Below are 57,671 nucleotides of genomic sequence, written 5' to 3'. Positions count from 1 at the left end.
CTCTCCTCCGGCGGCAACGCCTCCGGCCCGGTCTCCTTCATGCGCGGCGCCGACGCCTCGGCCGGCACCATCAAGTCGGGCGGCGCCACCCGCCGTGCCGCCAAGATGGTCATCCTGGACGTCGACCACCCCGACATCGAGGACTTCATCGAGACCAAGGTCAAGGAGGAGGAGAAGATCCGCGCCCTCCGTGACGCGGGCTTCGACATGGACCTGGGCGGCGACGACATCACCTCCGTCCAGTACCAGAACGCCAACAACTCGGTCCGCGTGAACGACGAGTTCATGAAGGCGGTCGAGCAGGGCGGGCAGTTCGGTCTGCGCGGCCGGATGACCGGCGAGGTCATCGAGGAGGTCCAGGCCAAGAGCCTGTTCCGCAAGATGGCCGAGGCCGCGTGGGCCTGCGCCGACCCGGGCATCCAGTACGACGACACGATCAACCACTGGCACACCTGCCCGGAGTCCGGCCGGATCAACGGCTCGAACCCCTGCAGCGAGTACATGCACCTGGACAACACGTCCTGCAACCTCGCCTCGCTGAACCTGATGAAGTTCCTGAAGGACGACGGCAAGGGCAGCCAGTCCTTCGACGTCGAACGCTTCGCCCAGGTCGTCGAGCTCGTCATCACGGCGATGGACATCTCCATCTGCTTCGCGGACTTCCCGACCCAGAAGATCGGCGAGAACACCCGCGCCTTCCGCCAGCTCGGCATCGGCTACGCCAACCTCGGCGCCCTGCTGATGGCGACCGGCCACGCCTACGACTCCGAGGGCGGCCGCGCGCTGGCCGGTGCCATCACCTCCCTGATGACCGGCACGGCGTACAAGCGCTCGTCCGAGCTCGCCGCGGTCGTCGGCCCGTACGACGGCTACGCCCGCAACGCGGACGCCCACAACCGCGTCATGAAGCAGCACGCCGACGCCAACACCGTGGCCGTCCGTATGGACGACCTGGACACCCCGGTCTGGGCCGCCGCCACGGAGGCCTGGCAGGACGTGATCCGCCTCGGTGAGAAGAACGGTTTCCGTAACTCCCAGGCATCGGTCCTCGCCCCGACCGGCACGATCGGTCTCGCGATGTCCTGCGACACCACCGGTGTGGAGCCCGACCTCGCCCTGGTCAAGTTCAAGAAGCTGGTCGGCGGCGGCTCGATGCAGATCGTCAACGGCACGGTCCCGCAGGCCCTGCGCCGCCTGGGCTACCAGGAGGAGCAGATCGAGGCGATCGTCGCCCACATCGGCGAGAACGGCAATGTGATCGACGCCCCCGGCCTCAAGCAGGAGCACTACGAGGTCTTCGACTGCGCCATGGGCGAGCGTGCCATCTCCCCGATGGGCCACGTCCGCATGATGGCCGCCATCCAGCCGTGGATCTCCGGCGCCATCTCCAAGACGGTCAACATGCCGGAGTCGGCGACCGTCGAGGAGGTCGAGGAGATCTACTTCGAGGCCTGGAAGCTGGGCGTCAAGGCGCTCGCGATCTACCGCGACAACTGCAAGGTCGGCCAGCCGCTCTCCGCCAAGACCAAGGAGAAGGAGAAGGAGAAGGAGGAGGTCGCCGAGAAGGCCGAGGCGACCATCCGCGAGACGGTCGAGAAGGTCATCGAGTACCGCCCGGTCCGCAAGCGCCTCCCGAAGGGTCGTCCCGGCATCACCACGTCCTTCACCGTCGGCGGCGCCGAGGGTTACATGACGGCCAACTCCTACCCGGACGACGGCCTGGGCGAGGTCTTCCTGAAGATGTCCAAGCAGGGCTCGACCCTCGCGGGCATGATGGACGCCTTCTCCATCGCGGTCTCCGTGGGTCTCCAGTACGGCGTGCCGCTGGAGACGTACGTCTCGAAGTTCACCAACATGCGCTTCGAGCCGGCCGGTATGACGGACGACCCGGATGTGCGGATGGCGCAGTCGATCGTCGACTACATCTTCCGTCGCCTGGCGCTGGACTTCCTGCCCTTCGAGACCCGTTCCGCGCTCGGCATCCACTCCGCCGAGGAGCGCCAGCGTCACCTGGAGACCGGTTCGTACGAGCCGTCCCTCGACGACGAGGTCGATGTCGAGGGCCTGGCCCAGTCGGCGCCGCGCGCCCAGGAGCTGAAGGCCGTCGCCACCCCGAAGGCCGAGGTGGCCAAGCCCGCCCCGAGGCAGGCGCACACCAGCGCCGAGCTGGTGGAGATGCAGCTGGGCATCCAGGCCGACGCCCCGCTCTGCTTCTCCTGCGGGACGAAGATGCAGCGGGCCGGTTCCTGCTACATCTGCGAGGGCTGCGGCTCGACCAGCGGCTGCAGCTGACGCGTCAGCGCAGTGAAGCGGTGAAGTGAAGTAAGGGGCGTCGGCCACGGCCGACGCCCCTTACCGTTTGCTCCCGGCCGTCTGGCGTCAGGGCCGGCCGAGTCCGCCCATCGCCCGGGTGAAGACCACGGGGTCGTCCTCGAAGCCGTGCAGGCCGGGCCGGAAGCTCCAGTCGCCGGATCCGTCGCGCACGAACTCCGCGACGGCGGCCGCCGTCGCCCCGAGGACCGAGCCGAAGTCGTCCTGGGCGAGCACGTTGTAGCCCTCCCGGACACGCACCGCTGGGTTCAGGACGTTCACGAACGTCCGGTGCGCGGCGCGCTGCTGGATGACGACTCCGACGACCACGCGCGTGTACCGGGCGTCGAGCCGGTCGAGTTCGAGCGTCATGACCTCGTCCCAGCCGAAGCCCTTGCCGTCCTGGCTGTCCCGGTTGAGGAAGATCGTGCCGTCGGGCGAACGGCTGTCGAAGTGCACCAGATAGGCCGGAGTTCCGTACGGGTCGGCCGCTGTGAACGTCCCGGCGATGACGTCGAGATCGGTGGGTGGCTGCCCCGCCGGGCTGGGATCCCACTTCACCCCGACCTCGACCTTGCTGATCGCCTTGCTGAAACCGCTCACCACGCGTCCCCTTCCCCCTAGAGGTCCACTGCCCCAACTGATGGGCTGCCAAGGCTCTTTGTCCATCGTGCCACGCGCGCGGGGGCGCATGCGCGGGTGATCTCAGCCGGAGCGTGACCGACGCCACGCCCTATGGCCTTACGATGGCGCGGTGCTGGTCAAGTGGATTCGCTGCACCGTGGTGGACCGCCGGGGCTTCGAGCGGGGACAGCGAAAATGGGCGGGGCTTCTGGGGGAGCCGGGATTTCGGGGACAGGGCGGGGGCTGGAGTCGGCAGCGCCCCGGAGTGGCGCACATCTTCGCCTTCTGGGAGAGCCGTGCCTTCTACGACTCCTTCATGGCGCGTTCGCACGACCGTCTGGCCGCGTCCCAGTCGGGCACGTACAAGGACCAGCAGGTCAAGCTGTTCGAGTACCGGTTCGACGTGAAGACCGGCTTCGAACCGCGGTTCACGGACAGCGACCTGGTCAGGGTGGCCCACTGCCGCGTGCACGAGGAGCGCGTCGAGCACTTCACCCTGATGCAGGAGAAGGTCTGGAACCCGGCGATGGCCGGCTCGCCCGGCATGATCCGCGGCATGTTCGCCGAGGCCCCGGCGAACGAGTTCATGATCCTGTCGATGTGGCGGTCGGCCGCCGAGCACGGCAAGTACCGGACCGAACGGATCGAGCGGCTGGCGTTGCGTGCCCAGACGGAGGCCGACATCGCGGCCCTCACGGGCGACATCGTGGAGCTCGAACCGAGCTGGATCGTTTGAATATCCAACCCTCAATTTATGTGACCTGCGCTGTATGAGGGCCATCCGAGTGCTCGATTTTTCGTCATTCGATCTAGGGTTTTGGCATGGCACGACCACGGCGCATCGTCCTTGTCCGGCACGGCGAGTCAACCGGCAATGTCGACGACTCCGTGTACGAGCGGGAACCCGACCACGCACTGGCCCTGACCGACCGGGGCCGACGGCAGGCGGAGGAGACCGGAAAGCGCATTCGGCAGATCTTCGGCCAGGAGCGCGTCAGCGTGTATGTCTCCCCGTACCGCCGGACGCACGAGACACTCCGCGCCTTCCACCTCGACCCGGATCTCATACGGGTACGTGAGGAGCCCCGGCTGCGCGAGCAGGACTGGGGAAACTGGCAGGACCGCGACGACGTACGACTGCAGAAGACGTACCGGGACGCCTACGGGCACTTCTTCTTCCGCTTCCCGCAGGGCGAGTCCGGGGCCGACGTGTACGACCGGGTCGGCGGCTTCCTGGAGAGCCTGTACCGCAGCTTCGAGGCGCCGGACCATCCGACCAACGTGCTCCTGGTGACCCATGGACTGGCGATGCGGCTGTTCTGCATGCGCTGGTTCCACTGGACGGTCGCGGACTTCGAGTCGCTCTCCAACCCCGGGAACGCCGAGATGCGGATGCTCGTCCTCGGAGACGACGGCAAGTACACGCTCGACCGGCCCTTCGACCGCTGGCGGGACCCGGAGCCGCACTGGATGAGCGGCTAGGCTGGCCGCGATGACCGCTACCGACTCCTCGATCCCCGGGCGCCTGGAGCGCGCCCTGTCCAGCCTGCGCGGACTCGCCCTCGGCGACGCGCTGGGCTCGCAGTTCTTCGTCCCGGTGAACTATCCGCTGCTGAAGCGGCGCGAGCTTCCACCGGCCGTCTGGCAGTGGACCGACGACACGGAGATGGCCTGCTCCGTCGTCGCCGTCCTGGCTGCCCACCACCGCATCGACCAGGACGCGCTGGCCCACTCGTTCGCGGCGCACCACGACTTCGACCGGGGGTACGGCCCCGCCGTCAACCGCCTGCTCCGCCTCGTCCGGGAGGGTGGCGACTGGCGTGAGCTGGCCGCCGGGCTCTTCAACGGGCAGGGGTCGTGGGGCAACGGCGCGGCGATGCGGATCGCGCCCCTCGGCGCCTGGTACGCGGACGATCCGGAGCAGGCCACCCATCAGGCCGAGATCTCGGCCTACCCCACGCACCAGCACCGTGAGGCGGTGGTCGGCGCCATGGCCGTCGCCGCGGCAGCGGCGCTGGCGGCCGCGCCCGCCGGCCCGCCGAGCCCGGCGGCGCTCCTCGACGGTGTCGTCTCCCTGGTCCCCAAGAGTGCTGTCGGCCAGGGCCTGCGGCGCGCCCGCGACATGCTCGACTACGCCGACGCCGGCACCGTCGCGGCCGTACTGGGCTGCGGACGGCGTACGACCGCCCATGACACCGTCCCCTTCGCCCTGTGGTCGGCGGCACGCGCCCTCGGTGACTACGAGACGGCGTTCTGGGCGACCGCACAGGTGGGCGGCGACGTGGACACCACCTGCGCCATCGTGGGCGGTGTACTCGCGGGCGGCAAGGCGGGACGGCCACCGGCCGCATGGGCGGAGCGGACGGAAGCGCTGCCGGAATGGGTACCGACGGGGACGGGGACCGCTGTCGGCGGGTGACTGCCGGCGCGGGACCGCCCGAGTCGCGGCTTTCGCGGTCCGTCCCGTCCTGGTGGTGCAGCACCCCCGAGCACTTTCGAAACTCTCCGTGCCCGATGGGAACTCTGTGTGACCGCGAGGCGTTTTCCCGGCATCCGCTCCGCACTCCGTCCGAGTGCGGACGGCGGTGCGGGAAGCGGAGTCGCTGGGGGAGGTGGCGATGGTGCGGTTCGGACGGGCTCCTCTGGCTGCTCGGGCTCTTGGCCGGTTGACGCAATGCGGGGTGAGGGCGACGACCGGCGGTCCGATCGGCACGTCGACGGAGAACACCCAGCGCCAGTCGAGCCGGTCGGTGAGCATGCCGTCGGCCGGCAGACCGATGGCGCCGCCGTCCGCGGAGAGGGTGAACAGCAGGATGCCGGTCATGAGCACCCGGCGGTGGCCGAGGATGTCATCCGCCCGTGCGCCGAGGAGCAGCAGGCCGGCGAAGGCGAGCGTGCACGCGCTGACCGCCCATGTTGAGGTCCGTGGTGCTGAACTCGAAGGCGTCTTGGATGTGCGGGAGCGCGATGTTCACCCGGCCCATGGCTCAGCGCGCCACACGACGCCCGTAGGCCGACGAACCCGTGGTGGACGGGGTGTTCGGTCACGGGCGCCGTGATCGGGGGACCGCGGGGCTCACACGGCCGGGGCGCCACCCGCCCCGCTCAGGGCCTCCAGGTCGCTCTTGCGGACGCGTATGACGACGGCGGCGACGGCGAGCGCGAGGACCGCCATGGCGGCGGCGGGGATGAAGGCCGTGGAGATGCCGTGAGCGAGGACTTCGTGGCTCCACGGGGCCGGCAACTGGTGGGTCTTGGCGAACGCGGCCTTCTGCTCGGGTGAGGCCTGGGTCATGAACGACGCGACCTGCTTGGTCGCCTCGTCGCGGCTGGCCGAGCCGAAGACGGTGGTCAGGATGGACAGACCGAGCGAACCGCCCACCTGCTGGGTCGCATTGAGCAGGGCGGAGGCCGCGCCCGCCTCGTGCGGGGCGACGCCGGAGACGGCGGTCACGGTGACGGTGACGAAGTTGAGCCCCATACCGAAGCCGAAGATCAGCATCGGGCCGAGCACTCCGCCGACGTACGAGCTGCCTGAGTCGATCAGCGACTGCCAGGCCAGGCCGATGGCGACGAGAGTGGCGCCCGTGATCAGGAACGGCTTGGGGCCGAACCTCGGCAGCAGCCGCTGTGATATCCCCGCGCCCAACGCGATGACGACGGTGACGGGCAGGAAGGCCAGGCCGGCACGGATGGGGGAGTAGTCCAGCACGTTCTGCACGAACAGCACGATGTAGAAGAACATGCCGAACATCGCCGCGGCGAGGCTGATCATGATCACGTAGGTGCCGGAGCGGTTGCGGTTGGCGAACATCCGCAGCGGGGTGATCGGTTCCTTGGCACGGCTCTCTACGAGCATGAAGCCGGCGAGGAGCACCACGGCCGCGCCGAAGGCACCGAGGGTGAGCGAATCCCGCCAGCCGTCGGATGCGGCCCTGATGAACCCGTAGACCAGGGCGACCATGCCGAGTGTCGAGGTGGCCGCCCCGGTGAGGTCGAAGCGCCCGGGGTGTCGCTCGGACTCGTTGATGTAGCGGGGCGCGAGCGCCGCGATGAGGATGCCGATGGGAACGTTGACGAAGAGCACCCATCGCCAGTTGAGCCACTCGGTGAGGAGTCCGCCGGCCAGGAGGCCGAGGGCACCGCCACCCGCGGAGACGGCCGCGAAGATGCCGAACGCCCTGTTGCGTTCCGGACCTTCGGGGAACGTCGTGGTGATGAGCGCGAGCGAGGTGGGCGATGCGATCGCGCCGCCCATGCCCTGCAGGACACGCGCGGCCAGCAGTTGCCAGGGTTCCTGGGCGAGTCCGCCGAGGAGCGAGGCGAAGGTGAAGAGCAGGATGCCGGCGATGAAGGCCCGGCGGCGGCCGAGGATGTCACCGGCGCGGCCGCCGAGCAGGAGAAGGCCGCCGAAGGTGAGGGTGTAGGCGCTGACCACCCAGGTCAGGTTGGTGGTGGAGAAGTTCAGGGCGGTCTGGATGTGCGGCAGGGCGATGTTGACGATGGTGGCATCAAGCACCACCATCAGCTGGCACGCGGCGATGACCGTGAGCGCGATGCCCGGGTGCGACGAGCGTGAGGCCGGACCTTGCGGGGCAGGCGCGGGTGACTGCGTCTGTAGCTGATCGTGCGTCACAGGAGGTCCCCCAGAGACGAGGTAGTGAACGTCTGCGTTCACTAAATGGGACGATAGCGAGTCGGCCCTTGTGAACACAAGCGTTCTCTAACGGGGTTGTTCCTGGAGGGTGGTTGTGGGTTGAGGGGGGTGGTGGGTTGTGACGGCGGTGCTGCGTGGTGAGGCGGTGGGGAGCGTGACGCCGGGAGCGCGGGTGCGATCCGAGGTGCTGAACGGCAGCGCGCGGGCTTCGCGGAGAACGGCAGGATCAACCCAGTTCATGCCCCGGCCGAGTGGGCCATGTACATCCAGGCCCTGCGCACCGCCCACCTCCGCGCCGACGTCCTCATCCGCCTCCCCCTGCCACTCCACCTCGCCAACTTCGTCGCCCGCTGCATCCAGTGGTGCATGGAGCTTGGGCGGGTGAGAGTTACCTGCGCGAACGGCGGCCCCTCCCTTGCGGCTTCCGCCGCAGTGCGGATGCGGCGCGCAGGGTTCATGCGGGGCGGCGGCCTGATTGTGGTCGTGGGCAGCCGGGTCGGCCGCCCGGCGGGCCTGGAGCGCCGGGTTGTACGAAGACGCGCTCAGTGCAGGCGTCGCCGGTGGGTTGCCGCCGGCCGGTGCCGCATGTGCCCACTCCTGGTGCGACTCCGCTTCAAGGGTGGCGATCTTCACTCCCGCTTGGCGACTGCCTTACTTCCCATGTAACCCGTTCTCCACAGTGTCGTGGGGTTGGCATGCGCACAGAGAGGCAGGGGATTCGGACGGTTCCGGTGCCCGAGCCATCGAAAGAGGCGTCGTTGCCTGAGATGCTGGTCGAAGGTGTGGTCGACCCCCGTTTGTTCCCTGCGGACGATGGCGATGATGAGGACGGTGAGCGCGATGCCGGGGTGCCCCTCCCTGCGGGCCGCACCCCGTTTCTGGTCCCGTATCAGCTGAGAGGTTGTGACTGTGGATCCCCCGCGAAGGTGTTAGTGAACGATCGCGTTCACTTGGCTGTGTGTCGCGCACCCCGTCCCCCTTCGCTGTCGTGCGCCGCAGTCCATGTCCCGGAATCCCCGCTTCCCCCTGCTCGCTGGAGAAACTCAGATGGTTACCTCGCGCTGGACAGCCGCCCCCGCTCAGGCGGCCTCCCCTCGTCGGCGTGGTGCGGTGCTCGAACGCGCGATCCTGGACGCCGCCTTGGAGCAGCTCAGCACCGTGGGCTGGAACGGCCTCACCATGGAGGGTGTCGCCGCCGGCGCCCAGACCGGGAAGGCCGCGGTCTACCGCCGCTGGCCCTCCAAGGAGGACCTGGTCGCCGACGCGCTGCAGGCCGGTCTGCCACGTTTGGAGGAGGCTCCCGACCTCGGAAGTGTGCGCGAGGATCTGCTGGCTCTGTGCCGGCGGGCCCGGGACGCCATGTTCTCGCGCCCCGGCTTCGCGCTGCGATCGGTTATTCACGAATGCGATCCGGCGGAAGTCGAGCGGTTCCATGGCGTGATCTTCGACGGGGTGGTGGGGCCGACCACCAAGCTGATCGGTGACATCATCGCCCGCGGTATTGAGCGAGGAGAGGTGCGCTCCGACGCGGCCAACGGCTATGTGCTCGACGCCATCCCGGCGATGATGATGTACCGCAACAAGATTTCTGGAAGCGAATGGAACGACCGGGAGATCGAGGAGATGATCGACCAGTTCATGCTTCCGCTGCTGCTGTCGCGGGGAGTCTGATCCGCCGCCTCGGCGGCCCCGGACGCCGCCGGGGAGGCCGGGGTGTCGCTCGGGGATCAGTGCGGCGTACGCTAAGGGCGCCATGCCGTACGAACCACCTACTCACACCGTCGAGCGCTCCCTTCGCGCCACGACCGGAGCGAAGGTCATCGCCGGTGTCGACGAGGTGGGGCGCGGCGCCTGGGCCGGTCCCGTCACCGTCTGCGCCGCGGTCACCGGTCTTCGCCGACCGCCCGAGGGACTCACCGACTCCAAGCTGCTGACCGTCCGGCGGCGTACGGAACTTGCCGGGGTGCTTCGGGCGTGGGTCACGGCCTACGCACTGGGCCATGCCTCACCGGAGGAGATCGACGACCTCGGGATGACGGCCGCACTGCGGCTCGCGGCGGTGCGCGCCCTGGAGGCCCTGCCGGTCCGTCCCGACGCGGTCATTCTCGACGGGAAGCACGACTACCTCGGGGCTCCGTGGCAGGTGCGCACGGTCATCAAGGGTGACCGATCGTGTGTGGCCGTCGCGGCGGCCTCGGTGATCGCCAAAGTTCAGCGCGACAAAATGATGGCCGAACTGGGTATCGACCATGCAGACTTCGGATTTGCGGACAACGCCGGGTATCCGTCGCCCGTGCACAAGGCCGCACTGGAGGAGCGGGGACCCACCCCGTACCACCGGTTGTCGTGGGCGTATCTTGATGCGCTGCCCCAGTGGCGGCATCTCAAGAAGGCCCGCAGCTGGGCGGAGGGAAGCGTTCCGGAGATCGAGGGTCAGCTCGGCTTCGATTTCTGACCTTCCGGTCGCACTGTTGTGCCACCCGGTTCACTTCACCTGCACCAACGTTTGATAGATATCAGCTCATGCCTCTCATTCCCGAGGAGCCTCAGATTCACGAGAGTGCCCAGGGTCCCCGCGCCACTCCGGCCAGTGGCCGTACCGCGCCGACCCCTCGTCCCGTACCCGGCCCCCGCCCCGCGGCTCCGTCGCGTCCCGGTCGTCCCGGCCCTGTGCGGCCCGCGCCGCCGGTACAGCGCACGCCGCGTGACGCGGCCAAGCCAGGCCCCTCCGGCCCGGCCGTGTCCGCCGCGGCAGCGGCGGCCCCGCAGATCCAGCTGATCCCGGCCACGCTCGAGAGCGCTCTCGACGCGGCCGAGGAGACGGTGGACCTGCTCCTCGAATCCGGCCGTGCCCCCGGCGACGTGCTGGTGATCACCACCGGCGCGCAGCACCCGTGGGCCGACCACGAGCTGTCCTTCGGCGAGGCGGCCTACTGGGCGCAGCACGACGCGGGCGACGACGTCTTCTACACGGACGCCGCCGTCGCTTCCCGCGCCGCGACCCGCCCCGTAGTGGTCCTCGCCGTCAACGGCGGGCCCGACACCGCCGCCGCCACCGTCCTGCCGCTGGCCCTCTCCCGGGCCGGCGCCCTGCTGATCGTCTGCGGCGACCCGCAGCGGATCAACTCGGTTCTGGGCGCAGGCGTCTGAGTCACCTCCGGCGCCTCTGGGACTCCGGAGGTACCGAAGGGGCCGCAGCGGCGGACTTGCACGGCGCTGCCTTCGGCATGCCCGGACGCCCGGCGGTGGCCGCCGCCCGTCACGGAGCGGCCGTTCGGCAGACGGAGGATCCGGAACACGGGCACCGGTCCGGATCCGCCGAGCGAACGGACGCCGTGTTGTCCGCGGAGCGCGGTGAACGACCCCGCTGAACACGCCGTACGGCATGTTCAGCGGGCCATGCCCGGCGGCGCCTGCTCGACCGATGCCCCCTTGCGGGGACCGGGGTTCAACGGGCGGCCGCGCGGCGCAGTACCTCGGAGACGGCGCCTCCGGTACGAGGTGACAGCGGCGGGGCCTCCGACAGAGCGAAGGGTTCGGGAGGCGAGTCGGCGCTCGGGCGCCGTCCGCCGCGGCCCTCGCCGAGCACCTGCCAGCCGTCGTGCGTCAACGTGATGTACGCCCCGCAACGCAGCCCGTGCAGGGTGCAGGCGTCCCGCAGTCCCCACATCCAGGCACCGTCCTCCTCCGTCCAACGCCCGTCCCCCTCGCGGCAGTAGAGCAGTACGGCGGTCCGCACCGGGGTACGGCGGCGCAGGTCGTGCGGGATGACCCGGCGCAGCTGTGCCAGCAGCGCGTTGCGGAACATCCATCCGTCGGCCGGGGCCGAGCGCCGGGTGAACGAGGCGCTGGCGCACAGCCGTTCCTCCGGGTCGAGGACGGCCACGATCGCCGTGGCAGGCCTGGGCCGGTGCCTGGCGTGCAGCCCGCTGACGACCTCTCGGGGGTTGCGCAGCAGCGGTATTCCGGCCGCGGCCCACTCCGCGGGTTCGAGCAGACGGCTGGCGGAAGCGGCGGACGCGGACGTCGACAACGATGCCGCCGAGGACGGAGCGAATCCGAAGGTCACGTTCCTCCCTTCGGCTACGCGCCCACACTGCGGGCGAGATCGGATTAGGGGGGCGCGCACCGCAGTAAGGCCCTACCGGATCACGGACGAACCGTGCGGGGAGCGGACCTCAATTCTTCCTGTCGAACTTGAATGCGGCAACGAGCAAATGGGGCCACCGACTGTTATCTGGTGGTGCGTGGCTTATATCCCCACCTAGTGAGGCACCCGGCGGCCCCCGGGACGTTCGAGTACGGCACGCGCGTGCGCCGCACCCGGCCCCGTATTCGAACAGCGCCGGCCGGTCAGCCCTGAACTGCCAGGACCAGCGGCAACACCCCGCGCGCCCCGGACCTGCGGAGCATGCGCGCCGCGACCGCCAGGGTCCAGCCGGTCTCGGTGAAGTCGTCCACCAGCAGCACCGGCCCCTGAGCCTCGGCGAGGGCGGCGGCGAGAGCGGGCGGCACGGTCAACGCGCCGTCGAGGGCCTTGAGACGCTGGGCACTGTTGCTGCGCGACACCCGCGGCGCGTCGCCCGCGTACTCGACGGAGCCCAGCAGGGGCAGCCTGCCGATCTCCGCGATGCGCGCGCCCAGGGAATGGACCAGCCGGGGCCTGGAGCGCGAGGCGACCGTGATGACACCCACCGGGCGCGGCTGCGCTCCGGCGGCGCCCGGTGCCCAGCCGCCGGGGCCCTTCGCCCAGTCGGCCAGCATCTCCACCACGGCACGCGCCACATCGTCCGGCACGGGCGAGTCCGGGGTCTGCGGCGCGAGCAGCGGCCGCAGCCGATTGCCCCAGCCGATGTCCGACAACCGCCCCAAGGCCCGCCCCGCCGACGCCTGTTCCGCGGCCGGAATGCGGCCCTTGAGATCGATACCGATCGCCGGCAGGCCGGTCGGCCACATCCGGCGCGGCTCCACCTCGACGCCCGCGCGCCCCAGGTCGACCCGCGCGGCGTCCACCGCGGCCGTCGAGGTGTCCGCCGTGAAGCGCGGCCGCGCACAGTTGTCGCAGCGGCCACAGGGCTTCGCGCCCTCGTCGTCCAGCTGACGCTGCAGGAACTCCATCCTGCAGTCGGCCGTGGCCGCGTACTCACGCATCGCCTGCTGCTCGGCCTCACGCTGCCGCGCCACCCAGGCGTACCGCTCCGCGTCGTACGTCCACGGCTGCCCGGTCGCGATCCAGCCGCCCTTGACCCGCTTCACCGCGCCGTCCACGTCGAGGACCTTCAGCATGGTCTCCAGCCGCGAGCGACGCAGCTCCACCAGCGGCTCCAGCGCGGGCAGCGACACGGGACCGTCGGCCCGGGAGAGGACGTCCAGAGTCCTGCGCACCAGATCCTCCGACGGGAAGGCGAGCGAGGCGAAGTAGTTCCAGATCGCTTCGTCCTCCCGGCCCGGCAGCAGCAGCACCTCGGCGTGCTCGACACCGCGTCCCGCGCGGCCCACCTGCTGGTAGTAGGCGATGGGGGAGGAGGGCGAGCCCAGATGCACCACGAATCCGAGGTCGGGCTTGTCGAAGCCCATACCGAGGGCCGAGGTGGCGATCAGCGCCTTGACCCGGTTGCCGAGCAGGTCGTCCTCGGCCTGCTGCCGGTCGGCGTTCTCCGTCTTCCCCGTGTACGACACCACGGTGTGCCCGCGCTGCCGCAGGAAGGCGGTGACCTCCTCGGCGGCGGCCACGGTCAATGTGTAGACGATGCCGGACCCCGGCAGTTCGTCCAGGTGATCGGCGAGCCAGGCCATCCGGTGCGCGGCGTCCGGCAGTCGCAGCACACTCAGGCTGAGGCTCTCCCGGTCCAGCGGCCCGCGCAGTACCAGGGCGTCCGACGAGCCGCCGGTGCCGAGCTGCTCGGCCACGTCGGCGGTCACCCGCGCGTTGGCCGTGGCGGTCGTCGCCAGCACCGGCACGCCCGGCGGCAGGTCGGCGAGCATGGTGCGCAGCCGCCGGTAGTCCGGCCGGAAGTCGTGGCCCCAGTCGGAGATGCAGTGGGCCTCGTCCACGACCAGCAGTCCCGTCGCCGCCGCGAGCTTGGGCAGGACCTGGTCGCGGAAGTCGGGGTTGTTGAGGCGCTCCGGCGACACGAGGAGGACGTCCACCTCGCCGGCCGCGATCTCCGCCTGGATCCCGTCCCACTCCTCGGTGTTGGAGGAGTTGATGGTGCGGGCGCGGATACCGGCCCGGGCGGCGGCCTCCACCTGGTTCCGCATGAGCGCGAGCAGCGGGGAGACGATGACCGTCGGGCCGCTGCCCGCGGCGCGCAGCAGCGAGGTCGCCACGAAGTACACCGCGGACTTGCCCCAGCCCGTCCGCTGGACGACCAGTGCCCGGCGCCGGTCGGCGACCAGCGCCTCGATCGCCCGCCACTGGTCCTCGCGCAGCCGGGCCGCTCCCGTGTCGTCCCCGACGAGACGGGCGAGGACGGCGTCCGCCCGCGCCCGCAGATCCGCGTTGCTCGTGTGCTCCATGCGTCCCATACAACAGGACGGGACCGACAGCCGGGCGAGCTGTGGACGAGGCGGACGGCTTTGGCGTGTCCCTGATTCGACTTATCCACAGGCGGCTTGTCCGCAGGAGGTTTATCCACAGGCGCAAGCGGAACGGCGGGATCCGCGAGATTGTCGGCGCATGACGAATCACAGCGAAACCACCGGACCCTCCGAAAACGGCGACCTCACGGGCGATGCGGCCTCGCTCGGGCGGTCCGCCCACGACACCCAGATCACCCTGCGCACCCCGGCGGAACTGGCCGACGCGCTGCCCTATCTGCTCGGATACCGCCCCGAGGACAGCATCGTGCTCGTGGCCCTGCACGACCGGGGCGGCCGCGGCCGCTTCGGCGGACGGGCCCGGCTCGGCATCCCCGCGAACAAGGACGACTGGGAGTCGGCCGCACGCCAGCTGGCCCAGGGCCTGATGGCCGGGAGCGAGCGCCGGGGAACCCGGCCCGAGCAGATGGTCGCCTACGTCTGCCAGGAACCGGCGCCCGGCGAATCGGGCCGGGACGTCATGCACCGGCTCGCACCGCTGGCCCAACTGCTGCGCACCGAGTGCGGCCGCCTCGACGTGCCCGTGATCGAGGCGCTGTGCATCTCGGACGGCCGCTACTGGTCGTACTGCTGCCCGACAGAAGAATGCTGTCCTCCCGGCGGCGCCCCCATGGGCCTGCCCGGCACCTCCGTGCTCGCGGCCGCCGCCACCTACGCCGGCATCCAGGTGCGCGGCACCCTGCGCGAACTGCGGGTCAGGCTGCTGCCCTGGGAGACCGGCGCAGCGCTGGAACAGGAGGTCGCGCTGGACAGCGCCGGAATGGCACTGGTGCCCCGCATCCTCGACGACGCCTCCCGGGCGGACGTGGCGGAGGAGACCCTCGCCCTCGCCGAGCTGATCATGAGCCGGTACACCTCCGCCACCCCGGTGCCCGGCACCCACCGGGCGGACCTCCGCGACGACGACCTGCTCACCCATGACGAGGCCGCGGCGCTGATCCTCGGCCTGCAGGACCGTACGACCCGCGACCGCGCGGCCGCCTGGATGGAGGGCGACGAGGCCGGACCGGCCCTGCGCCTGTGGCGGGCCCTCGCCCGTCGTTGCGTCGGCCCGTACGGCGAACATGCCGCTGCTCCCTTGACGCTGGCCGGCTGGGTCGCCTGGTCGACCGGTGACGACCTGGAGGCACGCGAGGCCTTGGCGATGGCCCTGGGCGCTGACTCCGAATACCTCTTCGCCCGCCTGTTGCACCAGGCCTGCAACGAGGGACTGGACCCGGAGTCGATCCGCCGCTGCCTGCGTACGGAACGCGCGGTCGGCGTCGCGGTGGACAGCACGGCGGCAGCCGATGACACCGGTTCCGTCGATCCGGATGCGGATCGCGCGCCGGCCGCCGCGTCCGGGACCAGCGGTCGACGCCGCCCGCGCACCGCGGACAGCGCCGACAAGCGGCGGCACAGGCCGGAGCGCAGCCGCCCGCGACGGACGACGACCGGTCACACCCGACCCGGTTCACCCAGGCCCGGCGGCGCGCGCACGCGTACGGCGGAGAAGAGCGACCTCCGGGGCGGCCGAGCCGCACAGGAGGGCACGCGTACCGGGGACGGTCGTGGCGAGGGGGATGAATGAACGAGGGGCGGCCGTGGTCGGCACACGGACGGGCGTCGGCCGGTGTAGTGCGCCGTTGGGCGCGGAGCCTCATCGGGCGGCGGGAGAGCAACCGTGACCTACCGCCCTCCGGCCGGCGTCGGATCGGCCTGGCGGCCATCGGAGTCCGCAGGCGCGGGGAGACGGGCTTGAACGACGCCTCTCCGGATCGCCGTCCGGTCGGGTTCGCCTGGTCGGGGCGTGACCAGGAGGAGCCCTCCTCCGTTCACCTGAGTGGCGGAACGCCTGGACGGGCCGTACCGCCGCCCGTCCCCTGTCCCTCCGGAGACCTCCGTCCGGCGCCCGGCACATCCCAGGCGCACCGAGCGCAGAAGAAGCCTCCCCATGCATCAGCCGAATTTGCCTGCCACCGCCGACGACAACCACCGACGCCGGGACGGCCCACGCCGGCTCCCGGCGGCGGAAGGCGCCCCGGGACAGCCACCCGACCGCGCACCCCGGCCCACACCCTCCCGCCCGGCTCCCGGCGCACGGCGCGCCGACGGGCTGCCGCCCACGCACACCGCCCTGATCTGCGTCGCACTGCCCGGCCTCGCCATTTCCACCGAGCAGGGCCAGCTCTCCGGGCAGGGGCTGGAGGGGTTCTACCGCGCGGGCCGGCGGGTGCTCGCGCGCTGCCAGGTCCGTGTCGCCGGACGCGAACCGCTTCCTGTGCAGGCCCGGATGACGGGGGCGGACTCCGCTCGCTTCGTGGGCACCTTACGGGCCTCCCCGGCGGCCGGCCCGGATCCCGACGTCGTCGTGGAGCGGACCCGGCACGCCGACGGCACCGAGCGCATCACCCTCCGCAGCTTCGCACTCCACCCCCTGCGTCTGCCGCTGGAGGTGGCCCTCGGTACGGACCTCGCGGACCTGAGCGCCATCGCCTCCGGCACCCCCGGCCCGGAACTCCCGGCCACCGTCCACGACTCCGGCCTCCGCTGGGCCACCCCGACCGGCAACGCGTCGGTCACGGCGGACCCGCCACCCGCCGACGCGCTGGCCTCCGCGGGACTGCTGCGCTGGCAGTTCGAACTGCCACCGGGCGGAACGGTGAGCGTGGAACTGCGGGTGCGCCCGGACGGCGCGGGCCCCCTGCGCGCCGTGGGACGCGCCGCCACCAGCCCGCTGGCGCCGGCCAGGGCCGCAGGCGACGACCCGCGGGTCCCGGCACTGCTCAGGACGAGCATCGACGACCTCCAGGCGCTGCTGCTCCGCGACCCGGCGCACCCCTCCGACACCTACCTCGCGGCCGGGGCGCCCTGGCGCTGCGGGCCTGCCCCGGCCGATGCCCTCGCCGCCGCACGGATGACCCTGTCCCTCGGCACCCGCCTGGCCGCCGGCACCCTGCGCACCCTGGCCCGCACCCAACTCCGCGGCCCGGGACCCCAGAGCGGCATGATCCCCGGCCCGCGCCGCGACGCCGGAGCACACCTGCCACCGGGCTGCACGGGTACCGAGGCCACCCTGCTCTTCCCCGCCCTGCTGGCCGAGGCCCGCCGCTGGGGGCTTCCGGAACACGAGACAAGGGAACTGCTGCCTGCCGCCGAGCGCTGTCTGGCCTGGCTGCGTGCCGCGGCGGACGATCACACCTACCTCTGCGACCCGCAGCCCGGCGGGCCCGCGCGCAGCGAGACCCAGGCCCACGCCCATCGGGCGGCCCTGCTCGGTGCCGACCTCCTCGACGCGTACGACCGGCCCGGCGGCACCGGGCTCCGGCAGTGGGCAGCCGAATTGAGGAAGGCGTTCCGGACCGACTTCTGGGTCGAGGACCCGGGCGGCGGGCGTCCGGCGGCGGCGCTGACCCCGGACGGCCGCCCCTTGACCCACCTCGGCGCCACCGCCGTCCACCTGCTCGACACCGGCCTGCTCGGTGCGGGCCGACTGGCCGTCGGTCTGCTCGACAAAGTGCAGACCGAGCAACTCGCCCGGCTGCTCGGCGGCCCCGCCATGGACTCCGGCTGGGGGCTGCGCGGGCTCGGGGCGAAGGAGGCGGGACACAATCCGTTCGGCCACCGGGCCGGGGCCGTCCGGGTACAGGAGACGGCGCTCGCCATCGCCGGGCTGGCTGCGGCGGGCTATGACAAGGAAGCGGGCGGGTTGCTGCGCGGCCTGCTTGCGGCGGCCGAGTACTTCGACCACCGGATGCCCGAGATGTTCGCCGGCGAGCAGCGCTCCGACGGCACCGCTCCCCTTCCGCACCCCGCGGCCTGCCGTCCGGCGGCCACAGCGGCCGCCTCCGGGGTGCTGTTCCTCACCGCGCTCGTCGGCATCCGCCCCGATGCCCCGGCCGGGACCGTCACCCTCCGTCCCGTCCACAGCGCACCCCTGGGTGAACTCGGCCTGACCGGACTGCGGGTCGCCGGGGCGCCCTTCTCGGTGCGGGTGAGCCGGCTCGGCCTGGCCATGGTCGAGGAGGCCGCGGACGGCCTGCAGTTGGGGGTGTGACCCGCAGCCGTCGAGAGCGTGGCCGAGGCGCGACGTGACGGCCGCGACGCAAGGGCGGGCGGCCCGTTCGGCGCCCGCCGGAGTGAGCCGTGGGGTGCATACCGGAGCGAAGTGGATCAGCTGGGTAAGCGAGCGACGAAGGGAGTGTTTATCGTCAGGCAGACGACTATGATCACCGCATGCCCTACGACCCGTCAGCCTTTCCGCCCTTCGCCGTCACCGTGGACCTGGTCGTGCTGACCGTGCGCCGCCATGCCCTGTGCGCGCTGGCGGTCCGCAGAGGCGAGCCGCCGTTCCAGGGGCGCTGGGCGCTGCCGGGGGGCTTCGTGCGGGCCGACGAGGACCTTTCCCAGGCCGCGGCGCGGGAGCTCGCGGAAGAGACCGGGCTCCGTGCCCACGACCCCGACGCCCCCGCCCAGGACGGCGGCGCCCACCTGGAACAGCTGGCGACCTACGGGGACCCCAAGCGCGACCCCCGGATGCGTGTCGTCAGCGTCGCCCACCTCGCCCTCGCCCCCGACCTTCCCGCACCGCGTGCCGGCGGCGACGCCAGCAATGCGCGCTGGGCCCCGGTCGAGGAACTGCTCGCGCAGGGCGGCTACGGCCGGGACGGCGAGCCCGTCGCGCCGCTCGCCTTCGACCACGCCCAGATTCTGTCCGACGGCGTGGAACGAGCCCGCTCCAAGATCGAGTACTCGTCCCTGGCCACCGCGTTCTGTACGCCCGAGTTCACCGTCGGCGAGTTGCGCCGGGTCTACGAGGCGGTGTGGGGTGTGGCGCTCGACCCGCGCAACTTCCATCGCAAGGTGACCGGGACTCCCGGCTTTCTCGTTCCCACCGGGGGCACGACCACCCGTCAGGGTGGCCGCCCGGCCCAGCTCTTCCGCGCCGGCGGCGCCACTCTGCTCAACCCGCCGATGCTGCGGCCCGAGGTGTGACCGTCCGGCAGCGCGAACCCTGACATTCACGAAGTGTTCTATACGGGGAAAAACGGTCATTCCGCGCTATCTTCCCTAAGGTGATCCAGGCCTTCGGACTGACCAGCAACCCCCGCAAGGCGCACCCGCCCGCCGTCGACGACGTGACCTTCGAAGCGCGCGCGGGGCGCGTCACCGCACTCCTCGGCCCAGCGGGCGCGGGCAAGACCACCGCGCTCAGACTGATGCTCGAACTCCAACAGGGGCGTGGACTCACCTACTTCAGAGGCCTCCCCCTGCATCGCATCGCCCACCCGTCGCATGAGGTCGGCGTGGTCCTCGGCGATGTCCCCGGCCACCCGTCCCGCTCGGTCCGCGGCCATCTGCGCATGCTGTGCGCGGCGACCGGAGTCCCGGCCCGCCGTGCCGACGAGGTGCTCGAAGCGGTCGGTCTCGTCAGCCTGCGTGAAGAGCGCCTGGGCACGCTGTCGCGCGGCATGGACCGCCGGCTCGGCCTGGCCTGCGCGCTGCTTCCCGACCCGCACACCCTCGTCCTGGACGAACCCGCGGACGGTCTCTCCACGCGTGAAGCCCGGTGGGTGCACGCCATGCTCCGGGCGCACGCGGCTCAGGGCGGCACGGTGCTGTTCACCACCGCCGAATCCAAGGAGGCCGCTCGCGTCGCGGACCGGGTCGTCACCCTGGAGAGCGGCAGGCTCGTCGCGGACCAGGAGGTCGCCGAGTTCGCCCGTACCCGGCTGCGCCCCCGCGTGGCCGTCCGCAGCCCCCACGCCGCACGGCTCGCCGCCCTCCTCGTCCAGGAGGCCCGTGCCGGTCAGCGCTCGGTGGAAGTCGTGCAGGAAGGCGGTAGCCGTCTCTCGGTGTACGGCAGTACGACCGCCGAGGTCGGTGAGTCCGCGTTCCGCAACGGCATCCTTGTCCACCAACTCGCGGACGAGACCGGCGATATGGGGCCCAAAGCCGACCCGGAGCAGCTGACGGCCGAGCCGCCGGAGGCCGTGCGGCGGCAGCGGATCGAGGGCGAGGGCGAGGGCGAGGACGAGCCGATCGCGGCCGACGGGAACCGAACGGTGTCCGACCGGCGAGGTCCTGACGACGTGCCGGCCACCGACCGGTGGGCCGCGCCCGGTGCGGATCGACGCCAGGACCCCGCGGACAGTACCCCGGTCACCCCGCAGCCGCGGGCGGCGGTCACCCCGCGGCCGGGGAGCCGGTCACTTGTCACCACCGAAAGGGAGCCAGGACCGGGGCGCTCGTCGACCGACCCGGAGCCGTCCGTCACGACCGAAGCGCAGCCGCCCGCGTCCGCCGGGGCGCTCGCCGACGGGCGGACGGCCACGCCCGAGTCATCGCACGGGGAGCCTCCCACCCACGTCTGTCCGGCCGGACCCCCGGCGGTCGCGCTCTCGGCCCGGCCGAGGACCGCCTTCGCCGGTACCCGGCCAACGGCCCCCACCGCATCCACCCCGCGGCAGGCCCAGGCCGCATCCCCGGAACCGTCGGCCCGCATGGCACCCACGGAGCCGGTCTCCGTCACCGTCCCCGCCCAGCCACCGGCCACTACGGTGTCCGCGCAGTCGCCCGCCAATGCTGTTTCCTCCCAGCCGCAGACGGCAGCCGCATCGCTCCAGCCACCGGCCCCCACCGCATCCGGTGAGTCGTCGGCTGCCGCATCCGCGCAGCCGCAGATCGCCGCCGCATCCGGTCGGCGGGCAGCCACCGCCGCATCCGCTCAGCCGGCGGCCGTCGCGGGTGCCACCCGGCCGCAAACGGTCACCGCGCCGGCCCAGCCGCCCGCCCTCGCCACATCCGCCCAGCCGCCGGTACCGGGCCGTCCCGTATCCGACGCCCTCGCCACTCCGGCTGCCTCCCTCCAGTCACCGACCCACGCCGTACCCGTCGAAACCTCCCCAGCCGAATCCCCCACAGCTCAGCCCCCCACAGCTCAGCCCCCCGCCGAACAGTCGGAGCTGCAGCCGACGTCGCGGCCCCGCAAGCCCCCCGCAGCCCCCGACGACCCCGCTCCTTCCGGAGCCGGTCACGCCCGCCGCCCCGAAGACGCCCCTCTCGACGCCCGGTCCTCCCTCCCGCCGCCCATCTCCGTCCGCTCCGCCCCCAGCCCCCTCCGCCCCCTGCGGTACGAGCTCCGTCGGGCCGCCGGGATCGGCGCCGGCTTCGTCATCTGCGGTGTCGTACTGCTGGTGTCCGCCGTCACCGCCGTTCTGCTCGCACGGCTCGGACACACCCCGCAGGCCCGGTTGTTCGCGGCGTGGCCGCGAGAGCTGCCGCTGCCCCCCGCAGCGCTCGGCGCCGGATTGCTCGGGGCACTGGCCTTCGGCGACGAGTTCCGCCACCCCGCGCTGGCGGCGGACCGCGGTACCGTCCCCCGCCGGCTGGGGCTGCTCACCGCGAAACTCCTGGTGTCCGGAGCCACCGCGGTGCTGCTCTCTTTCCTCACCATGGGCTGCGACGCCGAAGTGCTCTATCTCGTCTACGGCCGGGAGTTCGCGCAGGTTCCCGCCGACTGGCTTTCACTGACCGCCGGCTGGGTCGGACTGGTCGCCGGCTGCGCCTGGGCCGGTGTGCTGGCGGCGGGCGTCTTCCGCTCCACCACGGCAGGTCTCGCCGCGGTGCTCGCCGTACCCGTGCTCGTGGTACCCGTCGTACACAAGGCACTGCAGGGACCAGGTGTACGGATGACCGCCGGACTCCCGGTGCGGATGCGGGAGATGTTCCTGCTGCGATGGCCCTTCGGGGGAGAGCGCTATCTGGTCGGAGCGGTGCGGGTGCTCGCCCAACCCGTGGGCGGGGCGCTGGCGTTGTCGCTCACCGCGCTGCTCTGCGCGTATCTGTTCACCACCCTGCGCGCCAGGGGCAGATGACCACGGACCGGGCGCTTCCGATCCCGCTGTGCGCACAACTCCCCGCAGAAAGGCCATTTCTTTCCGATAAGGCGTCAATTGCGACGGGGTGAGCGATCACCCTTTCGTGTGCTTTTCACCAAAGACCTCAAGGGAGTTGGAGGCAGCGCCGACAAAGGATCCGTGAGTACCCTTGCGCACACCATGATGACCGCCGCCCGCTCCGCAGACTCTGGTCTGGTCGGCCCGGGCGAACTCGACCGCTACCCGTATGTGGAGGCCCCCGTCACCGATCGCGTCGGCGTGCCCTCCTGGGAGGGCACGGACCCGGAGCTGGGCCGTGTCGGCCGGCGTGCCGCGGGCAGTCGCGGCCGCGGACTGCACGGTCAACTCGTCCAGCAGCTGGGTCAGATGATCGTTTCCGGCGATCTGGGCGCGGACCGCCCGCTGGTGCCCGAGGAGATCGGCCAGCGTTTCGAGGTCTCCCGCACCGTCGTCCGTGAGTCCCTCCGGGTCCTGGAGGCCAAGGGCCTGGTCAGTGCCCGCCCGAACGTCGGCACGCGCGTGCGTCCCGTCAGTGACTGGAACCTCCTCGACCCGGACATCATCGAGTGGCGGGCCTTCGGGCCGCAGCGCGACGACCAGCGCCGTGAGCTCAGCGAGCTGCGCTGGACGATCGAGCCGCTCGCCGCCCGCCTCGCCGCCGGGCACGGGCGCGAGGACGTCCAGCAGCGCCTCTGCGACATGGTCGAGATCATGAGCCACGCCATGGCGCAGGGCGACGCGCTGACGTTCTCGCGCGCCGACGCCGAGTTCCACTCGCTGCTCATCCAGATCGCGGGCAACCGCATGCTGGAGCACCTCTCCGGCATCGTGTCGGCGGCCCTGCAGGTCTCCGGCGGCCCGGTCACCGGCTGTGACCGGCCGAACGAGACCTCCCTGGCCCAGCACGCGCGGATCGTCGACGCGCTCGGCACCGGCGACGGCACGGCGGCCGAGTCGGCGATGCGTCAACTGCTCACCGTCCATCCCGAGGTCGAGCGCGTGGTGCCCGCCCCGCGCGAGCACTGACCCGCGCCGAGAGCGGTGCGCTCGGTGAGTGCCGCGTTCTCGGGACGCCGCCGGCCCAGGAACCCGCATCCGTCGGACCCCGCCGGAGCCCTCAGGGCTCCGGCGGGGCCCGGCGGCGTGGCGGGGCGTGCGGCGACCGGCGGTACGGCAGGCTCCACGGCGGTCGGGCGAGGTGCCCACGGCGGTGGTACCCGGCGCCTTGAGGCTTTCCTGCGGACGGCCCGGAGCTGCCGTGCGCAGTGCCCGGAGCGGTCGTACGGAGTGCCGGAAGCGGTCGTACGGCGGAGCGTCCGGCGGTCCGAAGGGCCGGAGAGATCATCGAGGACGACATCTGCCCGCGTCTGACCGTTTTTGAGCGCTTACGGGGTGTGACTCGGGCCACGTAGATTGGGCGTAACGCTCTTGCGAACAACGCGATGACCTAAGAGGTGACAGTCGCGGAGGGAATACGGACGCCATTCATGGCGCTGTGAATCTTCCCGGCCCCCGCCCGCGCCGTCGGCCCATCCCCAAGCCGGCGGTCGGCTCCAGTCCGTCATGGACGGGGCCGGAAGCCGTTTTCCAACGTTCCGAGAGGTTGTTCGTGTCGGCCAGCACATCCCGTACGCTCCCGCCGGAGATCGCCGAGTCCGTCTCTGTCATGGCTCTCATTGAGCGGGGAAAGGCTGATGGGCAGATCGCCGGCGACGATGTGCGTCGGGCCTTCGAAGCTGACCAGATTCCGGCCACTCAGTGGAAGAACGTACTGCGCAGCCTCAACCAGATCCTTGAGGAAGAGGGTGTGACGCTGATGGTCAGTGCCGCGGAGCCCAAGCGCACCCGAAAGAGCGTCGCAGCGAAGAGTCCGGCCAAGCGCACCGCCACCAAGACGGTCGCGGCGAAGACGGTGACCACCAGGAAGGCCACCGCCACGGCCGCCCCTGCGGTGTCCTCCGCCGCAGCCGACGACCCGGCCGAGGAGGGGGCGCCCATGAAGAAGGCCGCCGTCGCCAAGAAGGCCCCCACCGCCAAGAAGGCGGCCGCGAAGAAGACCGCGACCGCCGTGAAGAAGACGGTGGCCAAGAAGACCACCGCCAAGAAGGACGACGTCGAGCTCCTCGAGGACGAGGTTCTCGAGGAGGCCAAGGCGGGCGCCGAGGAGCCCGAGGGCACCGAGAACGCGGGCTTCGTCCTGTCCGACGAGGACGAGGACGACGCGCCGGCACAGCAGGTCGCGGCCGCCGGTGCCACCGCCGACCCGGTCAAGGACTACCTCAAGCAGATCGGCAAGGTCCCCCTGCTCAACGCCGAGCAGGAGGTGGAGCTCGCCAAGCGCATCGAGGCCGGTCTGTTCGCCGAGGACAAGCTGGCCAACGCCGACAAGCTCGCCCCGAAGCTCAAGCGCGAGCTGGAGATCATCGCCGAGGACGGCCGCCGCGCCAAGAACCACCTCCTGGAGGCCAACCTCCGTCTGGTGGTCTCCCTGGCCAAGCGTTACACCGGCCGCGGCATGCTCTTCCTGGACCTCATCCAGGAGGGCAACCTCGGTCTGATCCGCGCGGTCGAGAAGTTCGACTACACCAAGGGCTACAAGTTCTCCACGTACGCCACCTGGTGGATCCGTCAGGCGATCACCCGCGCCATGGCCGACCAGGCCCGCACCATCCGTATCCCGGTGCACATGGTCGAGGTCATCAACAAGCTCGCGCGCGTGCAGCGCCAGATGCTCCAGGACCTGGGCCGCGAGCCCACCCCGGAGGAGCTGGCCAAGGAACTCGACATGACCCCGGAGAAGGTCATCGAGGTCCAGAAGTACGGCCGTGAGCCCATCTCCCTGCACACCCCGCTGGGCGAGGACGGCGACAGCGAGTTCGGTGACCTCATCGAGGACTCCGAGGCCGTCGTCCCCGCCGACGCCGTCAGCTTCACGCTCCTCCAGGAGCAGCTGCACTCGGTGCTGGACACCCTGTCCGAGCGCGAGGCCGGTGTCGTCTCCATGCGGTTCGGTCTCACCGACGGTCAGCCGAAGACCCTCGACGAGATCGGCAAGGTGTACGGCGTCACGCGCGAGCGCATCCGCCAGATCGAGTCCAAGACCATGTCGAAGCTGCGCCACCCGTCGCGTTCGCAGGTGCTGCGCGACTACCTCGACTAGGTCGCCGCAGTACGTGATCGTAGGCCCGGTCTCCCCGTGGGGGAGCCGGGCCTTCGTGCTGCGGGCAGCGGTGCTCTGGATGACTCTGGGTTTCCCAGTACCACCCAGAGTGAGGAGCGTGCATGCGCCGTCCTTCTGCCCCGGTCCTGATCCGGCCGCTGATCCTGGCGGCCGTCACCGCGGTCATACCGCTGGCCGGCCCGCCGCCCGCAGCCGCTGACAGCGTTGTCGTCGGGGGTTTTCCCGTCGACGTCTCCCAGGCTCCCTGGACCGTCGCGCTGTCCAGCCGTGACCGGTTCGGGGGTACACGGGCCGGCCAGTTCTGCGGTGGGGTGGCGATCGGCCGGACCACGGTGCTGACCGCGGCCCACTGCCTGGCCGACGAGGTGATCGGCGGCCCGTCCGACCGGGTACGCGACCTCAAGGTCATCGCGGGCCGCACGGATCTGCTCTCGACGCAGGGTCACGAGATCCCCGTGACCGTCGCCCGGATCAATCCGAAGTACGACGCCGCTACGAACACCGGCGACTTCGCGGTCCTCACCCTGGCCCAGCCGCTGCCGGCCGACGCGGTCGTCAAGATGGCCGCCAAGGGTGACGCCGCCTACAAGCCCGGTACCACTGCCCAGGTCACGGGATGGGGTGACGTCACAGGCGGCGGTGACTACTCGCGACGACTGTATGCGGCGCGCGTCCACGTGCTGGCCGACGAGACCTGCGAGCGGGCCTATCCGGGCGGCGCCGAAGGCACCTACCGGGCGGGCTCCATGGTGTGCGCCGGGGAGGCCACGGGCGGTCCCGACGCGTGCCAGGGCGACAGCGGGGGGCCGCTGGTCGCCGAGGGGCGTCTGATCGGGCTCGTGTCGTGGGGCAACGGCTGTGGACGCCCGGGCAGCCCTGGCGTCTATACGCGCGTCTCCGAGGCCGTACGGGCGCTGGGCCCCGGCGGTGCCCTCAACGGGTCCCGCCGGCCTCACAAGCGCCTCTGAGGGCCGCTGCGGGCATACGACGACGGGGGGGGGCGCCCCCCCCGGGGGGGGCCCCCCCCCCCCCCCCCCCCCCCCCGGGGGGGGGGGGGGGGGGTGCCGTGGGGGGGGGGGCCCCCGGGGGGCCCCCACAGGGGCCCCCCCGGCCCAACCACGCGCCTCGGGGGGCGGGGGGGGCAACCCCCGGCGGGGCGCCCCCCCCCCGGGGGGCGCCCCCGCCCGTTCACCGGCCTGCGCCGGGGCTGGCTCGTCGTGGATGCGAGAGGTCAGCGCTCATCTTCGGAGGCGGTGGCAGGGGCGGTCGTCAGCCGCTCCGTCTCGTCCTGTATCTCAGCGGCGATCTTCTTGAGTTCCGGCTCGAACTTGCGACCGTGGTGGGCGCAGAAGAGCAGTTCTCCGCCGCTGAGCAGCACGACGCGCAGGTATGCCTGGGCGCCGCAGCGGTCGCAGCGATCGGCGGCCGTCAGGTGGCTCGCGGGGGTCAGAACAGTAGTCACGTCGCCTCTTCTCTAGCTCGACGAGCTGTCGTACCAGGGTCAACATCCAACCAGCCCGAAAACGTTCCCGCTCGGAGCTTCTCCTCGAAAAAAATCTTTCGAGGTGGCCGTCTGCTGCCGGTTGGCGGCGAATGTGCCGTATTGCGTGTCTTGCGGTGCTTACGGGTTCGCGCGATTCATCGGTTTCATCCTCCCGGCCGGGTTGCCGGTTGTTTGTGAGGACGTGCCCGGAGCCTAAATGGTTCATGCCTCGAAGGGAACGTGATATGTACTTCACTCCATCGAGGGATCGAACACCCATGCGACCCTGGACTAGGGTGAGTTCTCTACGAGGGTGGCGTTACAACGGCTCTACCAGGCCTCGGTACCCTCTGAACGGCGACCGAAGCCGGCCCCTTACCCCAAAGGGGCCCCACTGAAATTCAGCGAGGAGCGAACCGCGTGACCGCCGATACGTCCGTGCCGTCCACTGCGCTGCTGGCAGGAGCAGACCGGGACGGCTCCAACTACACCGCGCGGCACCTGCTCGTTCTCGAGGGCCTCGAAGCCGTGCGCAAGCGTCCCGGCATGTACATCGGCTCCACGGACAGCCGTGGTCTGATGCACTGCCTGTGGGAGATCATCGACAACGCCGTGGACGAGGCCCTCGGCGGCTACTGCGACCACATCGACGTCATCCTTCACGACGACGGCTCCGTCGAGGTGCGGGACAACGGCCGCGGCATCCCCGTGGACGTCGAGCCCAAGACCGGCCTGTCCGGCGTCGAGGTCGTCATGACCAAGCTGCACGCCGGCGGCAAGTTCGGAGGCGGCTCCTACGCCGCCTCCGGCGGTCTGCACGGCGTCGGCGCCTCCGTGGTCAACGCGCTCTCCGCGCGCCTCGATGTCGAGGTGGACCGTGGCGGCCAGGTGCACGCGATCAGCTTCCGCCGCGGTGTGCCGGGGGCCTTCGCGGGCGTCGGCCCGGACGGAAAGTTCGAGTCCGGCAGCGGGCTGCGCAAGATCAAGAGGGTGCCCAAGACCCGCACCGGCACGCGTGTGCGCTACTGGGCCGACCGCCAGATCTTCCTCAAGGACGCCAAGCTCTCCTTGGAGAACCTGCACCAGCGCGCCCGCCAGACCGCGTTCCTGGTGCCCGGCCTGACCATCGTCGTCCGTGACGAGTACGGCCTGGGCGAGGGTGGCAGCAAGGGCGAGGAGTCCTTCCGCTTCGACGGCGGCATCAGCGAGTTCTGCGAGTACCTGGCCACCGACAGGCCGGTCTGCGACGTCCTCCGCTTCTCCGGGCAGGGCACCTTCAAGGAGACCGTCCCGGTCCTGGACGAGCACGGCCAGATGACCCCCACCGAGGTCACCCGCGAACTCGGCGTCGACGTCGCGATGCGCTGGGGCACCGGTTACGACGCGAACCTGAAGTCGTTCGTCAACATCATCGCCACGCCCAAGGGCGGCACCCACGTGGCCGGCTTCGAGCAGGCCGTCCGCGAAACCCTCAACGAGGTACTGCGCGCCAAGAAGCTGCTGCGCGTCGCCGAGGACGACATCGTCAAGGACGACGCCCTGGAGGGCCTCACCGCCGTCGTCACCGTCCGCCTCGCCGAGCCGCAGTTCGAGGGCCAGACCAAGGAGGTCCTCGGCACCTCGGCGGCCCGCCGGATCGTGAACAACGTGATCTCCAAGGAACTGAAGGCGTTCCTGACCTCCACCAAGCGCGACGCGGCCGCCCAGGCCCGCGTGGTCATGGAGAAGGTGGTCGCCGCCGCGCGGACCCGTATCGCCGCCCGCCAGCACAAGGACGCGCAGCGCCGCAAGACGGCCCTGGAGTCCTCGTCGCTGCCGGCCAAGCTCGCCGACTGCCGCAGCGACGACGTCGAGCGCAGCGAGCTCTTCATCGTCGAGGGCGACTCCGCGCTCGGTACGGCGAAGCTGGCCCGGAACTCCGAGTTCCAGGCGCTGCTGCCGATCCGCGGCAAGATCCTCAACGTGCAGCGGTCCTCGGTGACGGACATGCTCAAGAACGCCGAGTGCGGCGCGATCATCCAGGTCATAGGGGCGGGCTCCGGCCGCACCTTCGACATCGACGCGGCCCGCTACGGCAAGATCATCATGATGACCGACGCCGACGTCGACGGCTCGCACATCCGCTGCCTGCTGCTGACGCTGTTCCAGCGCTACATGCGGCCCATGGTCGAGGCGGGCCGGGTCTTCGCGGCGGTGCCGCCGCTGCACCGTATCGAGATCGTCCAGCCCAAGAAGGGCCAGGACAAGTACGTGTACACGTACTCGGACCGGGAGCTGCGCGACAAGCTCATGGAGTTCCAGAGCAAGGGCGTCCGGTACAAGGACTCGATCCAGCGCTACAAGGGTCTGGGCGAGATGGACGCCGACCAGCTGGCCGAGACGACGATGGACCCGCGTCACCGCACCCTGCGCCGTATCAACCTCTCCGACCTCGAAGCGGCCGAGCAGGTCTTCGACCTCCTGATGGGCAATGATGTCGCCCCTCGCAAGGAGTTCATCTCCGGCTCGGCGGCGACGCTGGACAGGTCGCGGATCGACGCGTGACCGCTGCGCGGGGCCGCCGCCGACTCACCTGACCTGAGGGTGGTCCGTCGGCCGGCGGCCCTCGCCGGGCGCTCAGGCGGCTGTGCGGGCGACGAGGTGTGATCGGGAGCCCCGGCGGATGCCGGGGCTCCTCGGCCGTTCCGGGGGTGCGGCGCGCCTCGTGCCGGGGCGGGCACGGTCTCCGCCAGGTCCGGAGTCCCTCTCGACCCGCCCTGGAGGTGTGCTTCCAGGGCACCTCCGGGCTGCTGCTCCGGTGACTCCCGGGTTGCTCTCCACCCGGGGGTGGAGAGATCCCGCTCGCCGGATTCCACCCGGGGTCCACCCGCACTCCGATCTGCTGACCTGCGCGTTTCCGTAGTGTCGAAGGCGTCGGCAGCTCCCGCTCCCGACACCGCCCCTTCCGCTCACGGAGGCTCTGATGCCCGGGCTCGTCAACGCGTTGCTGATCGTGGCAGTCGTCGTCGTGGTGATCGTGCGCCAGTTTCGTGCCCGCCCCGTCGACACCGGCCGGCGCTGGTGGCTGCTGCCGGTGATCCTCGCGGTCGTCGCGCTTCGCGAACCCGGCATACTCGACGCCCACCACCGCATCGGATCCGCCCTGCTGCTCGCCACCGAGATGGTGGTGGGACTGGTGATGGGCGCCGCCTGGGCCTGGACCACCCGCGTGCGGACGGAACCCGACGGCGTCGTGTGGACCAAGAGCACCAAGGCGAGCGCGTTCGTCTGGTTCGCCGGTATAGCCGTGCGCATCGGCCTCTTCGCCCTCGGAGCCGTGCTCGGCATCCATCAGGACAGCGCGGCCCTGATGCTCGGGCTGGCGGTCCTCCTGGTGGTCCGCTCCGGCATCCTCGTCTGGCGTGCCCAGACCCTCCCCTCCGCTCCGTCCACGGGCGGTCCCACCCGGGCGTACGGTGACGGCATGGCCCGGGCCACCAGGAAGGAGGGCGTGTGACGGAGAACGTCTGGACGCGCTGGCCCTCCCGCGAAGCGCTGAGCCGCGCCGGGATCGCTCCGGCACGGCGCGCGCTCGCCTGGTTCGTGAGGCTGCTCGTCCTCGCCCTGCTCCTGTGGGGTGCCTTCCATGAACGGCACGTCCACGGCTGGCCCGCCATGGCGGCCGTGGCCGGTGTGATCGTGACCGCCGTCGTCTCCTGGGGCTTCTTCCGGACCACCTACGCCCACCGGCTGGTGCCCTCCCTGGCGCTCGTCAGCCTCCTTCTGGCGATCGCGATCGTCGCGCAGGCCGAGGGATTCCGGGGCCCGGCACTTGTGCTCTGGTGCGGTTGCGGGATCTCCGCCCTGGAGCGGCTGCCGCTCGGTGCCGCCGTACCCGTCGCGTCCGTCGGCCTCGCCTCGTACGCCGCGTACAACAGCGACGTGTGGCTGACCACGGCGGCCACGGCCGTCGGCATGGCCCTCGCCGGCTATGTGCTGCGGCTCGACGCCGAGGCCCGGGGCAGCGCCCAGCGGCTGCTGGCGCAGGAGCGCGCGGCGAGAGAGGCCGAGGCGGAGTCGGCGGCGCTGGCGGAGCGGGCCAGGATCGCCCGGGAGATCCACGATGTACTGGCCCACAGCCTCTCGGCCCAGATGGTGCACCTGGAGGCGGCGCGGCTGCTGATCGAGCGCGGAGCCGACCGGGAGCAGATCCTCGAACGGGTCGTGGCCGCCCGGGGAATGGCCCGGGACGGACTCGCCGAGACCCGCCAGGCACTGTCCGCCCTCCGCGGTGAGCTGACCCCGCTGGAGGACTTCCTCACGGAGATCGTCGGGTCGGTCGACGGCGCCGATGTCACCGTGACGGGTGAACGCAGGGCCCTGCCCGCCGAGGCGTCACAGACCGTACGACGCGTCGCCCAGGAGGCCCTGACGAATGTCCGCAAGCATGCCTACGGCGCCAAGGTCCAGGTACGGCTGGACTACAGCGAGCACGAAGTGACGCTGAACGTGCGGGACTCGGGCGGTCGTCCCGGCGAACTCACCGGCGCGGGCGGCGGGTACGGTCTGCTGGGTATGCGGGAGCGGGCCGAGTTGCTGGGCGGGTCGCTGGAGGCAGGGCGTGACGACGAGGGGTTCGAGGTGAGGTTGAGGGTGCCCGTATGACGGAGGGGGTGAAGAAGCCCGCGCGGGTGGTGGTCGCCGACGACCAGACAGTGGTCAGGGAGGGCATCGTGATGCTCCTCGGACTGCTCCCCGGCGTGGAGGTCGTCGGAGCGGCGGGCGACGGGGAGGAGGCGGTACGGCTGGTCGCCGAACTCGCTCCGGACGTGGTGCTGATGGACCTGCGGATGCCGCGTTGCGACGGGGTGGAGGCGACCCGGCGGATCAGGTCGGAGTATCCCGGGACACAGGTCGTGGTGCTCACCACGTTCGCGGACGACGAGTCGCTGTTCCCGGCGCTGAGAGCCGGCGCCCGCGGCTACCTCACCAAGGACGCGGGCGGCGACGAGATCGTGCGGGCTGTGGAGAGCGTGCTCTCGGGAGACGCGGGACTGTCGCCGAGCATCCAACGGCGGCTGCTGGAAAGGCTGTCGCAGTCCGAGCCGGCGCCCGCGGCCACCGAGGCTCCCGACGGCTTGACCGCGCGGGAGACCGAGGTCCTGGTGCTGATCGCCGAGGGGCTCACCAACCAGGAGATCGCCCGGAAGCTGCACGTCTCCACCGCGACCGTGAAGACGCATATCAACAACCTGTTCGCCAAGACGGGGCTCAAGGACCGGGCCCAGGCGGTGCGTTACGCCTACGGAAAGGGATTGGTGCGGCCACCAGCGGATTGAGTCACCTGATGGGGTGAGACCCGGGGGAAGAAGAGTCAGGGATCTTCCCGATCTGTCCATCCTTGGGCATGCAGTCAAGCAACGGGCGTCACCGTGACGGCGGAGGCGGCTCCGAGAGTCCGGCCGAACGGCACGAGGACCAGGGCGAGTACGGCACGGCCTCGCGAGAAGTCAGGTACGAGGATCCCTGGTACGACGCGCTGGCCTCCGGCTGGGGCGAGGTGGACGGCACCGGGGCACCGGCTCCCGTGCCGGCCGCGCGAACCGAGCCGGATGCGGCGGCAGTTCGCGCCCGTGACGTGTATCTGGAGGTGCAGCGCAGCGCGGCCTTCCAGGAGGTGCGCAGCCGTTACCGAAGGTTCGTGGTGCCGGGAGTCGCCGTCTTTCTCACCTGGTACGTGGGGTACGTGGTGACCGCGACGACCGTGCCCGGGCTGATGGCGAGGCCCGTCGCGGGGGCGGTGAACGTGGGGATGGTCGCGGGGCTCGGGCAGTTCCTCACCACGTTCGTGCTCACCTGGGCCTACGCCCGGCATGCGCGGCTGCGCAGGGATCGTGCCGCGCTGGACCTGCGCTGGGACACCCAGGAGCTGACGCGCGGAGTCCGAGGTGGTGAGTCATGACGGGCCGTCATCAGACCCTGGCCCTGCTGCTGTTCAGTGTGTTCGTCGCCGTGACGCTCGGGATCACGACCTGGGTGAGCCGGAAGCGGCGTGGTTCGGCCGAGGAGTTCTACGCCGGAGGCCGGCTCTTCTCCCCGATGGAGAATGGTTTTGCCATCGCGGGCGACTACATGTCGGCGGCTTCCTTCCTCGGTGTGACCGGGCTCATCGCGCTCTTCGGCTACGACGGGCTGCTGTATGTGGTGGGCTTCCTGGTCGCGTGGCTGGTCGTGCTGTTCCTGGTGGCCGAACTCGTCCGCAACTGCGGGCGGTTCACGCTCGCCGACGTGATCGCCGCACGGATGAGCGAGCGGCCCGTCCGGATCGCGGCGGGAACTTCCTCGGTCACGGTGTCCGTTCTCTATTTGGTGGCGCAAATGGTGGGGGCGGGCAGCCTGGTCGCGCTGCTGCTGGGGCGGACGAGCGAGGCGGCCCAGGAGTGGACGGTCATCGGGGTCGGCGCGCTGATGGTGATCTATGTGTCGTTGGGAGGGATGCGGGCCACCACCTGGATCCAGATCGTGAAGGCGGTCCTGCTGATGGGCGGGACGGTGGCGCTGACCGTGCTGGTGCTGCTGCGGTTCCACGGCGACGTCGACCGGCTGCTGCTCACGGCCGCCGACCGCAGTGGGCACGGGCAGGCGTTCCTGGCGCCTGGGCTGAGGTACGGCGGAAGCTGGACCGCACGACTGGACTTCATCAGCCTGGGGCTGGCGCTGGTCCTGGGGACGGCGGGGCTGCCGCACATCCTGTCCCGCTTCTACACGGTGCCGACCGCGAAGGCCGCCAGGCGTTCGACGGTGTGGTCGATCGGGCTGATCGGCGGCTTCTATCTGATGACGATCGTGCTCGGTTTCGGAGCGGCGGCCGTCGTCGGGCCGGATGCGGTGCGCGCGTCGAGTGCGTCGGGGAACACGGCGATGCCGCTGCTGGCGCTCGATCTGGGCGGCGGCGCGGGCTCCACAGGCGGAACGGTTCTGTTCGCGGTCGTCGCCGCCGTCGCGTTCGCCACCATCCTCGCGGTGGTCGCCGGGATCACCCTCGCCTCCTCGGCGTCCGTCGCCCACGACCTGTATGCCTCGCTGCGCAGGCCGCATGCCAGGCAGCGCAGCGAGGTGGCGGTGGCGCGCGCGTCGGCGGTCGGCATCGGTGTGGTGGCCATCGCCCTCGGCCTGCTGGCCAAGGACATGAACGTCGCCTTCCTGGTGGGTCTGGCCTTCGCGGTGGCGGCCTCGGCGAATCTGCCGGCGCTGCTGTACTCGCTGTTCTGGCGTGGCTTCACGACCCGCGGCGCGGTGTGGGCCGTATACGGCGGACTGGTCCCTGCCCTGGGTCTGGTCGTGCTGTCCCCGGTGGTGTCGGGGAGCCCGGATTCGCTGTTTCCGGGCGTGGACTTCCAGTACTTCCCGTTGCAGAACCCGGGGATCGTCTCCATCCCGCTCGGCTTCCTCGCCGGCTGGCTCGGCACGGTCACCTCGGACGAGGTCGCGGACGAGGCCAAGTACGCGGAGACCGAGGTGCGGTCGCTGACCGGGGCGGGAGCGGTCTGAAGGGACAACGGTGCCGAACCGAAGGCGCTACGGCGCCACCCATGCGTACCGGTGCTCCGGACGTCCGGTGTCGCCGTACTTCAGGGAGAGACGGAGGCGGCCGGCCTGTTCCAGGTGGCGGAGGTAGCGCTGCGCGGTGGAGCGGCTCAGGCCGGTCTCGGCGGCCACCTCGTGGGCCGAGAGGGGGTGGCCCGCGCGGTGCAGGACCCCGCAGATGAGGTCGGTCGTGGGTTCGGACTGGCCGCTGGGCAGGCCGGGCGCGGACGAGGCCGGTGAGGTGCGCAGGGCGCCGAAGATCCGGTCGACCTGTTCCTGGCCCGTCAGGCCCCGGCCGCCGACCCGGTCCACCGTGCGGCGCAGGGCCGCGTAGGAGTCCAGGCGGGTCCGCAGCGCGGCGAAGGTGAACGGCTTCACCAGGTAGTGCAGGGCGCCCAGACGCATGGCCCGCTGGACGGTGGTCACATCGCTGGCGGCCGTGATCATGATGACGTCGGTGCCATGGCCCTGCTCCCGCATGCGGTGGACGAGTTCGAGGCCGGTCTGGTCCGGCAGATAGTGGTCCAGCAGGACCAGATCGATGGTCCCGCGCTCGACGGCGGCCAGGGCCTGGGCAGCGCTGTGAGCGCGGGCGGCCACCCGGAACCCGGGAACCTTTCCCACGTACTTGGCGTTTATCTCGGCGACGCGGAAGTCGTCGTCCACCACCAGGACGTCAATCATTCAGGCCTCTCCTTCAAGGCCGGCGAGCGTTAAGCCCGTGTTTCGTCTGCGCAGTTGTAGCGCGAGCAAAAAGAGCACAACAGGTGCTTGCGAGCAAAAGAACGGCTTGCGACCAGAAGACTGCTGTTGTGGTGCGGACCACACCTACCGTCCCGGCCCATGAGCGCAGACACCAGCCCCGCCATCGAGCTACGGGGCGCGAGCAAGATCTTCAAGACCCCGTCGGGGGGTCTGCACACGGCCGTCCGCGACCTCGACCTCACCGTCGGGCGCGGTGAGTTCGTGGCCGTCGTAGGGCCGACGGGTTGCGGCAAGTCCACCACGCTGACCCTGGTCAGCGGGCTGGAGGAGCCCAGCGAGGGCGAGGTGCTGGTGGCCGGTGAGCCGGTGGCCGGCGTCGGCGACAAGGTCGGCTTCGTCTTCCAGCAGGACGCCACCTTCCCCTGGCGGACCGTGCTGTCCAACGTGATGGCGGGCCCCCGCTTCCGGGGCGTGCCCAAGGCGGAGGCCAGGGACAAGGCCCGCGCCTGGCTGGCCAAGGTCGGTCTCGCAGCCTTCGAGGACCGTTACCCGCACCAGCTCTCCGGCGGTCAGCGCAAGCGTGTGGCGCTCGCCGCGACCTTCGTCAACGACCCCGAGATCCTGCTCATGGACGAGCCGTTCTCCGCGCTCGACGTACAGACCCGGGCCCTGATGTCGGACGAACTCCTCGAGCTGTGGGAGGGCACGGGCGCCTCCGTCGTGTTCGTCACCCACGACCTGGAGGAGTCCATCGCGCTGGCCGACAAGGTCGTCGTCATGACCGCCGGGCCCGCGACCGTGAAGCAGGTCTTCGAGATCGACCTGCCCCGCCCGCGCAAGGTCGAGAAGGTGCGTCTGGAGCCGCGGTTCATCGAGATCTACCGCGAGATCTGGGAGTCCCTCGGCGAAGAGGTCCGCATCACCCGTGAGAGGGGCGCCGCTCATGTCGCCTGACACCCTCAGCACCCCGGTCGTCGAGACGGCCAAGACCCCGGACCGCGCCCAGACACGCGCCCAGGCCGCCCGCAGACGCAAGGCCATCGTGTTCGCCGTGCGCGTGCTGCTTCTGGTGGCGTTCCTCGGCCTGTGGGAGCTGCTGTCCCGGACCAAGGTCATCGACCCGTTCAACTTCTCGATGCCCTCGAAGATCTGGGACCAGATCTGGACCTGGGTCACGCACGGCACCGCGCTCGGCTCCCTGGGCGAGCAGATCTGGTACACGCTCTACGAGGCGCTGCTCGGCTGGGTCATCGGTGTCATCACCGGTGTCGTCTTCGGTATCGCGCTGGGGCGGATCAGCTTCCTCGCCGATGTCCTCGGTCCGTTCATCAAGGTGCTCAACTCGATCCCCAGGATCGTCCTCGCCCCGATCTTCCTGATCTGGTTCGGGCTCGGCCCGTCCTCCAAGGTCGCCTCGGCCGTGGTGCTGGTCTTCTTCCCGGTGTTCTTCAACGCCTTCCAGGGCGCCCGCGAGGTCGACCGCAACCTCGTCGCCAACGCCCGCATCCTGGGCGCCAGCGATCGCCGGGTGACCCTCCAGGTGGTCATCCCGTCGGCCACCTCCTGGATCTTCACCAGCCTCCACGTGAGCTTCGGCTTCGCGCTCATCGGCGCCATCGTCGGCGAGTACATCGGCGCCACCAAGGGCATCGGCCTGCTCGTCTCGCAGTCGCAGAACACCTTCAACCCGGCCGGCGTCTACGCCGCGATGGTCATCCTCGCCGTCGTCGCCCTCGCCGCCGAAGGGCTCCTCACCTTCGTCGAGCACCGCATCTTCCGCTGGAAGCCGACCGGCTCCGACAGCTGAGCCCTGCCCTTCTCCTGCTCCCGCACCGCCCTCTCACAAGGACGTGAACCCCATGCGCAACACCGCCAGATACGCCTCGCTCGCCGCCGCCGGCCTGCTGGCCCTCTCCTCGCTCACCGCCTGCGCCAACGACGCGGCCAGCTCCACCGCCACCGGCAGCAAGGGCGACGGCAAGGGCGAGAAGGTCAAGATCATGGTCGGTGGCCTGGACAAGGTCATCTACCTGCCCGCCATGCTCACCCAGCAGCTCGGCTACTTCGACGCCGAGGGCCTCGACGTGGAGCTGCTCAGCGAGCCCGCAGGCGTCCAGGCCGAGACCGCGCTCGTCTCCGGGCAGGTCCAGGGCACCGTCGGGTTCTACGACCACACGCTCGACCTGCAGACCAAGGGCAAGGCGGTCGAGTCCGTCGTGCAGTTCTCGCATGCGCCCGGCGAGGTCGAGATCGTCTCCACCAAGGCGGCCGGCGACATCACCTCGCCCAAGGACTTCAAGGGGAAGAAGCTCGGCGTCACGAGCCTGGGCTCCTCGACCGACTTCCTCACCAAGTACCTCGCGGTCAAGAACGGTGTGAAGGTCAGCGAGTTCACGCCGGTCGCGGTGGGGGCCGGAGCGACGTTCATAGCGGCGCTCCAGAAGGGCGCGATCGACGGCGGTATGACGACCGACCCGACGGTCGCCACGGTCCTGGACAAGAAGGCGGGCAACGTCCTTGTCGACATGCGCACCCCCGAGGGCTCGCAGAAGGCGCTGGGCGGGCCGTACCCGTCGTCAAGTCTGTACATGCAGACGGACTGGGTGAACGCGCACAAGGACACCGTCCAGAAGTTGGCCAATGCATTCGTCAAGACGCTCAAGTGGATGTCCACGCACAATGCCGCCGAGATCGCGGCCAAGATGCCGGCCGACTACTCCCAGGGCGACAAGACGCTCTACACGGAGGCCATCAAGAGCACGCTGCCGATGTTCACCGACGACGGTGTGATGCCCGCGAACGGACCCGCGACCGTCGAGAAGGTGCTCAAGGCGTTCAACCCGAACATCCAGAACGCCGATGTCGACCTCGCCAAGACGTACACCACGGAGTTCGTCGAGGCCGCCAAGTAGCACGACTCACGCGCGGGTCGCCCACACGTAACGGTGTTCGGGGCGGCCCGCGTCGCCGTATTTGAGGGTCAGCAGGGCCCGTCCCGTGCGTTCCAGGAGCTTCAGGTAACGCTGGGCGGTCTGGCGGCTCACCCCGGTCCGCTCGGCGATCTCCTGGGCCGACAGCGGGCCCTCGGCGCTCATCAGCGACTGGCGCACCAGATCGGCGGTGGTGGTGGAGTGCCCCTTGGGCAGCCCGGGTTCGGACGGGGCGGAGAGGGCGCCGAAGATGCGGTCCACCTCGGCCTGTTCGGCCTCGCCGCCGCCGTCCAGAGTGCGGCGCAGCCGCGCGTACGCCTCCAGCTTGGCGCGCAGTCCCGCGAACGCGAACGGTTTGACCAGGTACTGCAGCGCGCCCTGCCGCATCGCCGCCTGTACGGTCGACACGTCCCGGGCCGCCGTCACCATGATCACGTCGGTCTGATGGCCGCGCCGGCGCATCTCCTGGAGCACGGCGAGGCCCGTGTCGTCGGGCAGGTAGTGGTCCATGAGGACCAGGTCCAGGCGGGGGAGTGTCTCCAGCCGGCGCAGGGCCTCGGCCGCGTTGTGGGCCGCGCCGGCCACATGGAACCCGGGCACCTTCTCGACGTAGGCGGCGTTGACCCGGGCGACCCGGGTGTCGTCGTCCACGACCAGGACCTCGATCATCGTGCCTCCGTGTCGGCCGGTGCGAGCGCCGGTGCCGGCGCCAGCTCCGGTTCGGTCAGTGCCTCGGGGAGTACGACCGTGAACCGGGCGCCCCCGCCGTCCGCCTCGCCCACGGTCGCGCTGCCGCCCTGCCGTTCGGCGAACCGGCGCACCAGGGAGAGTCCGATGCCCCGCTTGCCGTGCGCGGGTGGCTTCTTGGTGGACCACCCTTCGGTGAAGACCAACTCCCGCTGCTCCGCCGGAATCCCCGGCCCGGTGTCATGCACCCCGAGGACGATCGTGCGGCCCTCGGCGCACAACTCGACCTCCACGCGCGCGTGCGGAGTGCCGGCGACCGCGTCCAGCGCGTTGTCCACCAGGTTGCCCACGACCGTGACCAGGCCCCTCGGGTCGACCAGCCGGTCCGGGAGCCAGGTGCGGTCGGACACCCACAGGGCGACCCCGCGCTCGGCCGCGACGGTCGCCTTGCCGACCAGCAGGGCGGCCAGCAACGGGTCCTGGATCTTCTCCGTGACCTGCTCGGCGGTGACCCGGTGGTCGCCGACCACCTCGCCGACGAACTCCACGGCGTCGTCGTACATCTCCAGCTCCAGGAACCCGAGCAGGGTGTGCATACGGTTGGCGTGCTCGTGGTCCTGGGCGCGCAGGGCGTCGATCAGCCCGCGCGTGGAGTCGAGTTCGCGGCCGAGCTGCTCCAGTTCGGTGCGGTCGCGCAGGGTGGCGACGGCGCCGCCGTCGTCGGTGGGCATGCGGTTGGCGACCAGCACCCGCTGGCCGCGCACCGTGAGCAGATCGGTGCCGGTCACCCGGCCGGCCAGGACATCGGTCGTACGGCCCTCGCCGAGCGCCTCGTCCGGGGAGCGGCCGACGGCCTCGTCGCCGATGCCGAGGAGCCGTCTCGCCTCGTCGTTCAGCAGGCGGATGCGGCCGCCGCGGTCGAGGGCGACGACGCCCTCGCGGATGCCGTGCAGCATCGCCTCGCGCTCCGCCAGCAGCGCGGAGATGTCGGAGAAGGCCAGGTCACGGGTCTGCCGCTGGACCCGCCGGGAGATCAGCCAGGCGGCCAGGGCGCCGACCGCGAGAGCGCCGCCGGCGTAAGCGAACAGCACTGGGATCGTGCCGAGCAGCCGCGCCCGCACACTGTCGTAGGCGATGCCGACCGAGACCGCCCCGATGATCCGGTGTTTCGAGTCGTACAGCGGCACCTTGCCGCGCGCGGAGCGCCCCAGGGTGCCGCTGTCGATCTGCATGACCTCCTTGCCGGCCAGTGCCTCGTCGGGACTGGTCGAGACATGCTGGCCGATCTCCGAGGGCGTGGGGTGTGACCAGCGGAATCCTCCCAGGTCCATCACCACGATGTACTCGGCGTGGGTGGCCTTCTGGATCCGCTCCGCCTCCTCCTGCACCGGCCCGTCCACGGTGGGCCGGGTGGTCAGGACGCCCTCGGCGATCTGCGGGTCCTGGGCCGTGGTCTCGGCGATCGCCAGCGCTCTGCGCATCGCCTCCTGGTCCAGCTGTTTGCTCAGCGGTGCCAGGAAGAGTCCGGTCGCGAGCACCGCGACCCCCGCCGCGATCGCCAACTGCATCAGCAGGATCTGGGAGAACACCTTCCGGGGCAGCCGGGGGCGCAGACGGCGCGCTGGGGGCGTGGGGCTCATACCCACGAAGGTACGTGCGCGGGCCAGCAGCGCTTAAGGGGTGTGGCGTGGATCTCTTGACCGCCTCTTGGGGAGACCGGGATCAGCACGCCAGCGCCGTCGTCGCCCGCAGTTCCCGCAGCGACACCACGTCCATCCGGGCCGGCGAGCCCAGCACCGACACCCCGCAGCTCTCCGGGCGGGGCGGCAGGGAGGCGCCCTGGGCCACGCTCACCCGCCAGCGGCGGCCGTCGGTGTGGGCGACGGTGACATCCCAGCGGGGGGCCGCGCCCTCGGTCCGTACGACGCTCAGCACGCCCGCCGCGTACTCGCCCGCCGCCTCGCGCACGGCCAGCTCGGCCGCCTGGCCGGGCCGTTCCCAGGCGGAACAGCCGCGGCACCCCTCCAGCACCACACGGCCCTCCTGGACACCGTGCAGGACCTCCTTGACGGCATGGGCCTCGGCGCGACCGTACGCATAGCCGTACGGCAGGACGAGCAGGGTCGGTGAGAAACGATGACCACCCAGATGGGTGACCTCCCACGTGCCCTGTACGCCGGACACGGCCAGTTCGGCGGCGAGCGGGCGGCCCAGCAGTGCGCAGCAGCGGTCGCGCTTGCCGTTGGTGCAGACGAGCGCGAGCGGGCTGCCCGCGTGCGGCCGGCCGCCGAGCGCCGTGCCGAACGAACGGTGGTCGCCCGCGCCCAGCGCGGCGAAGTCGAGGCCGAGCAGCTGCCGCGGGTCGCGGGTGGTGGCGCTGTGCAGCCAGACGTTCCCGGGGACGGTGTGGGCCACGTACACCTGGCGTACGGCGGGGGTGCCGGGGTCGGCGTGGCGACCGGGCCGGCGGATGAGCGCGACCCGTACGCCGGTCCCCTCGGCGGCGGCCTCCAGGGCGCGGCCCAGCGTGGGGTCCAGATGGGTCGAAGTGAGCGCCTTGGCACCCCACGGGCCGGGCTGTTCCAGCAGCAGCCACGTCGTCGCGGTGGCGGCGGTGCCGGAAACGGGCTCGTCGAGCATCCGGGAGACGGTTGCGCACCTACTCACAGAGGTGAGCCTAACCTGACTTCACCCGGGGTGACTTCCGGCCTCGGCCGTTCGCGCTGTCCGCGGGGCTACTCGGGCAGCGGCTGTGGCGGCTTCGGACCGACGTAGTGGCCGCTGGGACGCATCCGCAGCGGGCGTTCGCCGTACTCCTCCAGGGCATGGGCGATCCAGCCGGCCGTCCTGGCGACGGCGAAGATCGTCTCGCCCGCGGTGGCGGGCATGCCGCAGGAGGCCGTGAACACGGCCAGCGCCAGGTCGACATTGGCGTGCAGCGGGGTGTGCCGGGCGGTCGTGGCGACGATGTCCCGGGCCGCGAGCAGGGCGGGCTGCGCGCGAGGGACCTCCTCCAGGAGCGCGAACAGGGCACTCGCGCGCGGGTCCTCGCCCTGGTAGAGGCGGTGGCCGAGTCCGGGGATACGGCGGCCCGCGCGGAGTTCGTCCGCGATCACCGTGACGGCGGTGCCCTGGTCGAGGACGTCGAGCAGCATCCGGTGGGCGAGGCCGCTGGAGGCGCCGTGCAGCGGGCCTTCGAGGACGCCGAGCCCGGCCGACACGGCCGCGTACGCGTGGGCGCGCGCGGAGGCGGCGACCCGGACCGCGAGCGTGGAGGCGGCCAGGTCGTGGTCGACGAGCAGCGCGAGCGCGGTGTCCAGGACGCGCACGGCGGCGTCGTCCGGGTCGATACCGGTCAGCCGGCGCCACAGGCGATGGGCCAGCGGGCCGTCGTCGTGGCGGCGCCGGTGCTGCACCGGCAGGGCGGTCACCAGCGTGGGGATCAGCACGCGCGCGGTGCCGAGGACGGCCTCCTCGGACAGGTCGAAGCGCAGCGGGTCCTCGGCGGCCGCGGCGATCGTGGCCACCCGCAACCGGTCGGTGGGGGAGGTGTGTTCCGGTAGTGCGTCGACGGCCCGGCGGGCGGTGGCGACGGTGGCCTCCGGGGCGGTGAAGGTCATGCCCCGGTTCATCCGGCCCGTCCACAGCCACTCGGCCACTTCTTCGTAGGAGTGGCGTGCGGCGAGCTCGGTGGCGTCGACGCCCCGGAAGAAGTACCGATCCTTGTCGATCAGAGTGATCCGGGTGCGGACCGAAAGATCGCCGCCGGAACCCGGACTCCCCACGGCCTCCCGCCGGTTGCGCCGGGCGAGCGCCTCCACCTCCTTGGCGTCGAAGGTGCTGGCGCGGCCACCGGGTTCACGCCTGCTTCTGAGCTGACCGCGGCTCACATAGGCGTAGACGGTCTCGGGCTTCACGCCGAGCAGCTCGGCGGTCTCCTTGGTGCTCAGCCGCCGCGCGGGACTGCCGGGAACGGGTTGTTGATCGCGCATGGGCGCCACCGTAGCCGCCTTCGACATGCATTGAATCAATCAATATTGACAAGATCTGAGTCAATCATAGACAGTCGAATCAAGTTCAGGGAGGAAAACGGAGGCACGTCATGACCGTCAACAGGACCGCGTCGACTCTGGTCGAGGTACCGCGCGGGCTGGCCGGCGTCGTCGTCACGGACACCGAGGTCGGTGATGTCCGGGGAGTCGAGGGCTTCTACCACTACCGCCAGTACTCGGCCGTCGAACTCGCGCGCACCCGCGGCTTCGAGGACGTCTGGCACCTGCTGATCCACGGTGAACTGCCGGACGCGGAGCGCGCCACCGCCTTCGCCGCCGAGACCGCGGCACTGCGCCGCCTGCCCGACGGGGTCCGGGCGGCCCTGTCCGCGGTGGCCGCGGCGAGCGGCAGGTCCGGACCTCTGGCCGGGATGCGCACCGCGCTCTCGCTGCTCGGCGCGGCCCAGGGGTTCCGGCCGGTGTACGACATCGACGCGGACCGGCGGCGGGCCGACACGGTCGCCGCCTGTGCGGCCGTACCGACACTGCTCACCGCGCTGTACCGGCTCGGACAGGGGCTCGACCCCGTGGAGCCCCGTGAGGATCTCTCGTACGCCGCCAACTACCTCTACATGTTGACGGGTTCGGAACCCGATCCCCGGCGGGCGCGTGCGGTCGAGCAATACTTGATCTCAACCATTGATCACGGATTCAATGCATCAACGTTCACCGCGAGGGTCATCGCGTCGACGGGCGCGGACGTCGCGGCCTGTCTGGTGGGAGCCGTCGGCGCGCTCTCCGGGCCGTTGCACGGCGGCGCGCCCAGCCGGGCACTGGAAACCCTGGACGCGATCGGGGCGCCGGACCGGATCGACCCGTGGATCCGTGAGCGGGTGCTCGCCGGCGACCGCGTGATGGGTTTCGGGCATGCGGTCTACCGCACGGAGGACCCGCGTTCCCGCATGCTGCGCGAGATCGCCCAGGGCTTCGGCGGTCCCCGGGTCGACTTCGCCGTCGAGGTCGAACGCCACGTCGAGCGCATCCTCGCCGAACTGAAGCCCGGTCGCGAACTCCACACCAACGTCGAGTTCTACGCGGGCGTGGTCATGGAACTCTGCGGCCTGCCCCGCGAGATGTTCACCCCGACCTTCGCGGCGGCCCGCGTGGTCGGCTGGAGCGCCAACATCCTGGAACAGGCGGCGGACTCGAAGATCATCCGCCCGGTGGCACGGTATGTGGGGCCGGTGGCGCCGGCGGCGGTGCCCCAGATGGCGTGACCCTGGGCGACCGGGAACACACGAGGCCCGGCACGATGGTGCCGGGCCCGGACGGCCGTGCAGGCAGGGGCGGGGTGGTCCTGCTGGGTGAGGGCGGGTCTTGAACCGCTCAACGCTGGTGTGCGGCGGCTGGGACGCGACGAGGCGATGGATCGGCTCGCTGCCCGAGCGGTCACGGTTCAGGAGTCGGGAATGTCCGCCTTGGCGTGTACCAGCGTCTCCCGCGTGATGATGACGATGCGTTCGTAGTCCGCGCGACCGGCGTCGGAGGGCAACATGTGTTCGAGCTCTGCCGTCGCCTCCGTACCGATGACGGCGAAGCGGCCGTCAGCCAGTTCGAAGATGTCTGGGCAGGTTTGGCCGTTCAGGCTGCCTCGCTCGCGTGGCGACGCGCCAAGGCGGCGCAGAATTTTCAACAGAACCCCGATCCTTGCGTTGAGATGGGACAAAGAACAGGGCAAGTAAAACAGCGTGGCTGTTGTTCCTGCTGTTGATTCGCTGAAGCGTGCTATGTGCGAGTGTCAGTTGACGCAGCTCAGGGGGCTTCTTCGGGTGGCTCGCCGATCACCCACCACTCGTCGGTGTCGGCTTCCTCCAGGTCCTCGATCAGGCTGTCCATCATCCGGCCCACGCGGGCCTCGTCGGAGGAACCGGCAAGGCTGCTTCGATGATGGCGGGTGGCCTCCCAGTACTCTCGGAAGATCGGGTTCTGGCAGGTGATCCGGAGATATCCGTGCAACTCTTCCCAGGTCACCACCTGGATGCGGTACGCGAGCAGGGCGTTGGAGTAAAGCGCGTTGGCGAAGAGGAACTGACGATGCTTCGAGGGCGGTACGGCGCCGCCATGGGTGTCCAGCACCGCTGCCAGGGAAGGGTCCTCGATGGCCTTGCTCAGCAGCTCCCACTGGAGACGCTGCTGGCGGGCGAGATCGGTGTGGTGCTGTTGCTCGAGCAGATACGTTTCACGGGCCCGCCGCTGCTGGGCCAGTAGGGCGCCCGCCACGGCCGCTGCGGCCAGTCCGGCCGCAGCGAAGCAGATGCACCCTCGTATCCCAGTCTTCTGTGTGGTCATGTCAACCCCCGAATCACGCGACCGTCCGCCGGGCGTCGGAGTGCGGGGTGGTTGACGGGGACCGGCGAGCGGTGGGCGGCGCTTGCCGTCTCCCAGGGTGCCGAGCCGATGTGGTCGGCGGGGAGGCGGAGAAGAGGCGCACAGAAGGAAGCGAGGGTCGCACGAACCGGCGCCTTGCCCAACGTCTGCCCCGCGTGTGCTGCTGACAACCGTTCGCTTCGCGAGGTTCGTGCCGCTCGTATCCTGGGGTGGCATTCGATCCCCGGAGGTGTGCCGACCCGCGAGTCGGTGCGCGCGTCCACGTCAGGAAGGCCCCCTGTTGGAGCACCACCGCAGCCCCCGGCAGATCCCGGTCGTCGTACTCGCCGGATTCCTGGGCTCGGGGAAGACCACGCTCCTCAACCACCTGCTGCACCGCAGCGGCGGCAGCCGGATCGGGGCGATCGTCAACGACTTCGGCGCCATCGAGATCGATGCCATGGCCGTGGCCGGCGCCCTCGGCGACTCGACCGTCTCGCTGGGGAACGGGTGCCTGTGCTGTGCCGTCGACGCCAGTGAGCTGGACGTGTACCTGGAGCGGCTCGCGAACCCGGCCACCGGTATCGACGTCATCGTGATCGAGGCCAGCGGTCTCGCCGAACCCCAGGAACTCGTCCGGATGCTGCTCGCCAGCGAACATCCCGGGATCGTCTACGGCGGCCTCGTCGAGGTCGTGGACGCCGCCGAGTTCGACGGCACGCGCGCCCGGCACCCCGAGATCGACCGGCATCTCGCCCTCGCGGACCTCGTCGTCGTGAACAAGCTCGACCGGGCCGAGCGGGGCGGTGAGCGTGTCCTGGAGCTGGTGCGGTCGCTCACCGACCGGGCCGCCGCCGTCGTACCGGCCACCTACGGCCGTATCGATCCCGAGTACCTGTTCGACTGCCGGCCCGGCGAGGAGCGCATCGGGCAGTTGTCCTTCGACGACCTGCACGATCATGACTCCGAGGGCGAGCACGAGGGGCATCTGCACACCGCGTACGACAGTCTGTCCTTCGTCTCGGAGCTGCCGCTCGACCCCCGCAGGCTCATGACCTTTCTCGACAGCCGGCCCGCGGGGCTCTACCGGATCAAGGGGTACGTCGACTTCGGGCCGTACGACACCGGGAACCGGTACGGCGTGCATGCCGTGGGGCGGTTCCTGCGCTTCTACCCGGAGGCCTGGGGGCCGGACGAGGAACGGCTGACGCAGCTCGTGCTCATCGGCTCGGGCATCGACGCGCCCGCCCTGCGCAAGGAGTTGGAGGCGTGCACGAACGACGCCCCACACGCCGACGAGCACGGCATGTGGGGCGTCCTGCGGTACGTACAGGGTGACGAGTACGACTACGACCAGGCCGAGGCCTAGACCGGGCCCGCCACCACCGACACGGTCTTCTGCAGCGACACGCCGGAGCCGTCGCGGCGCGGGTCGATCTCCGGGAGCTCGGCCGGGGTGCCGTTCTTCTGGGCCGCCTTCGCCGGGACCGGGCCCGCCCAGGCGAAGGACAGGCAGTCCTCGCCCTTCAGGAACCGCTGGCAGCGCACACCGCCGGTGGCGCGGCCCTTGCGCGGGTACTGGTCGAACGGGGTCAGCTTGGCCGTCGTCTGCACGGAGTCGTCGAGCGTGCCGCGCGAGCCTGCCACCGTGAACACCACCGCTTCGGCCGCCGGGTCCACCGCCGTGAACGAGATGACCTTCGCACCCTCGATGAGCTTGATGCCCGCCATACCGCCCGCCGGACGGCCCTGCGGACGCACCTGGGAGGCCTGGTAGCGCAGCAGTTGCGCGTCGTCCGTGATGAAGACCAGGTCCTCCTCGCCGGTACGCAGCTCCACCGCGCCGACGATCCGGTCGCCCTCCTTCAGGGTGATGACCTCCAACTCGTCCTTGTTGGACGGGTAGTCGGGGACCACACGCTTGACCACGCCCTGCTCGGTGCCGAGGGCGAGCCCCGGCGAGGACTCGTCCAGCGTGGTCAGGCAGACCACCGTCTCGCCGTCCTCCAGGGAGAGGAACTCGGACAGGGGCGCACCGCCCGCCAGGTTCGGCGCGGTCGCCGTCTCCGGGAGCTGCGGCAGGTCGACCACATTGATCCGGAGCAGCCGGCCCGTCGAGGTCACCGCGCCGATCTCGCCGCGCGCGGTCGCCGGGACCGCAGAGACGATCACGTCGTGCTTGGCGCGCCGTCCGTCGGCGTCCTCCGGGAACGGCTCGCCGTTCGTCGTGCGCGCCAGCAGGCCCGTCGAGGACAGCAGCACCCGGCACGGGTCGTCGGCCACCTGGAGCGGCACCACGGCCGCCGCCGCACCCGACGCCTCCAGCAGGACCGTACGCCGCTCGGTGCCGAACTTCTTGGCCACCGCGGCCAGTTCGGCCGAGACCAGCTTGCGCAGCTCCGCGTCCGACTCCAGGATCCGGGTCAGCTCGGCGATCTCCGCGGTCAGCTTCTCCTTCTCCGCCTCCAGCTCGATTCGGTCGTACTTGGTGAGGCGACGCAGCGGCGTGTCGAGGATGTACTGGGTCTGGATCTCCGACAGCGAGAAGCGCTCCATCAGGCGCTGCTTGGCCTCGGCGCTGTTCTCGCTGGAGCGGATCAGCCGGATGACCTCGTCGATGTCGACCAGGGCGGTCAGCAGACCCTCGACCAGGTGGAGACGGTCGCGGCGCTTGGTGCGGCGGAACTCGCTGCGCCGGCGGACCACCTCGAAGCGGTGGTCGAGGTAGACCTCGAGGAGTTCCTTGAGGCCCAGGGTGAGCGGCTGGCCGTCCACCAGGGCCACGTTGTTGATGCCGAAGGACTCCTCCATCGGCGTCAGCTTGTAGAGCTGCTCCAGGACCGCCTCCGGCACGAAGCCGTTCTTGATCTCGACGACCAGACGCAGCCCGTGCTCGCGGTCGGTGAGGTCCTTGACGTCGGCGATGCCCTGCAGCTTCTTGGCGTTGACCAGGTCCTTGATCTTGGCGATGACCTTCTCGGGGCCGACCGTGAACGGCAGTTCGGTGATGACCAGGCCCTTGCGGCGGGCCGTCACCGTCTCCACCTCCACCGTCGCCCGGATCTTGAAGGTGCCGCGGCCCGTCTCGTAGGCGTCCCGCACGCCCTCCAGGCCGACGATCCGGCCGCCGGTGGGCAGGTCGGGGCCCGGGACGTGCTTCATCAGCGTCTCAAGGTCCGCGTTCGGGTAGCGGATCAGGTGCCGGGCCGCCGAGATCACCTCGCCGAGGTTGTGCGGCGGCATGTTGGTCGCCATGCCGACGGCGATCCCCGACGAGCCGTTGACCAGCAGGTTCGGGAACGCGGCGGGCAGCGCCACCGGCTCCTGCTCCTGGCCGTCGTAGTTGGGCGCGAAGTCGACCGTGTCCTCGTCGATCGACTCGGTCATCAGGCTGGTCGCCTCGGCCATCCGGCACTCGGTGTACCGCATGGCGGCCGGCGGGTCGTCGTTGCCCAGCGAACCGAAGTTGCCGTGGCCGTCGACCAGCGGGACCCGCATCGAGAACGGCTGGGCCATGCGCACCAGCGCGTCGTAGATCGACGCGTCGCCGTGCGGGTGCAGCTTGCCCATCACCTCGCCGACCACACGCGCGCACTTCACATAGCCGCGCTCGGGGCGCAGCCCCATCTCGTTCATCTGGTAGACGATCCGCCGGTGCACCGGCTTGAGACCGTCGCGGGCGTCCGGCAGGGCGCGCGAGTAGATGACCGAGTACGCGTACTCGAGGTAGGAGCCGCGCATCTCGTCCACGACGTCGATATCGAGGATTCTCTCCTCGAACGAGTCGTCGGGCGGCGGGGTCTTCGTGCTGCGGCGGGCCATCGCTGCCGGCTCCTTGCTCATGCGTGAACGGATCTGACGCGGACCATTGTGGACCGCGGTACTGACAACCCGGGCCAGGACCCGGTCTCCGCGGCCCGCCCCGGTGCCTCGGAGGCGTTCGGAAGCGGGTGGGACGCAGGCTACGCGATCCGCTCTGGGCGTACGTCGTGCGGGAACTTCGCCGGGTCCCCGCACGCTTGCATACAGTGGCAGGACCGGCAGAAAAAGCCGGTTCTAGACCGCTTCCGCGAGCGAAGGGACGTACATGCCCATGGGTCACACGACCACGGCCGAGGCAGGCTCCGGAGGCCTGACAGCGACCGAGCACCGCTTGGCCAACGGTCTGCGGGTGGTGCTCTCCGAGGACCACCTGACCCCGGTCGCGGCGGTCTGCCTCTGGTACGACGTCGGCTCCCGGCACGAAGTCAAGGGCCGTACCGGTCTGGCTCACCTTTTCGAGCACCTGATGTTCCAGGGCTCCGCCCAGGTGAAGGGCAACGGCCACTTCGAGCTCGTCCAGGGCGCGGGCGGCTCGCTCAACGGCACCACGAGCTTCGAGCGCACCAACTACTTCGAGACCATGCCCGCCCACCAGCTGGAGCTCGCCCTCTGGCTGGAGGCCGACCGGATGGGCTCCCTGCTCGCCGCCCTGGACGACGAGTCGATGGAGAACCAGCGGGACGTCGTCAAGAACGAGCGCCGCCAGCGCTACGACAACGTGCCCTACGGCACGGCGTTCGAGAAGCTGACCGCCCTCGCCTACCCGGAGGGCCACCCCTACCACCACACGCCGATCGGCTCGATGGCCGACCTGGACGCGGCCACCCTGGAGGACGCCCGCGCGTTCTTCCGCACGTACTACGCGCCCAACAACGCCGTCCTGTCGGTCGTCGGCGACATCGACCCGCAGCAGACGCTCGCCTGGATCGAGAAGTACTTCGGCTCCATCCCGGCGCACGACGGCAAGCCCGCCCCGCGCGACGGCTCCCTGCCCGAGATCATGGGCGAGCAGCTGCGCGAGGTCGTCGTCGAGGAGGTCCCCGCGCGGGCGCTGATGGCCGCCTACCGGCTCCCGGAGGACGGCACGCGCGTGTCCGACGCGGCCGACCTGGCCCTCACCGTCCTCGGCGGCGGTGAGTCCTCCCGCCTCTACAACCGCCTGGTACGGCGCGACCGTACGGCCGTCGCGGCCGGCTTCGGCCTGCTGCGGCTCGCCGGGGCGCCCTCCCTGGGCTGGCTGGACGTGAAGACCTCCGGTGACGTCGAGGTGCCGGTCATCGAGGCCGCCATCGACGAGGAGCTCGCCCGGTTCGCCGAGGAGGGCCCCACGCCCGAGGAGATGGAGCGAGCCCAGGCCCAGTTGGAGCGCGAGTGGCTGGACCGGCTCGGCACCGTCTCGGGCCGCGCGGACGAACTGTGCCGGTTCGCCGTCCTGTTCGGCGACCCGCAGCTCGCCCTGAACGCCGTCCAGCGCGTCCTCCAGGTCACCCGCGAGGAGGTCCAGGAGGTCGCCAAGGCCCGTCTGCGGCCCGACAACCGCGCGGTGCTCGTCTACGAGCCGCTGTCCGCGGAGTCCGCGGAGCACACCCAGGAGGCGGGGCGCGGCGAGGACCCGGAGCAGGAAGCGACCGTAGAGGCCGGCAACGATAACGAGGAGACGGCCAAGTGACCGAGCTCGCCAGCATGGACTTCCATCCGCAGCCCCAGCCGGGCGAGGCCAGGCCCTGGGCCTTCCCGGCCCCCGAGCGCGGCACCCTGGACAACGGCCTGACGGTGCTGCGCTGCCACCGCCCCGGCCAGCAGGTCGTCGCCGTCGAGGTGCTTCTCGACGCGCCCCTGGACGCCGAACCGGCGGGCCTGGACGGCGTTGCCACCATCATGGCGCGCGCGTTCTCGGAGGGCACCGACAGGCACTCCGCCGAGGAGTTCGCCGCCGAGCTGGAGCGGGCCGGCGCCACGCTCGACGCGCACGCCGACCACCCCGGCGTCCGCATCAGCCTGGAGGTCCCGGCCTCCCGCCTCGCCAAGGGCCTCGGGCTGCTGTCCGACGCCCTCAGGGCGCCCGCGTTCGCCGACAGCGAGGTCGAGCGGCTGGTGCGCAACCGCCTCGACGAGATCCCGCACGAGCTGGCCAACCCCAGCCGCCGGGCCGCCAAGGAGCTCTACAAGGAGTTGTTCCCGGCGACCGTGCGGATGTCCCGTCCGCGTCAGGGCACCGAGGACACGGTCGAGAAGATCGACGCGGCCGCCGTCCGCGCGTTCTACGACCGGCATGTCCGCCCCGGCACCGCCACCGCGGTCGTCGTCGGCGATCTGACCGGTATCGACCTGGACGAGCTGCTCGGCGAGACCCTGGGCGCCTGGCACGGCTCCACCGCCCAGCCCCGGCCGGTTCCCTCGATCAGCGCCGACGACACCGGCCGTGTCGTCATCGTGGACCGCCCCGGCGCCGTCCAGACGCAGCTGCTCATCGGCCGCGTCGGCTCCGACCGGCACGACCGCGTCTGGCCCGCCCAGGTGCTCGGCACCTACTGCCTCGGCGGCACCCTCACCTCCCGCCTGGACCGCGTCCTGCGCGAGGAGAAGGGCTACACCTACGGCGTCCGCTCCTTCGGGCAGGTCCTGCGCTCCGCCCCCGACGGCAGCGGCGCCTCGATGCTGGCCATCAGCGGCTCCGTGGACACCCCGAACACCGGCCCCGCCCTCCAGGACCTGTGGACGGTGCTGCGCAAGCTCGCCGCCGAGGGCCTCACGGACGCCGAGCGCGATGTCGCCGTGCAGAACCTCGTCGGTGTGGCGCCGCTCAAGTACGAGACGGCGGCGGCCGTCGCCGGCACCCTGGCCGACCAGGTCGAGCAGTACCTGCCGGACGACTTCCAGGCCACGCTGTACCGCCAACTCGCGGGCACCGGCACGGTGGAGGCCACCGCGGCGGTCGTGAACGCCTTCCCGGTGGACCGGCTGGTGACCGTGCTCGTCGGTGACGCGGCACAGATCAAGGAGCCCGTCGAGGCGCTCGGGATCGGCGAAGTCACCGTCGTCGCGGCGGAGTAGTTCCACGCAGTTCCACGCAGTTCCACGCAGTTCCACGCGTAGCTCCACATAGCTCCACGCGCGCGTGCGGAGCCCTGGTGGCCGTCGGCCACCAGGGCTCTCGTATGTCCGAATTGGGGCGGAGGTTGCCTGTCTGCCCTGTGGGATGCGCTACAAAAACCGCGATTCGTTTGGGTATTGAAAGCACGCCCTCATAGGTTCTTCCGGGCTGTCCGTCAGGCACTGCGCCGCGCCCGCGGCACCGGACAGTCATCGCCGAGTCCCCGTACGGCGCGAGCCAGGGGAGCCGGGGACCCATGCAGTCCCTGGGGTGAATCGGGCGCCCGCGCGTGTCGCGAGGGGGCCCGTAGGAGACCTTCCTGCTCCGAACCCGTCAGCTAACCCGGTAGGCGAGAGGGAAGGAAAGGACCAGCCTCTACATGGCGTTCATGTGCGCCTCCGGGAAGCACCGTCGTCCCGGCCGGGTGAAGCGCACCACCGCGCAGGCCGCCGGTATCGCGGCCCTCACCACCACCGGTGTCATCGGCACCGTCTCGGCCGCTCCGGCGCTCGCCGCCGAGAACTCCGTCGAGCAGACCGGCCTCACCCCGGTCATCACGGTCAGCGACTCGGTCGCCGACCAGATCGACGCCCAGGCCGCCACGCAGCAGGCCGCCGCCGAACGCAAGGCGGCCGAGGAGGCCGCCCGCAAGCAGGCCGCGGCAGAGGCCAAGAAGGAGCGCGAGGCCAAGGTGCGCGCCGCCCGCGAGGCCGAGCGCAAGCTCCTGAACGCCTTCGTCGCGCCGATCTCCGACTCGTACGTCTCCACCGGCTACAAGACCGGCGGCTCCCTGTGGTCCTCCGGCACCCACACCGGAATCGACTTCCACGCGGCCAGCGGCACGGTCGTGCACGCGGTCGGCACCGGCACGGTCGTCTCCACGGGCTGGGGCGGGGCGTACGGCAACCAGATCGTCATCAAGATGGCCGACGGCATGTACACGCAGTACGGACACCTGTCGTCCATCGGCGTCTCGGTGGGCCAGAAGGTCACCCCGGGCCAGCAGATCGGCCTCTCCGGCTCGACCGGCAACACGACCGGACCGCACCTCCACTTCGAGGCCCGCACGACCCCGGAGTACGGCTCCGACGTCGACCCGGTCGCCTACCTCCGCAAGCACGGCGTGAACGTGTGACGCGGATGATGTGAGCACCGCGAGATCCTTCGAAGCCCCGGCCCCGAGCCGGGGCTTTCGCCGTTTTCGTGCCCCCGGTGTCCAAAATATATCCCTGGATTCCGGCCCGCCGTCGGAAATTCCCGCTCATTGCAATAGAGTCACCGAACGGGCGCCACTCGGCGGCGTTTCACGGGGATTAAGGCGGAGGTCGGACATGCGTATTCCGGCGCACTCGGTATGCACTGCGATCCGGGACGACATCGTCGCGGGTGTCTACGAGCGCGGCAGCCGGCTCACCGAGGAACTCCTGGCCCGCCGCTACGGCGTCTCGCGCGTCCCCGTCCGCGAGGCCCTGCGCACCCTGGAGGCCGAGGGCTTCGTGGTGACGCGCCGGCACGCGGGCGCGTGCGTCGCCGAACCGACCGAGCAGGAGGCCGCCGACCTGCTGGAGATGCGCCTGCTCCTGGAGCCGCTCGGCGCCTCCCGGGCGGCCCAGCGCCGCACCGAGGCCCACCTCAAGGTGCTGCGCGGACTCGTCCGGCTGGGCCAGGAGCGGGCCAGGCGGGGCAACAGCGAGGACCTGCGCTCGCTGGGCGGCTGGTTCCACGAGACGCTCGCCCAGGCCTCCGGCAGCCAGGCCCTGACCTCGACACTCACCCAGCTGCGGCACAAGATCGCCTGGATGTACACCGTCGACGCGCCCGCCGACCCCGTGGACTCCTGGGCCGAGCACGGCGCCATCGTGGACGCGGTGACACGTGGCGACGGAGAGCGTGCACGGGCGGTCACCGCACTGCACACCGAGCGCTCGACGGCTGCGCACCGGCTGCGTTTCGCCGGCGGCGCGGACCGGGCGAACGGTGTGAGGACTTCGCAACACCCCGTAAACATGTCGGGCCTGCGGCATTAACACGCGCACCGTATACAAAGAGGTGTTATTCGGTGGAGCCGTATTTCCGCTGCCCTTATTCATGCGTGCCGGGAATTCCCGGTGGCATGTCATTCGCGTGCCCGCTGCAAATGTTCGGCGCGGTGCAAAAGACCTGCCGTGTGCGAGCGGGCATCGACGCCGGGTAAAGCCGGGAGACGGAAACGGCGAGGCCGCGCCGCCCTCGAACGGGGTGGCGCGGCCTCGGTCGTGAGGTGCGGGCGCTATGGCGCTCAGACGGTCTCGGGGAGCTCCTCGAGACCCTCGGCGACCAGCTTGGCGAGGCGGTCGAGGGCGGCGTCCGCGCCCTCGGCCTCGGAGGCGAGGACGATCTCCTCGCCGCCCTGGGCGCCCAGGCCCAGGACAGCCAGCATGGAGGCCGCGTTGACGGGGTTGCCGTCGGCCTTGGCGATCGTCACCGGGATACCTGCGGCCGTGGCGGCCCGGACGAAGATGGAAGCGGGGCGGGCGTGGAGACCCTCGGCCCAGCCGACGTTGACGCGGCGCTCAGCCATGTGATGCTGCCCTTCGGTTTTCAGGGTTGTCTAGACCAGTTTCCCATATCGTGAAGCATCCCCGGAGCGGGCATGGGCCCCCTCCGGGTGTGTCGTCGGACCGCGGCCTCGGCCCGACTTCCGTCCTGCACAGACTGCCTCGCGCCGTTGTCGGACGCGAGCCGTACTCTGGGGCCCATGCAGACCCCGGCGGACCCGCAGGACCGGCACGAGTACCCGTCCCACTGGGAGGCGGACGTGGTACTGCGCGACGGCGGCACCGCGCGCATCCGGCCCATCACCGTCGACGACGCCGACCGCCTGGTCAGCTTCTACGAGCAGGTCTCGGACGAGTCGAAGTACTACCGCTTCTTCGCGCCGTACCCCAGGCTCTCCGCCAAGGACGTCCACCGCTTCACGCACCACGACTTTGTGGACAGGGTGGGACTCGCGGCCACCATCGGCGGCGAGTTCATCGCAACCGTACGCTATGACCGCATTGGCCCGGGCGGCATGGCCGCCTCCGCGCCCGCCGACGAGGCCGAGGTGGCCTTCCTCGTCCAGGACGCCCACCAGGGGAGAGGCGTCGCCTCCGCTCTCCTGGAGCACATCGCCGCCGTCGCGCGCGAGCGCGGGATCCGCCGCTTCGCCGCCGAGGTGCTGCCCGCCAACACCAAGATGATCAAGGTGTTCATGGACGCCGGCTACACCCAGCAGCGCAGCTTCGAGGACGGCGTCGTCCGCCTGGAGTTCGACCTGGAACCCACGGACCGCTCCCTCGCGGTCCAGCGCGCGCGGGAGCAGCGCGCGGAGGCCCGTTCGGTACGACGGCTGCTGGCGCCCGGATCCGTGGCCGTGATCGGTGTCGGCCGCTCGCCCGGCGGGGTCGGCCGCAGCGTCCTCGGAAACCTCCGCGAAGCCGGCTTCACCGGCCGCCTGCACGCCGTGAACCAGGCCTTCCCGGCGGACCTCAAGGAGGTCGACGGGGTGCCCGCCCACCGATCCGTCCGGGACATCGACGGGCCGGTGGACCTGGCCGTCGTCGCCGTACCCGCCGAGCACGTCCCCGACGTCGTCACCGAGTGCGGCGAACACGGCGTCCAGGGCCTCGTCGTCCTCGCCGCCGGGTACGCGGAGAGCGGCCCGGACGGCCGCGAACGCCAGCGCGAACTCGTCCGGCACGCGCGCACGTACGGCATGCGGATCATCGGCCCCAACGCCTTCGGGATCATCAACACCGCCGCCGACGTCCGCCTGAACGCCTCCCTCGCGCCCGAGATGCCCCGCCCCGGCCGCATCGGCCTGTTCGCCCAGTCCGGCGCCATCGGCATCGCCCTGCTGTCCCGGCTGCACCGGCGGGGCGGCGGCGTCACCGGCACCACGGGCGTGTCCACCTTCGTGTCGTCGGGCAACCGCGCGGACGTCTCGGGCAACGACGTCCTCCAGTACTGGTACGACGACCCCGACACCGACGTCGTCCTCATGTACCTGGAGTCCATCGGCAACCCGCGCAAGTTCACGCGTCTGTCGCGGCGGACGGCGGCGGCGAAGCCGCTGGTCGTGGTGCAGGGCGAGGGGTCGGCGCCGCAAGGACACGCGGTACGGGCGACGCGGCTGCCGCACGCCACGGTGTCCGCGCTGCTCAGGCAGGCCGGAGTGATCCGCGTCGACACGATCACCGAGCTGGTCGACGCGGGGCTGCTGCTCGCCCGGCAGCCGCTGCCGGCGGGGCCGCGCGTGGTCATCCTCGGGAACTCGGAGTCGCTGGGGCTGCTCACGTACGACCGATGCCTGGCCGAGGGGCTGCGCCCGGCGCGGCCGCTGGACCTGACGACCGGGGCGACCGCGGCGGACTTCCACCGGGCGCTGTCGGAGGCGCTGGCCGACGAGTCGTGCGACGCGGTCGTCGTGACCGCCATTCCGACGATCGGGGAGGGGGCGGTCGGGGACGCGGAGCTGGCGGAGGCGCTCAGGTCGGCGGCCGAGGGCGTTCCGGGCAAGCCGGTCCTTGTGGTGCACGTGGAGCTCGGCGGGCTCGCGGAGGCGCTCTCGGCCGCGGGCCGTACCGCACCGCAGGCAGCTGTACCGGCACCCGGCACCGGGGGCGGTGCCCACCCGTTCCGCCCTGCGGAACGCCTGCCCACCGCGGTGGCGGCAGATGACAGGACACCGCCCGCTGCGGCAGCCGTCCAGGCCCCACCCGCCGTCGGCACCGAAACCGCGAAGCCCTCCACCTCTCACCCTTGCTCCCGCCTGATCCCCGCCTACCCCGCCGCCGAACGCGCCGTGCGTGCCCTCGCCGAAGCCGTGAAGTACGCGCAGTGGCGGCGGGAGGCCGCCGAACCCGGCAAGGTGCCCGAGTACGACGACATCGACGAGAAGGGGGCCGCCGAGCTGATCGGCGGGCTGCTCGAACGCGGGGAGGGGCTCACCCTCGGTGTCGAGGAGACCTGCGCGCTGCTCGGCAAGTACGGCCTGGACGTGCACCGGGCGCTGCCCGCGCCCACCGCGGACGCCGCCGTCACGGCCGCCCGTGACCTCGGCTATCCGGTCGCCCTCAAGGCCACCGCCCCTCACCTGCGCCACCGCGCGGACCTGGGCGGGGTGCGGCTGGACCTCGCGGACGAGGAGCAACTGCGCCGGGCGTACGCCGAGTTGACGGAGCTGTTCGGGCAGCCGGAGGAGCTGCGTCCCGTGGTGCAGCGGATGGCGCCCCGGGGCGTCGACACCGTCGTACGGGCCGTGATCGATCCGGCTGCCGGGGCCGTGCTGTCGTTCGGGCTCGCGGGGGCCGCGTCGCAGCTGCTGGGGGACATGGCCCACCGGCTGGTTCCGGTCACCGACCGGGACGCGGCCTCGCTGGTGCGGTCGATCCGCACCGCGCCCCTGCTGTTCGGCTGGCGTGGCTCGAAACCGGTCGACACGCCTGCCCTGGAGGAGCTGCTGCTGCGCGTCTCCCGGCTCGTCGACGACCATCCCGAAGTGGTCGCGGTCACTCTGGAGCCCGTCGTGGTCGCCCGGCAGGGCGTGAGCGTCCTCGGTGCCACCGTCAGACTCGCGCCACCGCCGGCCCGTGACGACCTGGGTCCGAGGACCCTGCCCGCGTACCGAGACGAGTACTGAGACGAACGCTTACTGAGATGAGCACTGAGACGAACGCCTATTGAGACGAGCACTGAGACGAACGCCTGCCTCGGGCGACAGCGTTCGAGGCGGGTGCCCGCGACTGGCCCG

The 57,671-nt window shown here is 71.0% G+C and carries 44 protein-coding genes and 1 riboswitch (1 of these 45 only partly in view); of the genes, 30 read left to right on the top strand and 14 right to left on the bottom strand.

Going from position 1 to position 57,671, the window contains the following annotated elements:
• Positions 1-2,292 carry the 3' portion of a vitamin B12-dependent ribonucleotide reductase gene (locus ACIRR9_RS34550; protein ID WP_403760081.1) on the top strand. It extends 606 nt beyond the left edge of the window, so the window shows 2,292 of its 2,898 coding nt (coding positions 607-2,898); the start codon falls outside the window, past its left edge; it ends in the stop codon at positions 2,290-2,292.
• A gap of 87 nt (positions 2,293-2,379) precedes the next feature.
• Here ACIRR9_RS34550 and ACIRR9_RS34545 read toward each other — a convergent pair whose 3' ends face one another.
• The gene (locus ACIRR9_RS34545) at positions 2,380-2,913 is read right to left on the bottom strand and encodes a TerD family protein (protein ID WP_123973578.1); all 534 of its coding nucleotides are present in this window, start codon (positions 2,911-2,913) and stop codon (positions 2,380-2,382) included.
• 151 nt (positions 2,914-3,064) lie between these two features.
• Between ACIRR9_RS34545 and ACIRR9_RS34540 the strand changes: the two genes are divergently transcribed.
• The 3 genes from ACIRR9_RS34540 to ACIRR9_RS34530 all read left to right on the top strand — a co-directional run bounded on the left by ACIRR9_RS34540 (position 3,065) and on the right by ACIRR9_RS34530 (position 5,353).
• Positions 3,065-3,670 carry a YdbC family protein gene (locus tag ACIRR9_RS34540; protein WP_365348185.1) on the top strand — a complete coding sequence of 202 codons (606 nt, stop codon included), beginning with the start codon at positions 3,065-3,067 and terminating at the stop codon, positions 3,668-3,670.
• A gap of 86 nt (positions 3,671-3,756) precedes the next feature.
• Positions 3,757-4,416, top strand: a complete 660-nt coding sequence (locus tag ACIRR9_RS34535; RefSeq protein WP_365348187.1) for a histidine phosphatase family protein — start codon at positions 3,757-3,759, stop codon at positions 4,414-4,416.
• A gap of 10 nt (positions 4,417-4,426) precedes the next feature.
• A complete protein-coding gene (locus tag ACIRR9_RS34530; protein WP_403760078.1) occupies positions 4,427-5,353 on the top strand; it encodes an ADP-ribosylglycohydrolase family protein in 927 nt (308 codons plus the stop codon).
• 657 nt (positions 5,354-6,010) lie between these two features.
• On the opposite strand, the gene ACIRR9_RS34525 is transcribed toward ACIRR9_RS34530, so the two are convergent.
• Positions 6,011-7,570 carry an MFS transporter gene (locus ACIRR9_RS34525; protein ID WP_403760075.1) on the bottom strand — a complete coding sequence of 520 codons (1,560 nt, stop codon included), beginning with the start codon at positions 7,568-7,570 and terminating at the stop codon, positions 6,011-6,013.
• Positions 7,571-8,638: 1,068 nt separating this feature from the next.
• Between ACIRR9_RS34525 and ACIRR9_RS34520 the strand changes: the two genes are divergently transcribed.
• The 3 genes from ACIRR9_RS34520 (at position 8,639) to ACIRR9_RS34510 (ending at position 10,741) form a co-directional block, all read left to right on the top strand.
• On the top strand, positions 8,639-9,262 hold the full coding sequence (locus ACIRR9_RS34520; protein ID WP_403760072.1) for a TetR/AcrR family transcriptional regulator: 624 nt from the start codon (positions 8,639-8,641) through the stop codon (positions 9,260-9,262).
• Positions 9,263-9,344: 82 nt separating this feature from the next.
• Positions 9,345-10,046: a ribonuclease HII gene (locus tag ACIRR9_RS34515; protein WP_365348193.1), complete on the top strand. Its 702-nt coding sequence runs from the start codon at positions 9,345-9,347 to the stop codon at positions 10,044-10,046.
• A 68-nt stretch (positions 10,047-10,114) separates the two neighbouring features.
• Positions 10,115-10,741: a hypothetical protein gene (locus tag ACIRR9_RS34510; RefSeq protein WP_403760069.1), complete on the top strand. Its 627-nt coding sequence runs from the start codon at positions 10,115-10,117 to the stop codon at positions 10,739-10,741.
• 298 nt (positions 10,742-11,039) lie between these two features.
• Here ACIRR9_RS34510 and ACIRR9_RS34505 read toward each other — a convergent pair whose 3' ends face one another.
• On the bottom strand, positions 11,040-11,660 hold the full coding sequence (locus ACIRR9_RS34505) for a hypothetical protein (RefSeq protein ID WP_384565792.1): 621 nt from the start codon (positions 11,658-11,660) through the stop codon (positions 11,040-11,042).
• Positions 11,661-11,944: 284 nt separating this feature from the next.
• Entirely contained in the window at positions 11,945-14,110 is a 2,166-nt protein-coding gene (locus ACIRR9_RS34500; RefSeq protein WP_385687227.1) for a RecQ family ATP-dependent DNA helicase, read from the bottom strand.
• Between the two features lie 160 nt (positions 14,111-14,270).
• On the opposite strand from ACIRR9_RS34500, the gene ACIRR9_RS34495 reads away from it, so the two are divergent.
• From ACIRR9_RS34495 to ACIRR9_RS34465, 7 genes are all read left to right on the top strand, one after another.
• Complete coding sequence (locus ACIRR9_RS34495; RefSeq protein ID WP_403760066.1) at positions 14,271-15,761, top strand: DUF4192 domain-containing protein; 1,491 nt, start codon at positions 14,271-14,273, stop codon at positions 15,759-15,761.
• 363 nt (positions 15,762-16,124) lie between these two features.
• The gene (locus ACIRR9_RS34490; protein WP_403760063.1) at positions 16,125-18,227 is read left to right on the top strand and encodes a glycogen debranching N-terminal domain-containing protein; all 2,103 of its coding nucleotides are present in this window, start codon (positions 16,125-16,127) and stop codon (positions 18,225-18,227) included.
• A 179-nt stretch (positions 18,228-18,406) separates the two neighbouring features.
• Positions 18,407-19,165, top strand: a complete 759-nt coding sequence (locus ACIRR9_RS34485; protein ID WP_365348203.1) for an NUDIX hydrolase — start codon at positions 18,407-18,409, stop codon at positions 19,163-19,165.
• Between the two features lie 80 nt (positions 19,166-19,245).
• Positions 19,246-22,047, top strand: coding sequence for an ATP-binding cassette domain-containing protein (locus ACIRR9_RS34480; RefSeq protein WP_403760060.1), 2,802 nt, complete (start codon positions 19,246-19,248; stop codon positions 22,045-22,047).
• A gap of 162 nt (positions 22,048-22,209) precedes the next feature.
• Positions 22,210-23,097 carry a FadR/GntR family transcriptional regulator gene (locus ACIRR9_RS34475; RefSeq protein ID WP_384565806.1) on the top strand — a complete coding sequence of 296 codons (888 nt, stop codon included), beginning with the start codon at positions 22,210-22,212 and terminating at the stop codon, positions 23,095-23,097.
• Positions 23,098-23,680: 583 nt separating this feature from the next.
• The gene (locus ACIRR9_RS34470; protein WP_403760057.1) at positions 23,681-25,231 is read left to right on the top strand and encodes an RNA polymerase sigma factor; all 1,551 of its coding nucleotides are present in this window, start codon (positions 23,681-23,683) and stop codon (positions 25,229-25,231) included.
• A 122-nt stretch (positions 25,232-25,353) separates the two neighbouring features.
• Positions 25,354-26,220 carry a serine protease gene (locus ACIRR9_RS34465; RefSeq protein ID WP_403760054.1) on the top strand — a complete coding sequence of 289 codons (867 nt, stop codon included), beginning with the start codon at positions 25,354-25,356 and terminating at the stop codon, positions 26,218-26,220.
• A 263-nt stretch (positions 26,221-26,483) separates the two neighbouring features.
• Here the strand turns inward: ACIRR9_RS34465 and ACIRR9_RS34460 are convergent, their stop codons facing one another.
• Positions 26,484-26,714 carry a hypothetical protein gene (locus ACIRR9_RS34460; RefSeq protein WP_123973563.1) on the bottom strand — a complete coding sequence of 77 codons (231 nt, stop codon included), beginning with the start codon at positions 26,712-26,714 and terminating at the stop codon, positions 26,484-26,486.
• A 441-nt stretch (positions 26,715-27,155) separates the two neighbouring features.
• Here ACIRR9_RS34460 and ACIRR9_RS34455 point away from each other — a divergent pair, with 441 nt between their 5' ends.
• The 6 genes from ACIRR9_RS34455 to ACIRR9_RS34430 all read left to right on the top strand — a co-directional run bounded on the left by ACIRR9_RS34455 (position 27,156) and on the right by ACIRR9_RS34430 (position 34,265).
• Entirely contained in the window at positions 27,156-29,279 is a 2,124-nt protein-coding gene (locus ACIRR9_RS34455; RefSeq protein WP_403760051.1) for a type IIA DNA topoisomerase subunit B, read from the top strand.
• 418 nt (positions 29,280-29,697) lie between these two features.
• Positions 29,698-30,231, top strand: a complete 534-nt coding sequence (locus tag ACIRR9_RS34450; protein ID WP_403760048.1) for a DUF1453 domain-containing protein — start codon at positions 29,698-29,700, stop codon at positions 30,229-30,231.
• Positions 30,228-31,379, top strand: coding sequence for a sensor histidine kinase (locus ACIRR9_RS34445; protein ID WP_403760045.1), 1,152 nt, complete (start codon positions 30,228-30,230; stop codon positions 31,377-31,379). Before ACIRR9_RS34450 ends, ACIRR9_RS34445 begins: the two co-directional genes overlap by 4 nt.
• Positions 31,376-32,053, top strand: coding sequence for a response regulator (locus ACIRR9_RS34440; protein WP_403760043.1), 678 nt, complete (start codon positions 31,376-31,378; stop codon positions 32,051-32,053). The genes ACIRR9_RS34445 and ACIRR9_RS34440 overlap by 4 nt, the downstream gene beginning before the upstream one ends.
• A gap of 68 nt (positions 32,054-32,121) precedes the next feature.
• Complete coding sequence (locus ACIRR9_RS34435) at positions 32,122-32,676, top strand: DUF485 domain-containing protein (protein WP_403760040.1); 555 nt, start codon at positions 32,122-32,124, stop codon at positions 32,674-32,676.
• Positions 32,673-34,265 (top strand): cation acetate symporter, encoded by a 1,593-nt coding sequence (locus ACIRR9_RS34430; protein ID WP_403760037.1) that lies wholly within the window; start codon positions 32,673-32,675, stop codon positions 34,263-34,265. Before ACIRR9_RS34435 ends, ACIRR9_RS34430 begins: the two co-directional genes overlap by 4 nt.
• A 27-nt stretch (positions 34,266-34,292) precedes the next feature.
• On the opposite strand, the gene ACIRR9_RS34425 is transcribed toward ACIRR9_RS34430, so the two are convergent.
• A complete protein-coding gene (locus ACIRR9_RS34425; RefSeq protein WP_365348226.1) occupies positions 34,293-34,985 on the bottom strand; it encodes a response regulator in 693 nt (230 codons plus the stop codon).
• A 159-nt stretch (positions 34,986-35,144) separates the two neighbouring features.
• Here ACIRR9_RS34425 and ACIRR9_RS34420 point away from each other — a divergent pair, with 159 nt between their 5' ends.
• From ACIRR9_RS34420 to ACIRR9_RS34410, 3 genes are read left to right on the top strand one after another with little or no spacing between them, the layout of a single operon-like run.
• Complete coding sequence (locus ACIRR9_RS34420; protein ID WP_384558133.1) at positions 35,145-35,960, top strand: ABC transporter ATP-binding protein; 816 nt, start codon at positions 35,145-35,147, stop codon at positions 35,958-35,960.
• Positions 35,950-36,813, top strand: a complete 864-nt coding sequence (locus ACIRR9_RS34415) for an ABC transporter permease (protein WP_403760034.1) — start codon at positions 35,950-35,952, stop codon at positions 36,811-36,813. The genes ACIRR9_RS34420 and ACIRR9_RS34415 overlap by 11 nt, the downstream gene beginning before the upstream one ends.
• Before the next feature lie 52 nt (positions 36,814-36,865).
• On the top strand, positions 36,866-37,918 hold the full coding sequence (locus ACIRR9_RS34410) for an ABC transporter substrate-binding protein (protein ID WP_403760031.1): 1,053 nt from the start codon (positions 36,866-36,868) through the stop codon (positions 37,916-37,918).
• Between the two features lie 6 nt (positions 37,919-37,924).
• Here ACIRR9_RS34410 and ACIRR9_RS34405 read toward each other — a convergent pair whose 3' ends face one another.
• The 4 genes from ACIRR9_RS34405 to ACIRR9_RS34390 form a co-directional block, all read right to left on the bottom strand.
• Entirely contained in the window at positions 37,925-38,605 is a 681-nt protein-coding gene (locus ACIRR9_RS34405) for a response regulator (protein ID WP_403760028.1), read from the bottom strand.
• The gene (locus tag ACIRR9_RS34400; protein ID WP_403760026.1) at positions 38,602-40,263 is read right to left on the bottom strand and encodes an ATP-binding protein; all 1,662 of its coding nucleotides are present in this window, start codon (positions 40,261-40,263) and stop codon (positions 38,602-38,604) included. Before ACIRR9_RS34400 ends, ACIRR9_RS34405 begins: the two co-directional genes overlap by 4 nt.
• Before the next feature lie 82 nt (positions 40,264-40,345).
• Positions 40,346-41,290, bottom strand: a complete 945-nt coding sequence (locus ACIRR9_RS34395) for a sucrase ferredoxin (protein WP_403760023.1) — start codon at positions 41,288-41,290, stop codon at positions 40,346-40,348.
• A gap of 68 nt (positions 41,291-41,358) precedes the next feature.
• On the bottom strand, positions 41,359-42,615 hold the full coding sequence (locus tag ACIRR9_RS34390) for a citrate synthase (protein WP_403760020.1): 1,257 nt from the start codon (positions 42,613-42,615) through the stop codon (positions 41,359-41,361).
• A gap of 110 nt (positions 42,616-42,725) precedes the next feature.
• Between ACIRR9_RS34390 and ACIRR9_RS34385 the strand changes: the two genes are divergently transcribed.
• Entirely contained in the window at positions 42,726-43,892 is a 1,167-nt protein-coding gene (locus ACIRR9_RS34385) for a citrate synthase (protein WP_403760018.1), read from the top strand.
• 179 nt (positions 43,893-44,071) lie between these two features.
• On the opposite strand, the gene ACIRR9_RS34380 is transcribed toward ACIRR9_RS34385, so the two are convergent.
• Both ACIRR9_RS34380 and ACIRR9_RS34375 read right to left on the bottom strand, forming a co-directional pair.
• Entirely contained in the window at positions 44,072-44,308 is a 237-nt protein-coding gene (locus ACIRR9_RS34380; protein ID WP_365348243.1) for a hypothetical protein, read from the bottom strand.
• A 119-nt stretch (positions 44,309-44,427) separates the two neighbouring features.
• On the bottom strand, positions 44,428-44,964 hold the full coding sequence (locus ACIRR9_RS34375; protein WP_403760014.1) for a DUF6082 family protein: 537 nt from the start codon (positions 44,962-44,964) through the stop codon (positions 44,428-44,430).
• Between the two features lie 319 nt (positions 44,965-45,283).
• On the opposite strand from ACIRR9_RS34375, the gene ACIRR9_RS34370 reads away from it, so the two are divergent.
• Positions 45,284-46,351 carry a CobW family GTP-binding protein gene (locus ACIRR9_RS34370; RefSeq protein ID WP_403760011.1) on the top strand — a complete coding sequence of 356 codons (1,068 nt, stop codon included), beginning with the start codon at positions 45,284-45,286 and terminating at the stop codon, positions 46,349-46,351.
• On the opposite strand, the gene ACIRR9_RS34365 is transcribed toward ACIRR9_RS34370, so the two are convergent.
• Positions 46,348-48,804 (bottom strand): DNA topoisomerase (ATP-hydrolyzing) subunit A, encoded by a 2,457-nt coding sequence (locus ACIRR9_RS34365; protein ID WP_403760132.1) that lies wholly within the window; start codon positions 48,802-48,804, stop codon positions 46,348-46,350. The genes ACIRR9_RS34370 and ACIRR9_RS34365 overlap by 4 nt on opposite strands.
• Positions 48,805-49,069: 265 nt before the next feature.
• Between ACIRR9_RS34365 and ACIRR9_RS34360 the strand changes: the two genes are divergently transcribed.
• The 4 genes from ACIRR9_RS34360 (at position 49,070) to ACIRR9_RS34345 (ending at position 53,925) form a co-directional block, all read left to right on the top strand.
• Positions 49,070-50,473, top strand: a complete 1,404-nt coding sequence (locus ACIRR9_RS34360; RefSeq protein WP_384558112.1) for a M16 family metallopeptidase — start codon at positions 49,070-49,072, stop codon at positions 50,471-50,473.
• Positions 50,470-51,858, top strand: a complete 1,389-nt coding sequence (locus ACIRR9_RS34355) for a M16 family metallopeptidase (RefSeq protein ID WP_403760008.1) — start codon at positions 50,470-50,472, stop codon at positions 51,856-51,858. Before ACIRR9_RS34360 ends, ACIRR9_RS34355 begins: the two co-directional genes overlap by 4 nt.
• A gap of 243 nt (positions 51,859-52,101) precedes the next feature.
• Positions 52,102-52,265: riboswitch (cyclic di-AMP (ydaO/yuaA leader) on the top strand.
• A gap of 12 nt (positions 52,266-52,277) precedes the next feature.
• Positions 52,278-53,033 carry a M23 family metallopeptidase gene (locus tag ACIRR9_RS34350; protein ID WP_403760005.1) on the top strand — a complete coding sequence of 252 codons (756 nt, stop codon included), beginning with the start codon at positions 52,278-52,280 and terminating at the stop codon, positions 53,031-53,033.
• Positions 53,034-53,229: 196 nt separating this feature from the next.
• Positions 53,230-53,925, top strand: a complete 696-nt coding sequence (locus ACIRR9_RS34345; protein ID WP_316780637.1) for a GntR family transcriptional regulator — start codon at positions 53,230-53,232, stop codon at positions 53,923-53,925.
• Positions 53,926-54,176: 251 nt separating this feature from the next.
• Here ACIRR9_RS34345 and ACIRR9_RS34340 read toward each other — a convergent pair whose 3' ends face one another.
• A complete protein-coding gene (locus ACIRR9_RS34340; RefSeq protein ID WP_189262368.1) occupies positions 54,177-54,458 on the bottom strand; it encodes an HPr family phosphocarrier protein in 282 nt (93 codons plus the stop codon).
• 177 nt (positions 54,459-54,635) lie between these two features.
• Between ACIRR9_RS34340 and ACIRR9_RS34335 the strand changes: the two genes are divergently transcribed.
• Positions 54,636-57,560 carry a GNAT family N-acetyltransferase gene (locus ACIRR9_RS34335; protein ID WP_403760002.1) on the top strand — a complete coding sequence of 975 codons (2,925 nt, stop codon included), beginning with the start codon at positions 54,636-54,638 and terminating at the stop codon, positions 57,558-57,560.
• Positions 57,561-57,671: the final 111 nt, after the last annotated feature.

It is taken from the genome of Streptomyces sp. NPDC101234 (genome assembly GCF_044767525.1).
Classification (GTDB): domain Bacteria; phylum Actinomycetota; class Actinomycetes; order Streptomycetales; family Streptomycetaceae; genus Streptomyces; species Streptomyces sasae.
This window is presented reverse-complemented; position numbering and strand designations above follow the sequence as displayed.

Bases quoted from the DNA above. Each gene is read 5' to 3' on its own strand.
- ACIRR9_RS34465 (WP_403760054.1), top strand. From the start codon at position 25,354: ATGCGCCGTCCTTCTGCCCCGGTCCTGATCCGGCCGCTGATCCTGGCG.
- ACIRR9_RS34360 (WP_384558112.1), top strand. From the start codon at position 49,070: ATGCCCATGGGTCACACGACCACGGCCGAGGCAGGCTCCGGAGGCCTG.
- ACIRR9_RS34335 (WP_403760002.1), top strand. From the start codon at position 54,636: ATGCAGACCCCGGCGGACCCGCAGGACCGGCACGAGTACCCGTCCCAC.
- ACIRR9_RS34390 (WP_403760020.1), bottom strand. From the start codon at position 42,615: ATGCGCGATCAACAACCCGTTCCCGGCAGTCCCGCGCGGCGGCTGAGC.
- ACIRR9_RS34495 (WP_403760066.1), top strand. From the start codon at position 14,271: ATGACGAATCACAGCGAAACCACCGGACCCTCCGAAAACGGCGACCTC.
- ACIRR9_RS34425 (WP_365348226.1), bottom strand. From the start codon at position 34,985: ATGATTGACGTCCTGGTGGTGGACGACGACTTCCGCGTCGCCGAGATA.
- ACIRR9_RS34340 (WP_189262368.1), bottom strand. From the start codon at position 54,458: ATGGCTGAGCGCCGCGTCAACGTCGGCTGGGCCGAGGGTCTCCACGCC.
- ACIRR9_RS34400 (WP_403760026.1), bottom strand. From the start codon at position 40,263: ATGAGCCCCACGCCCCCAGCGCGCCGTCTGCGCCCCCGGCTGCCCCGG.
- ACIRR9_RS34535 (WP_365348187.1), top strand. From the start codon at position 3,757: ATGGCACGACCACGGCGCATCGTCCTTGTCCGGCACGGCGAGTCAACC.
- ACIRR9_RS34490 (WP_403760063.1), top strand. From the start codon at position 16,125: ATGCATCAGCCGAATTTGCCTGCCACCGCCGACGACAACCACCGACGC.
- ACIRR9_RS34435 (WP_403760040.1), top strand. From the start codon at position 32,122: ATGCAGTCAAGCAACGGGCGTCACCGTGACGGCGGAGGCGGCTCCGAG.
- ACIRR9_RS34415 (WP_403760034.1), top strand. From the start codon at position 35,950: ATGTCGCCTGACACCCTCAGCACCCCGGTCGTCGAGACGGCCAAGACC.
- ACIRR9_RS34510 (WP_403760069.1), top strand. From the start codon at position 10,115: ATGCCTCTCATTCCCGAGGAGCCTCAGATTCACGAGAGTGCCCAGGGT.
- ACIRR9_RS34530 (WP_403760078.1), top strand. From the start codon at position 4,427: ATGACCGCTACCGACTCCTCGATCCCCGGGCGCCTGGAGCGCGCCCTG.
- ACIRR9_RS34410 (WP_403760031.1), top strand. From the start codon at position 36,866: ATGCGCAACACCGCCAGATACGCCTCGCTCGCCGCCGCCGGCCTGCTG.
- ACIRR9_RS34515 (WP_365348193.1), top strand. From the start codon at position 9,345: ATGCCGTACGAACCACCTACTCACACCGTCGAGCGCTCCCTTCGCGCC.
- ACIRR9_RS34520 (WP_403760072.1), top strand. From the start codon at position 8,639: ATGGTTACCTCGCGCTGGACAGCCGCCCCCGCTCAGGCGGCCTCCCCT.
- ACIRR9_RS34485 (WP_365348203.1), top strand. From the start codon at position 18,407: ATGCCCTACGACCCGTCAGCCTTTCCGCCCTTCGCCGTCACCGTGGAC.
- ACIRR9_RS34350 (WP_403760005.1), top strand. From the start codon at position 52,278: ATGGCGTTCATGTGCGCCTCCGGGAAGCACCGTCGTCCCGGCCGGGTG.
- ACIRR9_RS34405 (WP_403760028.1), bottom strand. From the start codon at position 38,605: ATGATCGAGGTCCTGGTCGTGGACGACGACACCCGGGTCGCCCGGGTC.
- ACIRR9_RS34500 (WP_385687227.1), bottom strand. From the start codon at position 14,110: ATGGAGCACACGAGCAACGCGGATCTGCGGGCGCGGGCGGACGCCGTC.
- ACIRR9_RS34420 (WP_384558133.1), top strand. From the start codon at position 35,145: ATGAGCGCAGACACCAGCCCCGCCATCGAGCTACGGGGCGCGAGCAAG.
- ACIRR9_RS34345 (WP_316780637.1), top strand. From the start codon at position 53,230: ATGCGTATTCCGGCGCACTCGGTATGCACTGCGATCCGGGACGACATC.
- ACIRR9_RS34385 (WP_403760018.1), top strand. From the start codon at position 42,726: ATGACCGTCAACAGGACCGCGTCGACTCTGGTCGAGGTACCGCGCGGG.
- ACIRR9_RS34365 (WP_403760132.1), bottom strand. From the start codon at position 48,804: ATGGCCCGCCGCAGCACGAAGACCCCGCCGCCCGACGACTCGTTCGAG.
- ACIRR9_RS34430 (WP_403760037.1), top strand. From the start codon at position 32,673: ATGACGGGCCGTCATCAGACCCTGGCCCTGCTGCTGTTCAGTGTGTTC.
- ACIRR9_RS34440 (WP_403760043.1), top strand. From the start codon at position 31,376: ATGACGGAGGGGGTGAAGAAGCCCGCGCGGGTGGTGGTCGCCGACGAC.
- ACIRR9_RS34450 (WP_403760048.1), top strand. From the start codon at position 29,698: ATGCCCGGGCTCGTCAACGCGTTGCTGATCGTGGCAGTCGTCGTCGTG.
- ACIRR9_RS34375 (WP_403760014.1), bottom strand. From the start codon at position 44,964: ATGACCACACAGAAGACTGGGATACGAGGGTGCATCTGCTTCGCTGCG.